This is a genomic window from Lysinibacillus mangiferihumi (genome assembly GCF_003049665.1).
Classification (GTDB): domain Bacteria; phylum Bacillota; class Bacilli; order Bacillales_A; family Planococcaceae; genus Lysinibacillus; species Lysinibacillus mangiferihumi.
Map to the genome: position 1 here is coordinate 115,343 of NZ_PYWM01000008.1, position 57,671 is coordinate 173,013.

Sequence of the window (57,671 nt, forward strand, 5' to 3'; positions counted from 1 at the left end):
GAGATGCGCATTACTCGTCCATATTTTTTGACCGTTTACGATCCAGCCGCCTTCTACTTTTTCAGCACGTGTACTGACAGAAGCCAAATCTGAACCACTATTTGGTTCACTTAACCCAATGCCGAAGTAGCATTCACCTTTCACAATTTGCGGTAGGAAAAATGCACGCTGTTGTTCTGTGCCATAACGTAAAAGTAGTGGTCCTGTTTGTCGATCAGCAAACCAATGTGCTGCAACCGGCGCACCTATAGCTAAAAATTCCTCCGTTAAAATATAACGATCAATAGTACTGCGCTCTTGACCGCCATATTTTTTGGGCCAGGTGATGCCAATCCAGCCTTTTTGCCCTATCAATTTAGAAAATTCAGGGTTATCTCCACTTAACCAAGAATCACATTTCGGCACGAAGGTTCCTTTTGCTAGTTCTTCGTGTAGAAATGCTCGAACTTCTAAACGGAATTGTTCTTGCGCTTCTGTAAATTGCACTGTTGGTAATTGAAACATATAATAACTCCTCCTTTTTACCGCATTGTGATAACAATTACATTATATGTGTATTTTATGATTCGTTATGTAAATAAGTCAAATGTTTTTTAGAATAATTAGAAAATTCCGTAAGTGAAAACGGGCTACAGCATATATAAATTAGTAGATAGCTTTTAGCGATAAGCCTTACAAATAGTAAAAAGTATTTAATTTATGAAAAAGTGTTAAAAAACAGAAAAAACATGTTATTATGTAGAAAAATTACGTTTTGGGGGTGTGAGAAGATGCAAATGACGATTAAAACTTCTCAAAAGGTCACACAAATATTATCAGCACAGTTAGTCCATAATTTGGAAATATTGCAATATTCGGCGACTGAGCTAGAGCAATACATTTATGAAAGAGCAACAGAAAATCCACTATTAGTGGTCAACGACGCAAAAGAAAAAACGCAATATGAGGAGATTATGCAATTAGCAAATTGTTCTGTTCATCATTTTTCATCATCCTATGATAGGTCTAGCAGTAACCAATTTAATATGATTGAGATGAAGCTTGCTGAAAAAGAAAATTATGAGCAATTCCTTTTAGAGCAATTGCCAATGCACCAAAATTTATCTTCTATTGATTTACGAATTTTAAAATTTTTAATCCAATCGTTGGATGATCGCTTATTTTTGGACGTAGAGTTAGAGATTGTAGCAGACAAGTTTCAAACTAGTTATTCGCATGTAGAGGCAATTTTAGATTTATTACAAACTTTTGAGCCGATTGGCGTAGGTGCACGAAGTTACCAAGAATTTTTACTTATCCAATTGGATAATGATCAGTTTGCGCCGAAAATGGCTTCGACCTTTATTCGTTCAGATTTAGAGTTAGTTGCAACGCAGGCGATTAAACAGTTGAGTAAAAAATATAAGATGCCTTTACAAGATGTCATCGAAACGGTTCACTATATAAAAAAAATGAAACCGATTCTGATGGGGGATAAATTAGAATCGATTCCCTATGTGATGCCAGATATCGAAGTGAAAGCAATTGCTGGGGAATGGGTGATTCAGTTAACTCGTCACCACTTACCTATCGTATCGATTGATGAAAGTTATGTTGCGCTATTAAAAAATGATCCAAATTATCAAACGTACTACCGAGATTCAATGAAAGATGCATTAGCTCTATTGCAAGGGATTGAACAGCGAGATAAGACGCTTTATGAGTTAACTAGATTATTATTGCAACAGCAGGAAAATTTCTTTACGAAGGGGTTAGAAGCGATAAAACCTATGCGTTTAAAAGATCTTGCTGACTTGTTAGCTGTACATGAATCGACGATTAGTCGTGCTATTCGTGGGAAGTATATTCAAACGCCAAAAGGCATTTATGCATTACAATCTTTGTTTACAAAGGGCTTGCTGAATTCTTCAGGAAAAATGGATTCTATTATGTATATTAAAAAGCGCTTACAAAAGTTGATTGAAACCGAGGATAAACGAAATCCTTTAGCAGACCAGCAATTGACAAATATTTTATGTGAAGAAGGAATTCAAATTTCAAGAAGAACTGTTGCAAAGTATCGAGAGGAATTAAATATTTTAAGTTCATATAATCGAGCGTATGGGTAATGTGATGTAAAAAATAAACCGATGATGCAAATGTGCATCAAAATTTTAATTGTGCATTGTGCAAAAGCGATTCGTTACGCGTCATCTTGATAAGCTGTGCCCACCATAAAAGGATGAAGCGAGATAAGAAGCTAGTAAAATATAACTTAATTTAACAGAATTTTATAAATTTTAAGTTTTTTGTAGTGTTTGGCATTGAACTTGCTCATTAAACAGAAGACATGCATTAGAGAATGGGGCTAGTAAATGTCTATATCAAAACACTAAGGGGTGGTTTAATGGGAGCTTTGCAAAAATCACTGAAAACACGACATATTACAATGATTTCCATTGGTGGGGTAATTGGTACTGGGCTTTTTGTCGGAACTGGAAAAAACATTTTAAGTACTGGTCCAGCAGCAGTCATATCCTATGCCATTGCGTGTTTGCTCATTGTCTTAATTATGCAAATGGTTGGTGAAATGGCGGCTGGGGAAATCGCATTAGGAGAGAAGTCTGGTCAATCGCGGGAGTTAGGCTCATTTGCATCTTATGCAGGAAAGTATATTGGGCCATGGGCAGGTTTTACAGTTGGCTGGCTTTATTGGGCTAGCTGGGTATTCATTGTTGGACTAGAAGCTGCATTAATCGGGGGTATGCTGCATAACTGGTTTCCATTTATACCGATTTGGGTTGGAAGTGTAGGCATTACATTGTTAATGACCATTATTAATATTTATTCGGTGAAATCATTCGGTGAATTTGAATATTGGCTATCATTTATTAAAGTTACGGCAATCATTATCTTTTTAGTAGTGGGAACAGCAATGATTTTCGGTATATGGCCTAATTATGAGCCTAAAGGATTGGGGATTTTAACAGCATTTGGTGGCTTTGCACCAAATGGGGTTGTTCCAATATTTACCGCAATTGTGTTTGTTATATTTTCTATTTGCGGTGCTGAAGTCGCAGCGATTGCTGCGGCAGAGTCTGAAAATCCAGCAAAAAATATTGTGCGTGCTATTCGCAATGTCGTATTCCGTCTCGGATTATTTTTTGTCGGTTCAGTAGCTATTATGGTAATGATTATCCCGTGGAATGATTCAACGTTCTTAGCAGCACCCTATGCCAATATTTTAACGATGGCTGGACTTCCAATTGCAGCTCAAATTATTCAAATCGTTATATTTATTTCATTAATTTCGGTGCTCAATTCAGCACTATATACGAGTTCACGCATGTTGCTTGAAATGTCACGTCAAGGAGATGCGCCAAAAATCTTCTCACAAATACGAAATCGTCGCGGTGCACCAGTACCAGCTATTATTGGGAGTACCTTAGTTGCATATATTTGTGCCATGCTCTATTTTATTTCTCCGGAAGTCATTTTTTATTTTTTAGGAAACTGTGTTGGAGGATTAATGATCGCTGTTTATATTTTTATCGCTATTTCGCAAATACGATTTCGACGGTATTATGATCAAGTTTCGGGTGAGCCATTAGCGATTAAAATGTGGTTATTTCCCTACTTATCGTATGTTACGATTGGTGTTTTAACGATTGTCTATTTATGCCAAGTGTTAATTGAATCGTTGCGTACGCAGTTTTACTTAAGTACATTAGTATTGATTGTGTCAATTGTGCTATTTGTCATCATGCGAAAACTTTCAACGAAACCAGCAGAGCAATTAGAGGATAAGTTAGCTTCAGAGTAGAATATTACTACGAGGTTATGACGAGTGTGAGGGAACTATACGATGAGATTAAATTCGCGACACGCTTACGGGAATGCAAGCCTAGCAAACAAATACGCAAGTAGTTGTTTGCTAGAGATTCCGTGGATAGGGAGCGGATTTTTTGCATTACTTCTAAAAATAATAAAATGGATTTGGAAAGGAAGCGGTTCAGATGTCAGTAACAGAACTTCATAAGGAAGAGCATTTTTTTATTGTGAAAAATGGTGAAGTGATTGTCAAAAGTGATATCCAACAAGAGCTTCTTGAACAAATAAGTGAGAAATACTGTAAAGGACAAGAAACATTTGAGGTGCAAGAATATTTCGTCCATGTAGTAGAAACATCTCAAGGTACGCTGTTTACAGCAAGATCATTGAAGCAGTTTAACGATATCGATTTTATGAACCCCCTGTCACATAAGTTGCTGAACTCAATTTCTGATGGGGTGACGATTTGTGATTGCCACGGCAAAATTTTATTTCAAAATGACATTGATATTGAAATTGTTGGTATCGATTTACGGGGGAGATATGCAAAAGATGTTATTGCGGAAGGATTAATGAGTGATTCCATTTCGATGAAAGTAATTGAATCGCAAGAAAAGGTAACGATATTGCAAACCTTCATTAACGGCAGATGTTTTTTAGTCACAGGTCAGCCGATTTTTGACGAAGATGGCAAATTGCAATATGTTGTTGCCATCACACGGAATATGACACAACTCAAATTGCTTGAACAAGAAGTACAAAAATTAGAAGATCAAAATGAAGATTTTAAATGCAAACTACAAGCCTTACATAATCAAGAATCGAGAAAAAGTAGTTTAATTGCCGTATCTTCCGCCATGATGCAAGTAGTCAAAAGGGTGATGCGTGTAGCGGAAGTAGATTCTACCGTGCTAATTGGTGGTGAATCGGGAGTCGGTAAAGAGGAGATTACAAAACTTATCCATGCCTATAGCAGACGAAGTCATAAGCAAATCTTAACAATCAATTGTAGTGCAATACCAGAGACATTACTTGAATCTGAACTTTTTGGCTATGAATCAGGGGCATTTACGGGAGCTAATAAAGGTGGGAAAGCTGGACTCTTTGAAATTGCATCAGGAGGCACGGTGTTTTTAGATGAAATTGGAGAAATGCCTTTGCAGCTACAAGCTAAATTATTACGGGTGCTACAAGAATCGGAGGTACAGCGCATAGGAAGCGGCAAACCGATTGCGATCGATGTACGAATTATCGCAGCAAGCAATCGAAACTTAGCGGAAATGGTTAGGCAAGGTAGCTTCCGAGAGGATTTATATTATCGGTTAAACATTATCCCTATAGAAATTCCACCATTAAGACACCGTCGGCAAGATATTATTCCATTAGTTAATCATTTTTTAGCGTTGATAGGTGATAAATATGGAATTCATCGAACAATTGAGTCAAATGCTATGAAAGTTTTAGAAGCGTATGCATGGCCGGGAAATGTCAGGCAATTAAAAAATATGGTGGAACGCCTTTGCTTATTGGCTACCCAACCTGAAATTACGGCAAGTACAGTTCAACAAGAGCTTGATAGCAACCCACTAGTTATTCGACAAGTCGACAATACAGTGCAACAGCCAAATGAACAACAACAGCCTGCTGCTCCACTTTTAGCAGGTACATTAAAAGAGCAAGTAGCAATGTTTGAAAAGCAATTGATTAAGCAAGCATTGTCCGAACATCCGAGTATAAGACAAGCAGCCAAAGCGCTCGGTTGCGATCAATCTACGTTAGTAAGGAAAATACAAAAATTCCAATTGACACGGCATATCTCATATCAAGAATAATGATGCGTTTATGCATCACTGCTTGTATATTTGCATAAATAGTGCAAAAAAGCGTGAAGTGCTTGTGATGTTGAGAAAGGGCGTATGTATTTCTAGCAAGATATTTGTTGAACCGAAAAAAATATCGACATTCTGAAAACTACCAAGTCGTTCGAGGTGCTCGATAGTAAATAATGATGGACGAATTTAATAAATTAGAGAGGCATTTTTTTAATAATGTCTCTTTTTTTATGGGGTTGGCATGAAAATTGCTTGTAATAAAGTGTATAAAACTTTTAATGAAAAGAGGCTGGTATTGATGACAATTCAACTAAAAGAAGAGTTGAAAACTTTAGATCAAAAGCATTTTCTACATCCAACGACGTCGATTGAGCAACAGCAAACGCAAGGGCCTGCTGCTATTTTTACAGAGGGGAAAGGCATCTATTTAAAAGATTTAGAGGGGAAAAGTTATATTGATGGCATGTCTTCTTTATGGAACGTAAACGTTGGACACGGTCGTGAGGAAATTGCAGAAGTTGCAAAAGAACAAATGGCTACATTAGCATTTAGCTCTTGTTTTGCTTCATTTAGTAATGAACCAGCTATTCGTTTAGCAACGAAAATAGCCTCTTTAACACCAGGAGATTTAAATACAGTATTTTTTACTTCCGGAGGATCGGAATCCAATGATACGGCGATTAAACTAGCTCGCCATTACTGGTTATTAAAGGGTCAGCCAGAGCGTCAAAAAATTATTTCACGTACACAATCCTATCATGGGGTGGCGATGGGAGCGACAAATGCGACGGGTATACAGGCATTTCGTAACTTTACCAACTCACCTGCACCTGATTTCCATTATGTTTACAATCAATCTGTTCGCGATCTTCGAGAAATGATTGAAGCACTAGGTCCAGAAACAGTAGCAGCGTTTATTTCCGAGCCGATTCAAGGAGCGGGAGGAGTCAATATTCCACCAGAAGATTATTTTAAAGAAGTACGTAAACTTTGCGATGAGTACGGCATTTTATTTATAGCGGATGAAGTGATTACCGGTTTCGGTCGTACGGGAAAATGGTTTGGCATGGAGCATTATGGCGTTGTACCAGATATGATGTCATTTGCTAAAGGGGTATCGAGTGGCTACGCACAGCTTGGAGGTGTGGTGATTTCCGAAAAAATTCATGAAACATATTGCCAGCTTTCCAAAGGGACTTTAATGCACGGTTATACGTATAGTGGTCATGCATTGGCTTGCCAAGTAGGCTTAAAAAACATTGACATTCTAGAGCGAGAAATGTTGATAGAAAACGCAGCATCTATGGGAGAAGCGATGTTGACAGGTTTTAAAGCGCTTCAAGAAAAATATAGCTTTATCGGAAATGTTCGAACAATTGGTTTGCTTGGTGCTATTGAGCTAGTTAAAAATCGTGAAACTGGCGAGCTTTTCGAGACTGCCATTAGCCCGATATTTGTTCAAGAAACAATGAAACGAGGCTTAATTTTACGAACAGTCACGTATGAGCAAGATACAGTTGTTTTTGCACCACCACTTATTTTATCGAAAGCAGAATTAAACGAAATGTTACGTATTTTAGATGAGACTTTTGAATTTGTGCGTAAAACGATTATTGTAAAAGATTAATATGTCTGGTGTTGATGAGAGCTAATAATAAATCAGTTACTTAATCAAGGAGGGGTTTTATGACAACTATCATTAGGGAAATTCGAGAGCAATTTAATCCTGCAAAACCATCGCAATGTATTGGTCAAGTAGAGCTTTTGACAGTGGATGAGACAAAGGAAGTCGTTACAGCGGCAAATAAAGCATTTGAAGATTGGAAAAATACATCGTCAGTAGTGCGGGGGGAACTATTGCGTGTCACTGCAGACTTGCTCGAACAAAATATTGATAAAGTAGCTGAAACGGCTTCCAACGAAATGGGTAAAACCAAAAATGAAATGATTGGGGAGGTGAAACGTGGCGCTTCTATTTTGCGCTATTTTGCACAAGAAGGAATGCGGGCGACAGGTGAAGTATTGCCGTCTGCCAATGAAGGCAAAATGTTGTACACCATGCGTGTCCCTCTTGGTGTAGTTGCAGCTATTACACCATGGAATTTCCCAGTAGCTATTCCTTTGTGGAAAATTGCGCCCGCATTAGTATACGGCAATACGGTTGTTTGGAAACCTTCTATTGAAAGCGCTTTAACGGGGAAACTTATCGGCGAGCTCTTTGAACAAGCAGGTATACCAAAGAATGTGTTAACCGTCGTACAAGGACGCGGTTCGAAAGTTGGGCAAGTTTTGCTTGAAGCACCAGAAGTAAAAGCAATAACATTTACCGGTTCTAATGGTGTGGGGCAAAGTATTTTAGATAGTGCAGGATCAACTAAGAAAAAAATTCAGCTTGAACTTGGCGGAAAAAACGCTGCCATTATATTAGCCGATGCGGACATCCATCTCGCTGCAAAGTTAACAATGGAAGGAGCAATGAAGCAAACCGGACAACGTTGTACAGCAACTAGTCGAGTTTATATTGAGGAATCAGTTTATGATGAGGTGTTGGCACGTTTAATTGAGGAAGCGAGGGAAATCAAAGTCGGCACGTCAATGGGTCCGGTTTCCTCTAAAGGTCAATATGAGAGTATTTTAGCTGCCATTGAAAAAGCAAAATTAGAAGGTGCCAAACTTGTCTATGGTGGTGGACCGACGCAAGGTAAATCAGAAGGTTATTATATTGACCCGACGATTTTTACAAATGTAACACATGCTATGGGTATTGCGCGTGATGAAATTTTTGGACCAGTTCTAGCTGTGATTAAGGTAAAGGATTACGAAGAAGCAATTCGATTATCCAACGACTCTGAATTTGGATTAAGTGCTTCTATTTATACGAACAACATTCAAAAAGCTTTTGATTTTATTCAGCGTAGCGAAGTAGGGCTTGTTCAAGTGAACGACGAGACAGGTGGTGCTGAACCACAAGCGCCATTTGGCGGCATGAAAAATTCAAGTACTGGCGCACGTGAACAAGGGCAAGCAGCAAAAGAATTTTTTACAACATTTAAAACGGTGACAATCCGCACACAGGGAATGTAATGGGCTTTAAAGCCCGTTACATATGGGAGACTGTTTTTTCTTATAGGTTAGTAGATTGTTATGCATATTTTCACACTATTAAACGAAAGAAGGTATCTCTATGGCACAAACTCGCTTAGCAATAGATGTTGGTGGAACGTTTACAGATGTGTTTGTTTTTAATGAAGATACAGGAGAAATATTTGTAACAAAAACTTCATCCACCCCATCAAACCCTGAACAGGGAATTTTAAATGGCGTTGAGAAGGCAGAGTTGAAAGGGCAGGATATTAAAATTTTTTCTCATGGCACGACGGTTGGTACGAATGCATTAATTGAGCGAAAGCTACCGAAAACCGCTCTAATTACGACAAAAGGATTTCGCGATGTCACAGAAATTCGTCGCGGCACAAAGGAGGATATTTGGGATACGTACAAAGATACGGCAAAGCCCTATATTCAACGCCGCAATCGTTTTGAAGTCACCGAGCGAATAGATTATGAAGGAACAGTATTGCAAGCTATCGATGAGGAAGAAATTCGGGTATTAGCAAAGAAATTGAAACGTCGCGGGACAGAATCCATTGCTATATGTTTTATCAATTCTTATGTGAATGGAGAAAACGAAGCAAAAGTGAAAAAGATTTTACTTGAGGAACTGCCAGATGTTTATATATGTACTTCAAGTGAAGTACTACCTGAAATATTTGAGCATGAGCGGATGAGTACAACGATTATTAATGCTGTTCTAGGACCAATCATGAGCAATTATATTAGTAAATTAAGTAATGAAATGCAAAAAAGAGGCTATGAGGAGGAAATTTTAGTTTTACATTCTGGCGGAGGTGTCATGACGTCTAGTACAGTGCCTCGCTATGCCGCTAGATTAGCGAGCTCAGGAATTGCTGCGGGAGCAATTGCTAGCAAACATATAGCAAAGTTATGCGGTTTTGAAAATGCGATAGGCTTGGATATGGGAGGAACGAGTACAGATATTTCACTGATGTACAAAGGACAAATTCGAATTACCAAGGATTGGTCTATTGAATATGGTTATCCAATAGGATTTCCAAGTATTGAAATATTAACGATAGGTGCTGGCGGTGGTAGTTTAGCTTGGCAAGATGAAGGTGGATCATTACGAAATGGGCCGCAAAGTGCTGGTGCTATACCAGGTCCAGCCTGCTATGGTCAAGGTGGTACAGAGCCAACCAACTCAGACGCTAATGTCGTTTTAGGACGTCTTGGTGTGACATTGTTAGATGGGATGATGAAATTAGATAAAGGCAAGGCACAGCAGGCTGTCAAAAAAATTGCGCAAGCTTTCAATCAGACAATTGAAGAAGCTGCGAGTGCCATTATTGAAGTTGCCAACGCCAATATGAGTGATGCCGTTCGTTTAATTTCTGTACGCCGGGGCTATGACCCACGTGATTTTGCCCTTGTAGCCTTTGGTGGTGCAGGGCCACTCCATGCCGCACATTTAGCGAAAGATTTAAATATCCCGAAAGTCATTATCCCTACACATCCGGGCGTAGCAGCAGCAATGGGATGCTTACTTGTAGATGTACGCCATGATATTTCAAAAACGTTCGTAAAAAAAGCAAATGAAGTATCAGTCGAAGAGCTAAATATTCAATATCAAGCACTAAGAAAAGAGGCGAAAGCATTATTAGAAGAAGAGGGGATTTCTGAAGAAACATCGACTTTGATGAATTATATGGATCTTCGCTATAAGGGACAATGGCGCTCCTTAGCGGTTGTGGTACCAGATTACTTTACTTCCTTGGAGGAAGTATTAGCAGCATTCCACCAAGAACATGAGCGAGAATTTGCATTTTCAGATAAGGACCAGATTGTTGAGATTTACGGTTTACGTGTGACTGCAATAGGTACAGTGCCAAAACCTAATTTCCCACAATTTGAACCAACTGGCTCCTTACAAGATGCTTATAAAGAGACACGACCTGTTTATTTTGATGGGGCATATGTTGAAACAAACGTTTATTATCGCGATAAAATTCCAGTGCATGCACAATTACAAGGTCCTGCAATTGTGGATCAATTAGATACGACGACGGTCATTCCACCAGGATTTACGGCTGAAGTAGATGCTTATAAAAATATCATTATTACAGTGAACTAATACATGATAAGGGGGAAGTAATCTATGAGTACTACAGGATTGTTCCTAAATAATCAAATTAAAAATCTAGATCCAGTAACATTTGAAGTGTTGAAAAATGGCTTTGTAAACTTAGTCGATCAAATGGCTGAACAAATGCTGCGTACTTGTTATTCTTTTGTTATTTATAATCGGGATTTTAGTTGTGCATTATGTGACGCACAAGGAAACACAGTTATGCAGGGAACACAAGATATTTCGGTACATGTCGGTACTTTACATCTAACAGCAAAAGCGGTTTTAGAGGATTTTGCAAATGACATTCACCCTGGTGACGTATTTTTAGTAAACGATCCATATCGGGGGGGCACGCATTTTAGCGATGTTCGGGTTATACTACCTGTTTTCCATGACGATAAGCTGATTGCCTTGATGCAAACAAACGGTCATTGGGCAGATGTAGGTGGTTCTAATCCAGGTTCTTTTGATATTACAGCAAAGGAACATTATGGAGAAGGATTACGAATACCCCCTGTACGCATTTATAGTAAAGGTCAGTATTTAGCAGATGTTGTAAATATTATCGTGATGAATATGCGTATTCCCGAGGAACGAATTGGCGATTTACGTTCACAAGTAGAAGCGGCTAAAGTTGGCGAAAAACAATTGAATGAGATGATTAACAAATATGGTATCGATACGGTTTTATTAGCATTTGAAGAGGTACAAAATTATGTAGAACGTTTAACTAGCGCAAAGATTAAAGCCTTACCGAAAGGACAATGGGAAACAGTCGATTACATTGATATGGACCCAGAGCTAGGGGATGGCTTAATACCAGTGCATGTGAAAATGACAATTCGTGAAGATGAAATTTTCTATGATTTAAGTGGGTCACACCCTGCTATAAGTTGCTTTTTAAATGCTGGATTCGGTTCTGCACTTTCTGGTATTTATGCAGGAACGAAAACATTCTTTCCGGAAATTCCGTTAAATTCAGGTTTCTATCGAGTTGTCAAAATACATTTGCCCGAAAATACTGTTGTCAATGCTCCGAGTCCTATTGCGGTATCTGGCTATTGCTCAGGTTCTTTTGAAAAGATAATGAATGCATGTTTTGAGTTATGGTCAAACATCATGCCTGAACGTGCAATTGCTTGTTCATTTAACCTAGAGTATTTGTTAATTGGTGGCTACGATCAACGACAAAATAATAATGGGTATTTTATGTGGTATGACTGGATGGCAGGAGGACATGGTGGGCGTGTGGATCGCGATGGCGCAAATACGACATCACCTGTATTTGGCGTCGGCTTGAGCGTGCAACCGTGTGAAGGGCAAGAACGCTTGTCTCCTGTACTAACGACAAAACATGAGATTATTACAGATTCAGCAGGTCCGGGGAAATATCGCGGTGGTTGTGGTGTTGAAAAAGGTGGGTTATTAACAGATATAAACAACACAGTGATGTCATATTGTTGTGACCGTTCTCGTTCCATTACGTGGGGCATTATGGGGGGCTTACCGTCTATTGCACAAGGGGCTATTTTAAATCCAAATCAAGCTGGTGAGGAATTTTTGGGTACCATTTTTTCTAATGTCGCATTGAAAAAGGGTGACTCCTTTACACGTCCATCTGCTGGCGGGGGAGGATTAGGTGACCCTCTTGAGCGGGATGTCAACGCAGTTTTAGAGGATGTCATCGATGAGTATGTTTCGCTTGAACGTGCGAAACTTGATTATGGTGTTGTTATCCGTGAAATTGATCGTGATATTGACGCATTTGAAATTGATATAGCAGCTACTGTGAAAGAGCGAGCGTATATTCGAGAAAATCGTCAACAATGGCTCGAAACAGACCCCTTTGAAGTGGAGCGTCTGTACAATACAGGTGAAATCAATCAAATGGACGTTGTACGTCGCTATGGTGTTATTATGGATTACAAAACAAATCAAGTGTTACCAATCTCCACAAAACAATATCGTACGTCCATGAAAAAACGTTCGTTAGCCTATTGGATGTAATGTTATACAACAATAAAGCAACCAAGAGAACGAAATATTTCTCTTGGTTGTTATGATTTAGGCAAAGCGATTAAGCTGAAAAAGACAACAACGGCGCAGCAAAAAAGTGTTAGATTGATGGCAGTCAATCTAACACTTTTTCTCTAACCTGTTAGCCAACAGATTATTACTAAATTAAATAAAACGAGCAATGTCTTTTAATGGTAAACGCGATGAACCATAAGCAGGTGCTGCCGCTTTCCCGATAGCAATAAGAACAACAGGGAAAATATGCTCCGGCAATTCAAAACGCTGTGCAAATTTCTCTTTATCAAATCCGCCCATTGTCACCGTATCATACCCTTTTTCTTTCGCAATAAGCATTAGTTGCATTGAGATAAGACCTGCATCAAATGTAGCAATATTTTTTCTGACTTCAAGTGGTGCAGCTGGGTAAGTACGTAGAGTATTTGTAATCATTAAATCTTTCTGTGCTTCACCCATATGCCCTTCTGCGACATTTTGTGTGTAAATTTGCTCAACTTGTTGATACATTTCAGCATTGCCTAACACTGCAATAATAGCTGAAGATGTTTCAACTTGTTCTTGGTTATTGGCAATGGCACGTAGTTCTGTTTTTACAGCTTCGTCTTGAATAACTAGGAATCTCCAAGGTTGCAAGTTGCTAGATGATGGAGCGCTAGTAGCTTCTTGAATAATCGCTTCAAGCTCTACTTGTGGAATTTTAAAAGCTGAATCATAGACACGAACGGATTTACGCTCTTCCATAATTGTATATAGATTGGATTGTGTTTTAGTTGTCGACATAATGTCCTCCTTAAAACTTACTAATGGTAAGTTGATGATTAGAATCTTACCATTAGTAAGTTTATTCGTCAAATAAAAAATATTTTGTGTGCTACAATAGAATAAGGAATTACAGACAGGAGGTTATGAGATGACACAATCAAACTGTTCACATATATGTAGTAGTTATCATCAGGCAATAGAGTTTATAGGGAAACGTTGGATGGGAATGATTATTTATACTTTGTTGCCTGGTCCAAAAAGGTATCATGAAATTCATGCCACAATTCCCGGCATTTCTGATCGTTTACTAACAGAACGCTTAAATGAGCTTGTGAATGCAGGACTAATTGAAAAAAAATACATTGATTCATCGATAAAAAAGGTAGAATATGCATTAACACCAAATGGCTTGGCATTTCAGGAAGTCATAGCGTCTATTCAAAAATGGATTGATTTATGTGAATTTGAGAAAATGACAAAAGAGTCAACATAAAAAGACAAAATACCTCAAGTGTGCAACTTTTGAGGTATTTTGTCTTTTTATTTGTCAATTGACTGATAGAATCAACTAGAAATCTTCAATTAGTGCATTTATTATGAGTACTAAAATAGCTAATACAATGTAATTATTTATAATAACTTTTGTCATTTTCCCTGACATCTTCCTCTTCTTTCTGTTGCTGTTTAATCTTTCTATATAAAGCTTGAACTTTTTTGCCTTTGTCTTTTAGGATTTACTTAAATTCCTCCAATAGGGGAATACATAATTTTACTATAAATTCCTTTTTATAATAAGTAAAGCCCTGTCCATGTGTGGCACCACTATCTTACTAGTAACAAGAAAAAAGACTGTAGATAAACTCCTTTTGAGTGTATCTACAGTCTCAAAATCTTACCTATTTAACATTCGGTAATACTTTATTTAACATAATGGCAACGAGCGCAGCTGTTGCTATTGGAGAGCCGAATAAATATTGTACCGTTGTAGGTAAAGCATATAAGAAATCTTTTGGTAATAGTGTTAACGCCAATGTTAAGATAACAGGAACAGCAATGACGTACATTTCTTTTTCGCCAATATGTTCATTTTTCATTACCTGTAACCCGCTAATGGCGATAATGCCACAGACGATGACAAAGACGCCACCGATCACTGCTGAAGGAATGGCAGAGATTAAGGCAGCCAATTTACCGGAAAAACCGAACAAAATAAACCAAAAACCTGCAACAATAAAGATACGACGGCTTGCAATACCTGTGATGGAAATAACCCCTGCATTTGTTGAATAGCCAGTTACCGGTGTAGAACCGAGTAATGAGGCGATGAAACAGCCAATACCCTCACCAATAACCCCACGATTAATTTGTCTATCTGTCAATGGTTTATCAATTACATTACTTACAGCAAACCATGTACCCGTCGTTTCAGCCATTAAGACAATATAGATAATCACCATTGTTAAAATAGCTGAAAAGTTAAATGTAAAGCCGTAATCTACAAAAGGCAATTGCGGTAAGCTAAACCAATTTGCTTTTCCAACAGCCGACAAATCTAAAATACCCATAATATTTGCAGCGACACAACCGATAAGCAACGCGATAATAACGGAGGCAATACGAAATACTCGACCTTTTTGACGGAATATAGAGCCTAGCATTACGCAGCCAATTAATACGGTAGCTGAAATAAGCGCCAAGTATATGTTTTGGCTAATCGTAGCACCAGCGCCTTCAAAAATATTACTACTTAAACCAACGGGCATAAGGGATAAGCCAACGACGAAAATAATTGTACCGCCTACAATTGGGGGAATAAATGTTTTAACGATTTTGTTGAAAATATCTGTATAACCTAAAATGATGACAAAAATGGCCCCAATCAGGCTTGCACCCAGTACAGCGCTCCAACCAAGTTCGCCACTGCCACTTGCGGCATAGATACCAACTATCGCTCCTAATGGTACATACGAGGGTCCTTGTGCGATTGGAAGCTTCATGCAGAAATGGCTTTGGACAATCGTCGCAATCCCTGCTGCGATAAATGTTGATTGTATTAAAGCACTTGCTTGTCCTGATTGCATGCCTATTAACATCGCAATTAGGAAAGGTACGACATAGACGTCCATGGCCATTACATGTTGTAAACCTAGAAGAGCGGATTGACCGAATGGTACTTTGTCATCGGGTAAAACGGTTAAATGTGCGGTATTACTGTTTGCTAAATTGTTTTTTTGCGTTTCCACTAAGATGCCCACCTCAAATGTTAAGTTTATAAATAAAACGACTGAGTGACCTCCATCTGTTGCTACAGAGAAGGGGAGACCACTGTTTGCGTTAGATTATTCTGTTCTTTCGTGCACTTTAATGCCTTGCACCCATACTTCTCGAATATTTTCAGGACGTACTAGATACATGATTTTTTGGAAGATATCAATCAGTTCTTCTTTGTTATCAAAGATTGGTAGTTTAGCAGATGCTACTTTTGTATCGATTACTTGAACATCCCACGTATAGTTTTCTTGTAAGCGACCTATTGGAAGACTTAAACTTTCACCACCGCCAGCTGTTGCTAAATAGAATGCTTCGTTGATAGTAATGCGCGAATTTGGCACGCCACGTTTGTCTGCAGGAAGTGCTGTATTCACACCATCTTCCAACATTCTAGACGACATTACCGCCTGTCTTGCATTATCAAAAAGACTAGGTGAGAAGCCACCTGAAATGTCTGAGCCTAAACCAATATCTACACCTTTTGCATGGAAGCGGGCAATGGGAATAACGCTGTTAGCAAAATAAGCATTTGAAATTGGACAATGGCCGATAGCAGTACCAGTTTCAGCAAATAGTGTGGCATCTTCATCGTTTAAGAAATTACAATGTGCCATAACAGACTTATCACCTAATAGACCAAAATCATGTAAAGCGTAGGCATCATTTTTGTTGAAGCGGTCTTGCACGTACCTATGCTCCCAGTCACTTTCACTACAATGAGATTGAATATGTGTATCATACTTAGCTGCCAATTCACCTAAACCTTTTAAAGCACTATCTGTACAACTTGGAATAAAGCGAGGTGTTACAACAGGATATACGCCTTGCTTGGTAGATTTCGCTAATTCTTTAACAGCTAAAATAAACTCTTCTGTATCCGCTAATGCTGTTGCCGTATTTGCATCTCGATAAAATGCAGGGTTTTGTTCAGGGTCATCCATGACAACTTTCCCAACAAGACCACGTTGTCCTTTTGTAGCACAGATTTCAGCTAATAATAGGCTTGCTTCCTTATGAACTGTTGCAAAGTACAACGATGTTGTTGTGCCATTGGCAAGAAGGGTACTTACTAAATCTTCATAGACCTCTTTCGCAAATGCTAAGTCCGAGAACTTCGATTCGATAGGGAAGGTATAGGTGTTGAGCCAGTCATATAGGGGGATGTCTAGAGCAGTACCGGCTTGAGCCCATTGTGGTGCATGGACATGCAAATCGACAAAGCCAGGGAAGAAATATTGGCCATCAGTTAATTGGTAGAAATTTTCTTTCCCTTTATATGTATGTAGTACTGTTTGATAGTCAGGATGCTCTGGCGCAATCGTTTTTTCAATTATTCCGTCTGCGTTAATGCAAAACAGGTAGTCTTGTAAAATTTGTACTTCTTTGGAAGACTTACTTGAAAATGCAGTTCCTTTGAAAATTTGCGTATATTTAAACATAGTTTACACCTCAATGTTCGTATTTTGATATCAGCAGGGAATATTATAGGATAAAAACACTGCGAAGTCTATGAAAAAACGAATAAATTGCATTGTGATATAAGGGTAGTAAATAGAGTTTTACAGCAATTTAATGACATGGAAATATATATAGTTTTAGGAATAAAAAAATCAAAATAGGGGTTGGCAACTTAAAAATTTTTAAATAAAATATAATTGAGAATTACTATCAATTAAAAATCTATCACAAAAAGGGAGGTGGCAGTATGGTTTATTTGAATTCAGCAAGGTATAAAAATGGTGATTAGATTATTCTAACTTTCACTGCTAGAATCACTATACTTACTAAACAGAGAAAGGAGCATACTATGAAAAAAATAAGTAGTGTATTCATTTTATTTGTAGTAGTTATAGGATTAGTAATCCCTAATTTTGCTGTGGCAGCAAGTGAGAATGGACAAGATAATCCATTTGAAGCGCCAGAAAAATATGTTTCCTATCTGAAGTCATTTGGTGATACGTATGATGAATTCATTCAGCAATATAGTGAATTATCGAAAGAAAAGCAGGAAGTAATTTTAGATGTTCTGCAAAATGGTGGTAATTTTGACGTAGAACTTACTGAAAGCAGTATGCAAAGCAATGAAAAACATAGATATACTAGAGCAACCGTACAAACTAGACCTGTATCATTTGATGCAGATTTTAGATTATTCGGGATAACTTTTGTGAAAATTAGATTAGAAGGTAGATTTGAATATAGTAATCAAAGAGTAACCTCTGTACAGTATAAAAATGCTTACATTGTTCAGAATTTTGTTCCTTTAAGTGGTTTTGAAAGAACTTCGTTAGATGCGTATGTTAGTGATGGTAAATTTTATGCGAGTGCTGCATTTACAGCCTTTGTAGGTGCAAAAATAGGAGATAATGTTATTGGGGTGCGTCCAAGAACTTTTAACATTCAATTAAATTCTGACTATAGAGGGAATGTGAATGGATATGCTTGGTAGGAAATTAAGCATAATTGTGGGAGTATGTTTGGTTGTTTTTTTGATCATTTTATTCATTATTATTAGTTTAAAAGCTAAATAAATAATCACGACTCAAGTGTAAATGCTTGAGTCTTTTTTGTGTGAAATGCAATCAGTGTTATTGTAGTTTGTAAAATTATTTTTTTGAATATTGGTAAAATTTATAAATTTAATTGCTTTATTAAGGAGCATTCAGTATCCTTTTATTAACAAAGGGGGAGAGGATGCGATGAATCGTCAACACATTGGTATTTTATTTGGGGGAGTACTTTTACTAGTTGTAGCGATGGGAATTAGCCGTTTTGCATTTACGCCGATTTTGCCGTTTATGCGGGAAGATGTTGGCTTTTCATTTGAGGTTGCAGGCTTTTTAGCATCTAGTAATTATATTGGTTATTTTATTGGGGCATTATGGGCGGGATTTATTTACCGACAGCGGAAACATTTTTTACTGTTGAGTGTGGTATTAAATGTCATTTCTGTTGTGCTTATGGGGCTAATTGAGCTCTATAGTGTTTGGCTTGTTCTACGATTAATTGCAGGGATTACAGGGGGACTTATTTTTGTTTTAACTTCTAGTATTATTATGGATTATTTGGCCAAACAAACGCTCACAAAGTGGTCAGGCTATTTATTTAGTGGTATAGGGCTTGGTATTGCCATTTCAGGTTTATTCGTACCTTTTATTGAAGCACGTTTTGCTTGGCAAGGTACTTGGATTGGCTTAGGCATTTTATCCGCACTATTTTTAGTGATTACATTTCTATTATGGAGAAATTTACAAGTACACGATAGCGTGAAAGTAACGAAAACGGCAGATGCAAAAATGTCGCGGGGTTTTATGCCTTGGCTAATTGCGGCATATGGGTTTGAGGGGCTTGGTTATATTATAACAGGTACATTTTTAGTGGACATTATTCACAACATTCCATCGCTCCAAGCATATTCCTCTTATAGTTGGGTGATTGTAGGCGTAGCGGCCATTCCATCTGCTCCAGTTTGGACAGTACTATTAGAGAAGTTTTCTGCAATAAAAATTTTATTTGTGGCTTACATACTACAAGTGCTAGGGATTTTGTTGCCAGTATTTTCACAAACAGTATGGAGTGTGCTATTGTCTTCATTTTTATTTGGTTTAACATTCGTCGGTATTGTTACGCTAACAACTGCCTATGCTAGACAGCTATTTCCAACACAGAGTGGTCCAGTCGTGTCATTGTTGACAACGTTCTATGCGTTTGGACAAATTATCGGGCCAATTATAGCTGGACAACTTGTGGTCATTTTTAATAGCTACAAGGCAGCACTCATTTTTGCAGGTAGCATTGTATTGCTAGGACTAATTGTAATGTTATGCGGTAAATGGATCGTATTAAAACAACAAGAGAAGATAGCCAATTTAAACATGCAATCCAACCATTAGTTAAGGGTGCCTGACACCCAGAATATTCTGAATTGTTTATGTACCTGACACCAAAGGAGCATATGCGACTTTGCAGAAAGCACTTGAAATAGGTGCTACTACCGTCATTTTAAAAGAATATAAGTAAAGGTGCCAGTCACTCAGAATATTCAGAATTGTTCGAGTGTCAGGCACCTTTTTCGTTTTTTTCTAAATCAAAAAAATGTTATAATTGTGGTAAATCAATTGGAGTGATGCGCATGAGTGTAAAGACTTTTCGTAAAATCCCACTTGAAAAATTTATAGATTTAAAAGTAGATTATGCTTTTAAACAATTATTTGGTACGGATAAGAATAAGGCTATTACTATAGTATTCCTGAATGCTTTATTAAATCGTACAGGGAGAAACGCTATTAAAGAAGTTACTTTTATAAGTCAAGAATTTGGTAGTGAACATGTAGATGATAAGCAATCTCGCTTGGATATTTTAGTTAAAACACAAGATGATTTATTTATTAATGTTGAAATTCAATTAACCAATCAATACGATATGATGAAACGAACACTGTACTATTGGTCAAGAATTTATACTTCGCAACTTCGTAAAGGGATGGGGTATCATAAATTACGACCGACAATTACTATAAATATTTGTAATTTTACATTATTTGAACACACTAAAAATTATCATTCTATTTTTCAACTCTTTGATGATCAAGATAATTTGAAAATGGATGATGTACTTGAAATACATTTTATCGATATTAATAGGTTTATACAGCAATGGTATGCAAAACAATTGGATTCTTTTAAAAATGTCTTGGATAGATGGTTAATGCTATTGGGAATGGTTGATGGACGTAAAGAGAAAGTCTATAAAGAAATTTATTTAGAATTGGAGGAGCTTGCCATGAAAGATGAGGAGTTATTCAATGCTATGAATGTTTGGCAAGATTTAAGTCAATCCCCTGAAGATTATTATGCATATCAATCTCGTTTGAAATATATCCTTGATGAGGCGGCGAAGATAGAAGATACAAAATATATAGCTGAGCAAGAAGGGTTATTAAAAGGAATAGAACAAGGAATAGAACAAGGAATAGAACAAGGAGAAAAAAAGGTGCAGAAGGAAATTGCGTTAAAGTTATTGAAGAGAGAAACCAATATTGAAACAATCGCAGAACTAACAGAGTTAACAATTACTGAAATTGACCAGTTAAAAGAATTGCTTGATTAAACCTTTAGGTGCCGGGCACTCGAAATTTTCACAATTGTATGGGTGCCAGGCACTTCTTACATTTTCTTTTTTCGATTCAAAATAAAAAAGTATAACCATATTACTAGTATGCTATAAATAAAAATCCAAATAAATTGCCAATAAAAACCGGCTGGTATTACGTTGATGCTATCATCTGAACTCATCATTTCTAAAGAAAGATGTACAGGGGGTAAGAGCCATAAAAGACCCTTTACTTGTAAAATAACGCTTTTTAACGAGGCAATAGCTAAAGAAATAATTAAGATACTAAGTACACCCCACCAAGAATTTTGTCTATTTTTTACTAGTTCTCTTGTGAAAATGGCAGAGAGTGCAATAGCTAGAATAGAAAGGCTAAAATGAGCTAGGAAGCCCAATATGATATGCCATAAACTTGGTCGTTCACCAAATGCACCGATTATTATAGGGTACAACACTGACACACAGCTTAGACAAAAGCCAATTACGATACAAATCAAATAAAGCGTAACAAAATACACATTTTGCCCTTTAGCATGTAGTATAGTAATGACTTTTTGTCCTTCGTCCTCCGCATGAAATATTGTTACTGTAAACCATCCCATCAGTAAAAAGAGAAGAGTCGAAGTAAATGAGTAACTATCCAATATTGGGTTTGGTACAAATGCATAATTGACTACCGTACATAAAATGAAAATGAAAAAAGGCGGAAGATATTTGTAAGTCCTTATATAGTTACTGAATTGATAGTGTAATAAACTCATCATGTATCTAATAAACCTCCTAGAAATGGGTATGAAATTGTTCTTTCTTTGAATTTAGAGGCATGAGCTCTTTAATGGAAGCTTCGTGTTGAAGTAAAGCCAAAAGGGCTTTGTCCGTATCCCTGCTTTTTACAGTTACTGTAAGCTCTTGATTGCCATTATTTAATGTGCGCATTTGATTGATTTGGATAAAGGAAAGTACTGAATCAAGTGATTTATGGCTGGGAAACTCAAACACTATTTGATTGTTTTGGTTAGAAGCTTCTGAAAATGATTCCAGTTGTTTCACTTGGCTACCTTCAATTAATAAAATCCGATCCACCAGGTTTTCCAATAATTTGGTTTCGTGACAGGTTAATAAAATACTATATCCTTTCTCTTTTAAAGACAAAAGGGTTTTTTCTAGTTCATTTTGGGCACGAGGATCAAGTCCGGATAAAGGTTCATCCAAAATTAGAAGATGTGTTTCTTCAAGCATTGCCTGCATAATCATAATCTTTTGCTTCATGCCTTTTGAAAAATGAGTAATTCGTGTCGAACGAGCCTCAAGCATATTGAATATCTCAAGTAATTGATCTATTTTTTCTTGTAATGGCTTCCGAGGTATTCCACTTATTTTACCCATATGAAAAAGATACTCTTCTGGCGTAAAGAGTACATGTGAAGGAGTAATTTCGGGGACGTACCCAATTTTTAAAGATTGTACATGTCTAGTAACTGCGCCACTATCTGAATCGATTATACCTCCAATAATTTTTAGTAGCGTACTTTTACCAGAACCATTCTTCCCTACAAGTGCGACAATTTCCTCTCCATAAATGGAAAATGAAATGTTATCTAAAACTTTCTTTGTTTTATATTGTTTAGAAATATTTTGTACTTCCATTAACGTATTCATTCGTACACACCTTTTTTATTAGTGATTAGTGCCAGTCACTCGAAATTTTCAGAATTGTTTGAGTGACAGGCACGTAAAAGAATCAGGTACTGTAATATTTATTTAGTGCTGTTTCCAAGCGTTCTTCTAAATGTTGTGAAATATAGCCAACAACAAATTGCTCTTTTTCCATTTCAATTTGCGAGGATTTAAAAATTTTTGCGAAAAACCCTGACTTATTCTCCATAGAATATTGCTGTAGTGCCTCCGTGCGTAGAGTGGATACGATTTCGTTTTCAATATGACGCTCACGGATTTTTTTGACGATATCTTTGACACTACCTTCTTGTAATTCTACCATTTGCTTTTGGAGATTTTCATTTAAATGTTTCAATTCGGCTGTTTCATTTTGAATTTCCTCTATTTGGCGGCTTGATTCGGAAGAGAGCTCTTGTAGATTTTGCGCTAAAAAATCTTGATTAATCGTAATGTTTAATGTCCCTTGCTTTTCATCTGGTTCCATATGAAATAAACCAGTTTGTATCATTTGTTGAAGGACACTACCTAATACATCGACTTTGTGGGCTAAATTATCCGTAAAATCAAGAGTAGTGGCAGTAATTTGATGTTTAATCTGTTGATTACTGTCATCAATACCTAGCAGTAGTTTTAGACCTTTAACACGGTATTCATCCTTCAAAAGTAGAATCATGCGAAGTCGTAAAATAGCAGGGAGGTCTAAGCGAATATTAGTGGTTTGATGATAAGAGGCGCTATCAAAAATATACTGATCGAAAGGTTTGATATAATAACGCAACATGGCATCTGTTATTTCAAACCAACCTGCAACTTCTGAAATGCTATAATATTTTTTTTCATGGATATGTGTTAAATAGGCATCACCATAAAGTGTTTCTACTAATGGTGTATGTTGTAGTACGATAAACAATGGATCATGTTGCACAACTCCGAGTACCAACTCTTTTGCATCACTTATTTCTAGCATTGCTTCTACACCTCACTTTATTTTTCTTGAACTAAACTCTCTACTAGGTTTCTATTCTTTTAAGTGCAAATGTATGCCTATTTAGGGTAGGATTATTTGATGTTTTTAAGCTTTCTAGTGAGATGGTAGTTTGTTAAATGGAGGAGTGAGAAAACTTCTTCATTAATGGTGTGCTTCCAACAAACTAAATCAAGAATGGTGGTAAACAAAGGTTTTAACTAAACACGTAATGCTAGAGCGAATATAGAAGAGTCAATTGAAGTCAGCCATAAAGAAAATCGAGTTGATCAAAACAAAAATAGCCTTTTACTAGCCTTTTTCGAAAGTATATCTTTTCTTTAATGACCATGAGCTTATAAAATTCAGATTGAAGCCTATGTCCATTATTTATGTAATCTTTATAATATTTGAAAGCAGTACGAAAATGCCTACTTTAATAACAGTGGGTGGATAGAAATCAGATGATTGCTTAATAGCTGTTCAATGAGCATATCTTGCATTTCAGTAAATATAACGTTGTCCTTTATTAGAATTTGCATCTCTGTATACTTATACTGACATTGAAATTCTCGGATATACTGTGTAATAATTGGCAAATTGTCGTTATTTTTAATTTCTACCTCCACAAAAAAAGGCAAAGTTAATTGGGGTGGTGATAAACAACCACGGCGAATCCAAATAGCTTCATTTACATAATAACGAATTGGCAATTGGCGATCACTAGCTATAAATAAGTCCATTAAGTTCTCCTTCAAAATGTAAAGTCACATGTATAAGAAATATTATAATTATAGCTTTTTTAGTTGAAATTGTCTTGAAAGAGCCTTTAGACCAACGCCAGATGTCATTCTTTTCTGTAGTTGCACCCAGGATCTGGATTACACGGAAAACAACAAATAAAAAGTAAGCAAGAGATGCACTTGCTTACTTTTTGTATCAGTGAATATCGCGTTTTTTGAAATTGCCACCGCGCACTTCTGAAACATCAGAAATGACGACAAACGCACTGCTATCTATGTCTTTAATAATGGATACCAACTTATTTTCTTCCATACGGTTAATGACACAGTTTAATATTTCAGTTGGTTCGTTTGAAAACCCTCCACGCCCTTGTGTATAAGTAACGCCACGCCCTAAACGAGCTTGAATGGCATCCCCAATTTCCTCAGATTTTGCACTGACAACACGGACGTCTTTGGATTTTTCTAAACCAACTTGAATAATATCAATAACGTTTTTCGCAATATAGTACGTTAAAGCGGAATATAAAGCACTCTCTAAACCGAAAATAAAGCTTGCCCCTAAGAAAATAAAGGCATTGATAAATAATATAATATCTCCGACTGAAAACGGTATTTTACGTGATAGTAGTACGGCTAATACTTCAGAGCCATCTAAAGCACCACCATTACGTAAAACAATTCCTATACCAATTCCAAGTAACATACCACCAGATAAAACAATTAATAAAGGATCATTCGGTCCTAAAATTGTTTTAACGTCATGTAATAGAACTGTGGAAATCGATAACGCAGCAATCCCAGCACAGCTCATTAATGCAAATGTTTTTCCTACTTGTTTGTAGCCAATATAGATAAACGGAATATTTAATACAAAGAGTAGCACGCCTAATGGAATTTCAAATAAATGGGCACCCATAATACTAAGACCTGTAACACCACCATCAATCACATTGTTTGGTATTAATACAGCTTCAAGTCCGTATGCTGCAATGATTGCCCCTATAATAATCATGATAAATTTTCGTATATTTTCAAGTGACTTGCTTTTTTTCATAAATCTTCTCCATTTCCTTACAAATTAAATCCTGTTTTGTTACTTACGATTTTGGAATAATATTTACTGCGATTGTTTTTGTTTCCGTTGTATGGCTTGAATCGGACATATTATAGTATCTCGTTAATAAATCGTTCAAATCATTTTGAAAGTGGTTAAACTGTTCTTTCGTTAAGGATAAGTCAAGTAATGAAAAAGTTGCAGAATCTACGATATGTTCATCTTCTTCACATAAGTTTAAATAATTTTGATACTGAGACAGTAGAGCTAATTGATAGTACGAAATATAGTTAAGTTTTTGCTTTTTCGTTAGTATTGACCAATCCTCCTTACTTATTTTTGCAGCATCTTCATTTAATGCATAAAATTTTTCCGTTACAGAACGTACTTTTCGCTCCTTCACAATTTTAATGATGCTTTCATCCATTAATATTTGAATGTGGCGATATAAAGTAGCTTGCGGTACATCTTTAATAACAGAAATCATCTCTAATGTACTTAAGCCTTCGTCTGTATTATGCATCAGCGCTTGTAAAATTTTCATTCTCACAGGATGCATTAAAACCTCTGCTTTATTACGCATCAACGAGCCTCCTAATTGAAGAAATGATATGTAGAAAGAAAAAACAAATGTTATCATTTTGAGAACATTATCAAAAAATATATTATATTTTTATCCAAATGTACAGTAAAATGCTACCGGAATTTTTAATGCATTATGTAAGCTTGGGCAAATGTAACTCATATTTGACATGACATAATGGTCAGAAAAATTAGTGCAAAAAAGAAGACACTACCAAATCAGTTCTCCTTCATTTCAGAGGTCTACTATTTCTTTTACAATTAAAAAGGAAGTTAGGCTATAGTAATATTTTTAACTTAGTGGTTAGTGCCACTGTAACTTTTGTATAATTTTTCCGTCTAATATTAAAATTAATAAATTTGAGGAGGGATACTAGTTGGTTAGTGCGACTGTATTGAAAAAGTTGGTTATTCCAATGGTATATGTAGCTGAATGGATTTTGTTCTTTTATGTTTTTCTCTGCATTGTTGCTTTCAATATGGTGAATTTCACAAATGTTATTGCTATAGATATGGCTTGGGAGGAACCCATTAACTTTACAGCATCTTTTGTTAACTCATTGATAGTAGTGTTGGGTATGGGTTTAATTTGTTTCTTTTACATCAAGTTTTTAGCAGGCAGTAGAGCTTATAAACGCTTCAAAGAAGTGGTGTGGGGCGTTTTATTCGCTATAAATACAGTAAGTTGTGTGATTTGTGGGAGCATCGTTTATGGTTTTAATTTTATTCATGTTGATGGAATATTACTGCTAATTACTGCTTTTGTTAGTGCACTTTTAACAATGCAAATTATAATGAAACAGGATTTTGAAGGTCAGTAAAAAATAATTTAGGTTGTTCATAACATTGATGATCTCTCCCTTTACTAAATAAAGCGTATGGAGACGCATAGCAAATAAATCGAGGTTGATTCTTTAGCTAGTGCGTTTTCACGCTCATAATTTTCCAAATCCTATTGCATCAGCATAAAAAGCTTTCATTGAATAATACATTTGTGAATTTTCGCTATATTTAAATAGTAATAATAACCATAAAAGTATATTATAATAAAGGATAATTAATTCTAGCTAATTTACAAGTATCTAATTTAATAAACTTTTTTTGATAATTAATGAAACATTTTCTATAGAAAATACGTATAAGTATTAGTAACACCAATCTGTTAAATTAAGGAGAAATAAAGTATGAAAAAACCATTTAAAAAAACTTGGATGATTGCATCAGCATTTACACTAGGGATGGCTATCCTGACGCCACTTCAAGCGGGAGCTACAACATTAGAAACAAAGGATAGTAATATTAATGTTCAATTAGAACAAAAAATATCTGGAACTATTAAAGAAGTCTTCGGCGATGGCATGAACTTGAAAGGAATAGATGGTAAAAATTACTTTATTAGTTTTAGTAAATTTTCTACTGAACAAATTGAAAAAATGAACTTAGTAGTAGGACAAGAAATTTCTATAGAAGGTAAAGTAGTAGACGATTATTCGGACTTTTATACATTTGAAGTGTATAAAAAAGACCTTCCTAAAGAGGTAACTAAGGAAGATTTAGGAAAATTAGAAAAGTTGTTTAACGAAATAAAGAAGTTAGAAAAAGAAGCGTCAGTTGAGGTTGAAAAAGAAGTAACAGAAGAAGAATTTGAAAAGAAATATGAAGAATTCGAAAAAATTTATGAGGAAATGTATAAAATTACAAAACCTTATATATTAGCTAATTGGCAACCGGAGACTTTTGAACAATACTTAGAAGGCTTTGGGTTTAGTGAGGGAAATATAGCTATTAAAGAAAATGATAAAAAACAGCTTCAAGCTATTTATGAAGAGTGGGTAAAGCTTGAAAAAAGTGGTGATGAAGAAAAAGCTAATTTAAAATATGAAGAGTTGTATACAATCCTTCAACCATATCTTGATGAATTATACCCACCACAAACGTTTGAAGAATACATGGAAGGAATGGAATTAGACATTCCTGCTGAAACGATGGCGAAGTTAAAAACGTTATATGAAGATGCTCAAAAAGCTGAAAATGACGACAATATGGAGTTGTCTGAAACGGTATGGAATCAATTCCATGATCTTCTTAGTCAATTCATCGAGCCGTTAACATTTGAAGAATACATGTCTGATTATGACTTCGAAGTTAGTAAAGAAGATAAAGAGCAATTAAAAAAGCTGTATGAAGAAGCCATGAAACTTGATAATGAACAGGCTGACGAAAAATGGGAAGCGTTTTACAACATTCTAGAACCTTATTTTGCTTTAAATAAAGAAATTCTATTCTTCGCTTCTAAACTAACAATAAACAACCAAGATTATCTTCCACAATCAGAATAATCTTAACCATAAAAAATAATTCAGCCATCTGCTAGTAATCGACAATCGATAATAGCAGATGGCCTTTAAATTTTCTATAAGATTTATAGTAAAAACATTGCCACAATGGTCGTTACAATAAGACCTATCGCTACAGGCAATAAATTGCGCCTTGCAAGCTCAAATGGACTTACATTGCAAATCGCAGCTGCTGGAATGAGCGCCCATGGAATAAGTGTACCGCCACCAATAAAAGACATATTATTTAGCTGTAACAATGGTTATTTCTCTAGCTTGTTTACTGCTCCTATAATCATCCTTTGTATCAACGACTATTTGTTCGAAGATGGTGGTCATTAATTGTTTGCGTTCGGTATCATCGGCATTGATCCATAGGGTGTCAATATTGCGAATAATGGCCCGAATTTCCTCATGATGACGATCGTCCAGCAACTGTATCTTTTTTAAACTTGCTTGAATTTCTTTTTCTTTGTTACGCAATTTTTCGCTGTCTCGAATTAACTCATCAATACCAATAATATCATGTTCAAACATCGTTTTTTTCTTGTGTAAAAGCTTTTGCACAACAGCTAATTCCTGTTGTAATGCAGTCAATTGTGCCACTGGAAAGCTAGCATCCCCCTCATTACTTGTAAAATGGCCACCGACCAAGTCATCCCATTGTGCAAAAATGGCTTGCACTAAATTACTTTCTAAAATCATATGACTAGTACAAGCTTTACCAGCTTTCTTACCAGAACATCGATATGTTTTTTTCTTGCCCGCTTTATGACCAGCCATCGAATGCCCACAGCGTGCACATTTTAAAAGCGAGGAAAAATAGTAATTGCTCGTTTCACGCTTTCCACCTAATGTTCTACGCTTATCTAACAAATCTTGTAGTGCCCAAAATTCATCTCGATCGATAATGCGTTCATGATTACCTTCAAATAGCACCCGTTCACGCGGTGGTTTTTTTATGTCTTTTGGATTTAAGCTAAACATTAAATAACCTGCGTATGTTGGATTATTGGCAATATCCCGCACACTATCGACATGCCATTGTCCGCCTTTTCGAGTAGGGACGCCTTTGCTTGTTAATTGCTTGGCAATTGTGTAAAACCCCAATGTCTTTGCTAATGTAAATATATCCCTGACAATTTGAGCCTCTTCTTCATCCATCATTAATGCACCATTTACTACTTGATAGCCATAGGGAGGGGTGCCACCTTTCCAGTAGCCCAACTTCACTTTCTTTTCCATGCCTAAACGCACCCGTTCAGCGGTATTTTCCCGCTCCCATTGCGCAATCGCCGCTACCAACGTAATAAACAAACGTCCCATTGCATTGGTCGTGTCGTACACTTCCGTAGCCGATTTAAATTTACATTCATATTGGTCCAATTCAGCCAAAATCGTATGCAAATCAGGCACAGAGCGAGTTAGACGATCTAGCTTATAGACAAGTAAAACATCAATGCCCCCTTGCTGAATGCGCTGCAACATTGCTTGAAAATGGGGTCGATTTAAATCTTTAGCAGAATAGCCATCATCGATGTAAGGCGCCTCAACAATTTCCCAACCTTGTGACACACAATAAGCCTCTAATTTTTCAATTTGTGCAGCAATCGAAAACCCATGCTTCGCCTGTTCGTCGGTACTAACGCGAACGTAGATAACGCATTTCATTAGTATGTCACTCCTACTCTTAGAGTTAACTATTTCTAAGAACGAATAACAATTTTATAGCTGACTTTTACACAGATACTTAAATGCCTTTAACGAAAGAGGGATTAAAAGATATACCATAATTTATTACTAGCATCATACGTTTTAGACTAAACTTTATCGTTTAATATCGGAATTATTCTGTAACCTTGTGGGGCAGTAAGTAAATGATGCGAAGATAAAAAGATTGATTAATTTTAATGGAAGGCTGTCATAATGGAAGTGGGATTTGGGTCAATGTAAATAACAGATGAATGATTGAAGAAATGAATTAAAATTAATTAGTTTCTCCAAATATTTTCGAATGTTTGTGCCTCTAGTTGAAGTGCTTGAAGGATTTTAGGGTTTGCTTGCGTGGCTACATGTAATTTAGCTGTTTTCACGTTTAACACAGCAAATACAATGTTTGGTGGATAAGGGTCTTTAGATTGTGCTTCTAACATTAACGTTAGGATTGGTTGAATGTTGCGTTCATTAATTTTTTCCGTATTCCCTTTAAAAAATAATTTTATTAAGTGGGGTACGCCGTCAATCACTAAACCCAGTTCGGGAGATGAACGGACTACTAAGCCATTAGTTGATGTCCACATGGATTTAGGTGGATCAAACCATTCGATTTTCTTGTTACGTGTAAATTTTTTAAATGCCTTTATGGCTTCGGTATAGGAATTGATTTTTCGTTCATGGACTTCAGTTAGTAATGAATCTAATTGATTGAGAGATTGATTTTGCTCATAGCACAATTTAATACGTTCTCGTAACTGCTTCCAATGATCTTTTACTGGATGATACTCGCCTTGATTTTTAATATCATTAATTTTGTTGATCTTTGCCAGCATGGTTTGCCTAACGGTGAAATCGATAAACTGTGTTAAACCAACAGACATTTGCTCTTTTTCTGTTGTTTTAATTTTCAGTCACCTTCCTTTCTACAATCATTTTAACAGAAAGGTCAAGGAATGGGGATATTATTTTAGATTTAGTAAGTAGTGAACAGACTATAAAATTGTCTTATTGCAAGTGACAAGCCCATTCGACATATTCTGATAAAAAGGAGTGTGGGAAATGACGGCAGTCAAAATGACAGAAGAAAAGGTACGAAAATTATTGCCGATTATTGAAAGTATTCTGTCGCGGGAATATGGCAGGAAGGTAACTCTAAAGGACTTAACAGTGGGGGGGATTACAGTTTATAAAAATGATTGCGCGAAGTAGCGTAGTCTCTAGATTATTGGGACAGGCTCTGTAATAATAGCTTGTTGGGATTCCATCAAAACTAACCGAAAGGATTAATCAAGAATACAAAAAGATAGCAGAAGAAATGAATTATAGTTCCATCTACATTTACAACAAACATGCTCAAATAAAATTCCTTACAATAATAAGTATGTTTGCTTGTCTATCATTTTCTTAATTACTTTTATGATATATTAAAATTTAATATTCAAAAGAAGGAGACTGAAATATGACAGAAAAAATAATTGTTCGAAAAGTTAAAGAAGCACTTTCCGGAATAGCTATTGGATATTTTGACACCGCAAAAAGTTATAGTTTTGATGAATATTATAAATATTTTAACGTTGATGATAAAGAGACTCGAAAATATGCGATATTACTTTTTACATCTATGTTAGGAAATTGGTATAGTAAATCGGCTTTTGCTTTTAAACCACAGAAAGAACGTTTAAAATATGATGATGGAATAAATACTGATTATTTCAATTTCGAGAGTTATTTATCTTCACTATTAGATTGTTATCAATATATTGAAAAAGACTTTCCTTATATGTTTGAATATATTGTAACGTACTTAATTTTGATTGAAAAAGATAAAAGTTTAAGCTACGAAGAATGGTTTCCTGAAATCAATTCAGATATATTTAAAGAACTTCGGGAGAAAATATTAAATCCTAACAGCAATTTGGCTCAGGGTGGACATCCAATAAAATATTTATTTAGAGAAGTTGGAATTGAACCATTTTTTTTAACAGATTTTTTTGAAGAATCATTTTTTTAGTAAGTCATATTTAATAGAGTGTGGATTTTTTATCTACAATATTTAATTTATAAAATAAATATACAAAGTGAACTTCTTAACACCAGGAAAGTTCGCAAAAAGTGTAGTAAATTGATATTGTGATAATTTTTCAAAAGCGCACTGAAATGCTTTGAAAAAATATTGCTTACAATAATAAACCACGATCACTTGTATGTTGCTAAAAACAAGCATTTAAGTATTAGTTATTTACGCTTTCCTAACGAGTTGTAGGTAAAGACAGATGGTATATCATATAAATGACCGTCCTTTTAAACCTTAGATGGTTCATAGACTTTAATGTCAAAACAACTTAATAAGACGATTGCGGAGTCGTCAACACTACGAAGAGGCTACTAATTTGGTAGTCTCTTTTCTATGTATCAGATTTGTATTATTGGAATTTTGCTCCATATACAATATCATTATTGCAGAAGGAGAGTGGTTACCATATGAAGGGATTATCAATAATATATTGCGAGGCAAATGGTGAAGGGCTTGTAATGAGAGAATTTACAAACACAATACCAGTTGTACCTGATGTAGGAGATAGAGTAGGGTTAGGCGATGTATTTTACAAAGTGGAACGACGCGATTTTGTTTACTTAGAAAATTCTAATACTGTAGAAGTATATATTTTCGTGGATTAATGTATTGAGTCACATTTAACAAGTGAAGTGACCCCTAAAAGTTAGACACGGTTATTTCATTAGGCAGCTTGGATAAAACGAGTTCGGTACTGCACCAATTCAGCATTTTAATATGTGAATATACTAAAACTCACTTGAATTAACACAATGATTATTGTTATCTTTGTAGAATCTAATTACTTTAATAAATAGCGGTAAAAATCAATTATATAAAGGGAGTGTAAAGGTGGACCTATTACTTTGGATAACTATTGGTTTCATAATAATTGGATTTATTATTCTCACTTCTATGAAAAAAGATATGGAAAGTAAGGTCGCTTTTATAAAAGCAAATATGGAAGACGAGAAAAATTCATCAAAAGCTAAATCTGTAATTTGGTGGATATGGAGTACCACTGCTTGGGGGATAGTGAGTATGTTTCTTGTTGTTTGGTGTTTTCATAATCACTTCGGATAACTGTTGGCTTCAAATGTGCTAAAAACAAGTACTTTTGTTTTAATTATCTGAAGTATTACTGTAATGTCTATTCTTGAATAATAAATACTATATACATTATAAATTCAATAAACGTTCCAAATGAAAGTTTGGACATACACCAAAAAATCACGAATGTTGTTAAATCAACGTTTGTGACTTTTCTTTCGAACATTATTTATTCAGCTTTTTATGCAAAGAGCAGCTGATCCATTTTTCAGAGTTTTATAATCTTACACCACCACTATCGAATGGTTTTAACGATTGGTGCAAAAGTGTGGTGAATGAAATGGCTGAAAGAGAAATCTAACTATTTTATTTGGCTGTTAATGGTGCATTAAAAAGAGGGCTTGGTTCTTAAAAGTTAGTTTCAATAATGTTTTATGAACTCCAAAGAAGAAAATCCAAAATAGAATTTTACGTAACTTAAGTTAACACTTAATCACAAATTAAGACCTCATTTGTAAAAGTAAAAAATATAAAAGGTGATACATATTAGTCAAAAATACTATGTATCACCTTTTACTTCTTACGCGATAATCGTTTCTTTTTTGGATATTTATGTTAAAATTGATTTTGAAGATTGTGAAGTGTGCTTAAATTATTGATGAGGAGATATAGATGATGAATATTTATTGGTTAGGTGGAGGTCTTTCTCCTCTTGATTGAGAGTCTTGTTTTTTAACAGTTTCTGAATACAAAGAGAATTTAATTGAGAAAAGAAAGAGCAACCCTGATTATTTTGATATGCAAACAGGTGGGGTGGATAAATTATTTGCTTTTATAGATAAACGTGTCACGTTTGCTCTAAATAACTTTAATGAGACGTTGGAAGAATACGGTAATGAATTAAGATGCCCTCCCATGATTACTCCAATACCTAGAGGGGAAGATAGTAATGAGGCAGATTTTATCATAATTTTAAAGCGAGATGAAGATGGAGATACAGAAGTTTATTCTCCATATCCTATTTCATATTTAGAAGATTGAGAGGGCCCGTATTGGTTATTAGTAGAAAAAACTCCATTTGATAAAGAAATACACTTAAACTAACGATGTTATTTTGCAATAGTAGTGCTTTCTTATAAAAATAACGTGAGTATAAAATTTACAATAAAACAGGAGGATTAATGTTGGAAATTAATTTAAACAAATCTTTTGCTTGGAAAATGGGAGAGATGATTGAATCTGGCCTAATAAATTATAAGCATTATATATTATTTTGTGATGAAATTATCGATAAATCTGAAAGTCCTCCTTATTGGATTATAGAACTTTCATTAATAAAATTTCAAAAGCAAGCAGTTAGAATCGTAAAAGAATTTGCAAATTCGGAACCATTTGAAAATCATCCTGAAATAAATGATTTTTACTTGGCTTGCTTATTTTTAAAATATAAACAACGTCAAATATCTTGGGCAATTTTTCTTTCTAGTTCTGGATGGTATTGTGACGGTTCCCATTGTTCTATCCATTGTGAATATTTTTATGACCTACTAAATGCTTACGAAAATTCTAAATATAGTAAAAAATTAGAAAAAATTCAAGTAATAGATGTTGGAAATCGTCTTAAGAGACATATCAGTGAAGCACAAGTCACTTATAGGATATTTGAATATTACTTTGACAAATATGTCTCTAGTTCTTAATGAAATGCTATCTTCGGAGTTTTATAAGCGCGTGATTTGGAAAATCGTTATTTTCTATACAATCACTTTTTTATTTGTTCTTTATCGAGGTTAATAACATTAATCTAATCCGATTTTAAGATAAATCTCTAGTATTAGAAATTAATGTAAATTTTGTAATCAAGCCATTCATTTTGAGTGGCTTTTTATTTTGTCTTTCCTCTCGCAGACGTTATAAAGAACGGGAAAAACTACTATCGAACAGTTTAGGGATTCCATCGAATAACTAAATTGGGCAAGGAGGACATCATGAAGAACAATCTATTTTATTTAAAAACTTTTTTACCTTTAGCTATTCAAATGTTTGCCGATGGTGGGGAAGGAAATTCTTCAAAGGATCATCCACCACAAGGAGATGGCGGAAACGGACAAGGGGCTACATTGACACTTGAATCGGTTCAATCATTTCTAAACGACAATGATGAGGGGAAGAAATGGCTACAGTCATTTGCTGATACACGTGTAACGGAAGCTATTAAAACGTATGAAACGAAAACTCTTCCTAAGAAATTTTTTCTCTATTCTTTAGCTTACTTTCGTATCCCTTTTTCTTGATGCCTTGTATGGTGTATTAAAACTGTAATCCCGATACTTAGAACATAATAATTAGTATCTAAAACATGTAAATTACTATAGATGTTGTGGTAAAAATTTATTTTAAAGTTGGAGTAACATACTTGAAATTATAATAAAAAATACTGCTTTTGTTATATTTTTGACATCCTCTATTTCTATTGATAAAATATTACGATATTAGTAGATAAAGTAAGTATTATAAAATAGAGTAGGAGGAGCATAATGAAAAAATTATTTTTTGTGTTATTAGCAGCGGTGGTATTTGCGATGGTGAATCCAACAAAATCAGAGGCTATTAGATATGATGGTGCAGAAGTATATAAAGACCAAACGGGGAAAATGACATTTACCAAAGACATTAAGATTTATAAGAAAAATGAAGATGGTACATTTGATTCGCTAGTGGTGAAACGCAATAATTATTTTAGAACATATGAAATTGAAAAATATGATGGCAAAACCTTTTATCAAATGGGGCCATATCGAGTACAAGCAACCAATCTAGTAGTTTTTAGAGAAATACCGATGAAAATTCGCGCATCTTTCTATGCAAATGTAACGTATATCAATATCAATCGTAACAGTGGCGAATATGGTAAACTCTTTACGGAATGGCGTGATACTTCCATATCAGATATGAATGGTGATCAAATGTTACGATATTGTGAGGACACTGGAAATGGTTTAAAGTGCGAAAAGCATTATCCTGGTTCAGATATGAAAGTTCTTGATACAAAATTTAAAAAAGCCGGTGTTCGTTATGAAGTAACGGAAGACTCAGAAGCGAAAACCTATCCATTAGAAGGTTCCAAAACGGAAAAAGCGATGCCAAAAGGAAGCATAGTTTATTCAGTAAGTGATTCCATTAATGCTTACCTATGTGTAAAAGAAGACTTGGAAGCAAAAGATGAACAATGTACGTGGCTTCCTATTGGAATATTAAAACCAATTTATTAACGTGCTGACATAGTGAGAAAATGCATATTTGTATCGTTTTAAAGCCCAGGTGCTCGAAGAATTTTGAGCCTGGGCTTTATTGTTATCTTATTCTTTTTTTTTCGTTTTAATTTGATAAGTAATGCCAAACACTATGTTAAAAATTAAACAAAAATTTAACGGATTTAATAAAGCCCAAAGTAAACTTGATTCTAATGCTAAAAGCAATAAAATCCACAAAATCAAGCAGACATAATAGGCCAATATCATGGGCAAACAAAAAACTTTATCTAAATCCAGCATACAATTAATTCCTCCTATATACTAATCAAAACAAGAGGACGCTGCACCTGACATTGCTCCGCCTGCTGCACCTATAATAGCTCCTCCAGCAGCACCTACCGCATTTCCGATAATAGGAAGAACGGATCCGACACCAGCTCCTACCCCTAAGCCACTTAATGCACCAAGATAATACCCGCCAAGAACACCTAGTGTACATTTCCATTTAGAACGAGCCAATCTAGTCGTATGAATCGGTTGTTCATGGTTATGTAATTCTATAATCAGTCCATTAGCAACTGATTTATAAATTAAATGCACCTCATTACCATGACTATCTATCGCTTGAGTTGGCAGTATTTCTGTATAATCACCTTTTGTAATCATTATATTTCCAACTTCATCATTTTCAATTTTTGCGTCTTCATTTAACAAATCTAAACGCATGGTACTTTCATTTAAAATGGTAATGGCAAAATCGTTTTTCTGTTCAGCTGCAGAAACAGTGGCTGCAGGTAAGCCAATATTTGCCGTGAAAAAGAACAAGAGAACCAAACAAGTCAGCATAAAAAATAATTTCCTCATTTGTATAACGCCTCCTTTAATATTCTGATTATTCTTATATTTTAAATAAAAAACATAAAACTGAAAATATAATATACAAAATTGTAACAAAAAAATTTGTTTGGAATTCAATAGAGAATACTTTAATCGATACTTATTTTTAAATAGCATGATACAGATTGTTTGAATAATAAAAGGGTATTGTTCATTAAATTGTGTAATTAATATAAACACAAAAATATTTGAACCCCTTTCTTTTTGATACGTATAATACACGTATAGCGGAAAAGGGGTTAAAAAATGAAAAAGAGAGAGTTAGAGAAACGCTTCTCGGCTAAAGGACGGGAATTTTTGACACATGGAGGTAAACATGATATATGGGTGTCACCAACAGGCAAGAAAGAACAAATCCCTAGGCATAGAGAAGTTGATGAAGGTTTAGCAAAAGGGCTCATTAGAAAGCACAACCTGTAAAAGGGTTGGCTTTCAAGCCCAATAAAAATAGAAACGAAAGAAGGTAGAAAATGAAAAATGTTGTAGTTTATCCTGTGGTTATTTCACCCCTATCAGCAGACGGTTTTCACTTAGTGACAATTCCTGATATTGACGGGATTACCCAAGGGGAAACTATTGCTGAAGTTATTGAGTATGCAAGGAATTATATAGGTAATGTTATAGCTTTTGCTGATGAACCAATAAATAAACCGAATACTGTTTCTTTTACACCAAAAGAAAATGATATTGTAACACTTGTAGATGTTGATATAGAGGCACATAAGAAAGCTTTAGATTTAACACCAGTTAAAAAAACGTTAACTATTCCTAGCTATTTAAATGATTTAGGTATGAAACAAGGTATAAACTTTTCCCAAACTTTAACGGATGCTTTAAAAGACAAATTAATATAATCAATAAATTAGCATAATAAATTTACGAATAATTTAACTCTCTCTTTTTATTTTCGGCTTGATCATTTCAAGCCGTTTTTTTATTTTTTTCGAATTCTTTCCGTTTTGCTTTAAATTGATACCTTGTATTAGAAGCCCCTTTATCATATGTCTTCCATTGGTGACAGTGTACCGCCACCAACCCAAATGCCAGTGATTTGTCCGAGTGCGGTTAGGGTGGCTGTACCTCCTCCAATCGCATTGCCAAATAAGCTACCTATTGAACCAGCTAGCGAAATGCCAGAGAATCCCGAGCCGTCTAAACCTGTAATGGCACCTACGATTGCAAGAGTCACGACCGCAATTTCTTTCGTTAATGGTACAACGGCAGCTAAGCCGACACCAAGATCATTGACAATGCCATGCGAAGCGGAAGGGAGGTAGTCACCGATAATTTTGGTGAATCCGGAGTCACCAAGATAGAAGAAAGCTGCAATGGGGATAACGGGTCCAAATACTTTAAATCCAAATTGGAATCCTTGAATTAAATAATCTGTTGATTTCTCAAATCCTTGTTTTTTATGTGCAACAAGACAGAGCACTAACAATATAAAGACAGCCGTTCCACCAATTAGAGCAGTAGCGTCACCGCCTTGCAGTTTTAATACCGACATGGCAATAACATCGAGCAAAAAGGTAAATGGAATAAGTATCGCAAAAAATCGTTTTTGTCCGCGGGTAAGCAAATGTTCATCTTTCAGCTGTTCTATACCATCATTCGATTCAGATGAAGTTGTTAACTGAAAAGTGCCTCGCTTCATATCACGTTTTAATAAGATAAAAGCAGCTATCGTCGTCACAAGGCCCATCGTCATAACAAGCGGAATACTGGCTGAAACGACATCCCCTACTGGAATACCCGCAGCATCTGCAGTCAACTTTGGAGCGCCTTGAATCACAATATCACCAGATAAAGCAATTCCGTGACCAAATAAGTTCATTGCCATGGCAACGCCCAACGCTGGTAAACCCGCTCGAATGGCTACAGGTAGTAGCACTGCTCCCAATAATGCTACAGCAGGAGAGGGCCAGAAAAACCAAGAAATAATCATCATTAAAATACCAATTGTCCAATAGGCAAGTGTCGGTGTTTTAATAATTTTTGTAAATGGTGCAACCATGACCTCATTAATACCAGAAGTTATTAACACACGACTCATTGCAACAATAATGGAGATAATCAAAATGGTCGATAACAGCTCCGTAATCGCGTAAATAAAGCTGTTAAAAACCCCGCTTATAGACGAGGTGAGATCACCCGTAGCGATAATCGCAAGAAGGAAAATGCCAAGAATACAAATGAGGGTAGTATCCCAACGTTTCACCATAAAGCCAATAATTAAAACAATAAAAACAACATAAATCCAATGGAGAGAAGTAAGTTCAATCCCCATATAGTTTCCCCCTCAAAATAGGTCTAATTATAGAATATGAGACGAATTTTAGATGGTGATTAGTTTAGGAAATAAAAGGAGGGAGTCGATGTGATAAAAATACACAGCAGGTTCATGTCATAATAATTGTGGTTAAAATAGAAAATTTAAACAACTTTTTCTATTAAATTTATAATAATGCCATTAGTCATTGGATTGTAATAGAACGTCTTGCTTTAAAACAATTCATTAATCATTGTTAGAAAAAAACGAACTAAATTAGTTGAACTTGAAAATTCTGCATAATATGCTACTGATACAATTATGCTGACAAATATGACTCCAATGTCCGGTGGCATTTGGGAGAGGGAAATATGTGATACGGTGAACCATATCATAAGTAAATGTGGTCCTGGAGAGTAGAAAAGCTTTGGGGGCACTCCTTTTTTTGTAATTCATGTTCCAATCTGCTGTGGACGTTGTGATATGTGAACACCAATTATTCTATAGTACGCATCATCAATATCTTGGTAACTTTGCTAACTGTAAATGTTACACATTTTAGTGAACATTGATATAAATATTAGCAAAATAAAAAAATGTACACTATTAAAATTGAATTTAGTAATGTACATTTTTATTAGATGTGCGACATTATAAACAAGCTATGATGTAAGAAACCATCGATGTACAATTCGTTTTATAACTGCCTCATTTTTGTTGAATAGCTGTTTTATTTAAACTAGTTGAGTTATTATCAACTATTGTGAAAGGATTTATTTTTTTACTGCATACTTTTCTAAATCTGCACTTGCCCGGTTTACCATCGCTGCCATTTGACCTCTCGTAACATGATCAAATGGATAAAATCCTCCATCTTCTTTTCCCTTAATAATCCCTTTACTACTTAATTTTAAAATATCCGCATATGCCCAGAAATCTTTTGGAACATCATAAAAACTGGACTCATCCGTAGGTAATGGATAATTTAATACTCTCGATAATATACCTGCTAATTGTGCTCTTGTGATATTGGCATTTGGATCGAAAATGTTTTCATTTGTTCCATTCACAATATGATACTTATAGGCAATTTCAATAGCACGTTTTGCCCAATGATTTGCTGGCACATCCTTGAAATAATTAGGTACAGTTTCGTTTGTTGTGTCTAAACCGATGGCATTAATAAGGATAGCCGTAGCCTGAGCTCTTGTTAAATTACCATTTGGATCATAATTGTATTCGTTTTTGCCGCTAATCCAGCCTTTTCGGTAAAGGGCCATAATATCCTGTTCTGCCCAATGATTTTCCGTATCTATAAAGTTATGTTCCCCATTCGCCCAAGAAGAATAAAATTTCCAAATACCATTATCCGCTTGAGTTAACTCCCAGCTACCTGTTCCTCTTAAATGATATTTCTCTACAAGTCTTAACTTATATTTTAAAGATAAATCATTTTCGTACCATATCGTGTAATTTCCTGGTACTAGCTTTTTGCCACCGATATAAGTAGGAGAGTCACTGCTTTTTACTGTAAATTTGGCAAATGCTGATTTTGAAGTATTATCAAAATGAAATTTTCCATTATGGCTATTCACAATAGATTTGACGGCATTATTAGCAATGCCGTCGCCTCCAATTTCCACATCATCTTTCCAAATTCGTCCATAAAAAGGAAGCCCTAATACTATTTTATTTGGATGAATCCCTTTATCTAATAAATATTTAATCGAATTTTCAACAAATGATAAACTTGCGACAGGACCAACTGAACCACCATTATAGCTTTCATCATACGCCATCACCATTAAATAATCGCTATACTCACTTAGTTTCTTGTAATCATAAGAACCATGCCACCCAGTTGTCCACCCATATGGATTTGCAGCGACTGCTATAGATATTGTTTTATTATTAGGCATTTTTTTACGTAATAATCGGATGAAATCTGTAAACTCTTCTTTATTTGTATCGTTTAAATTTTCTATATCAATATCGACGCCATCTAAATTATTTTTCACAACAGAATTGACGATTTGAGTAGACAATATTTCTCGATTTGTCATTGCGATTTGTGCCAATTTACGGTCCCAATGATTAGAAATGAATGGCACAACTTTTAATCCTCTATTATGCATTGCATCGACTAAACTTTTATCAATCGTAGCACTCAAATTACCATCTGCATTTAAATTAAAAAAGTTAGGTGTTGCCGTATTTAACGCACCTTGGGTCATATCTATATTTTTTATGAAAGAGCTTGTATTTCCGCTATATAAATAGGACATATGTATATCACTCGCTGAGGCGTTAGCACTAAACGGAGTAGCTAATAAAGTAGTGAGCATAGCTGGTATTATCAAATATTTTTTTAATGGATTCTTCATTACTTTCTTCCTTTGTAATAGATTTTATCCACTTTATTATCTATTACTTTAGTAAACGTTATCAATTATTAAAATATGGTTTCATTGAGTTGTTTTGTAAATTGATGATATGAAGGGTTTAATATAATCACTACTTTGAAGCAGGCTATTTTTGAGAATGTTTTACCATTTGAAAGTAAGTATTAAAGAAAAAATCGTAGGGTTTCAAGTTACCCAATGTCGTGTGAAATTTCTAATTTATATCAATATTCGCTATTTGCAGTTATAAAAAAGTAGACTTTTTTTCTGAAGCCACACTATAATGTTGTTAAAGTAATATATTTTTAGTAATAGGGTTAATATCTACATTTATTGAGTGAGTAGATGATTGTATATAAAACAAGAAAATAAAAACAGTAATCTTGAAGCTAAGTGATGGATTAGTTAAGAAAGAAAAAGACAGGTACTGACTGATCTAACACAGTTGAGTACCTGTCTTTTATTGATTCTAGAAATTTTTAGATATTGAGAAATTACTTTAAAACATGATAAAGGTGATTTTTTATGGATAACTTAGGTAATACTTTTCGCAAGTTACGGTTACACAAAGGTTACAGTCTTCATAATACAGCAAAAGATATAATGTCTGTTTCTCATTTATCTAAATTTGAAAGAGATGAAACTGGCATTACTGTTTCTAAGTTATTATTGTTACTTAATCGAATTAATGTAAGTTTTGAAGAATTTTTCTATATCCATAATGAATTTAAAGTAGGGCATTTTGAAGAATTAATTATAAACATGAAGGAAGCTTATTTACGTGGAGATTTAAAGTTTTTAAATAAGTTAAGAAATGATGAAATTTGTAAATTTGAACTAACTAATGTATTGTCATATAAATTAAACAGTATCATGATCGAAGCAATTATTTCGGACCTTACTGACAACAAAGTTAAACAAGAAAATTTAAAAATACTCGTTGATTATTTATGGCAAGTAGAAGTCTGGGGAGAATATGAAATAATTCTTTATGGAAATACGTTACATTTATTGGATATAGATACTGTAATTATGCTATCATCAGAAGTCATTAAAAAGAGTATTTATTTCAAAAACATGTTAAGTTACAAGCGTAATTTATTTGATATCTATTTTAATACTATTAGAACATGTCTTGAGCATAATAAGTTGAAAGAAACCGAAGCATACTTATATGAATTAAAAAATCAAAATATACCTGAAACCTTTATTTTAGAAAAAACAATTCTAAATTTTTACTTCGGTATATTCAAAATGCATACAAAATATAAACAAGGTCTTGAACTTGCTCAAGAATCAATATATATATTACATAAGGTTGAATCCTTGAATCATGCTCTAAATTATGAAGAATACTTACAATCATATATAAAAAAGCTTAAAAACGAATAAAAATATAATAGCCAGCTATCAATAAAAAAACAGATAGCTGGATTTTTTAAGAATGCCTTTCTTCTAAGACTTCCTTTTTGTCTCGTAAAGATGGTAAGTAGAAAATCGTTACTAAAGCAATGAATATTAAATAGGCTGCAATAATAAAACCTGTATTAATTATGCCGATACGATCAATAAAGTATCCGAAAAGTAGATATCCTGGCAAGCTTACTCCAGTGTAAACGAAATGGTATAAGCTGTATACTCGTGAAAGATATTTCTCTTCTACATTGCTTTGTAAATATGTATTTATAAAAATTAAAAATAAACCTTGTGCAAATCCACCGATAAGTAATCCTATTAACAATACCGCTAGTGGTAATTTCAACGAAAATAAAGCGATAATAATACCAAAGAATAGACTTGAAGCATAAAGCCCTATTTTAGGATTAATTCGTTTGTATAAGTAAGGCGATATGAAAGATCCTAAACCAATTCCAATCAAACTATATGTGGTAATTATATATAAATCTTCATGTGGTCGTTCCAATATTTCTACTAAATACGATATTAAATAAAGATCCACTGATGAACCAACTAACCATGCAGCACCAAATATTTGAAAAAGCTTACTATATAATTTATTTACTTTAATATAAGCTAATCCAGCTTTTACGTCTTGTATGATTGTTTTCGGTTCGTTGTTTGATAAATTTTTGTGATATGGCTTTACTGCTAAAATCATTATCATCGAAATTATGTAAAATGAGCCCATGATAAGTAGCAAACTAGAATAACTCAATCCACTTTTAATCAACCAGGCCCCCACGCTATAAGAACCTATTTTTGCAAAGAGCATTGTGATTTGGATATAACTATTTGCATTCGCTAAATATTCCTGCTTAACAATTTTGGGCAATAGAGACGAATTGGCCGGGATGTAAAATACATTACACAGTACAATGGCAAAGATAAATAAATAAATTATAGTAGGTGTTAAATGAATCGTGTTAATTATTGCTAGACATCCAACTGAAACAAATCGTATTATATCAGTAAAACTCATGACCTTTTGAAGGTATTTTCTTTCAATAATTGCCCCTGCTGGCAAAGAAAATAGTATTGCTGGGAGTGTAGAAAATATAAAGAAAATTGAAAGTCCGATAGCGTTAATACCGAAATTACCCAATATAGATAATAGAATTATAAATAACATAGCATCCGCAAATACACTAAAAAAACGAGAGAAAAACAGTAAAACAAAGTTATGATTTTTAAACATAATAGCCCCCCTAGGCGAATGATTACTGGCTTGTCATCTTTACTTTGTAAACTACTCACCACTTAGCTAAACCAAACAATTCTTAACGCTTGAAGTGGGCGCTTCTTGGGGATAGAGCATACTTGCAAGTGTATGTCTTTACTTGCAGTGGTGTCTCTTATTTCCTAAGCTATTCCCGTAGTTCCTATGGTTCCTATTTCTAGCTAAGCGAATGCTTTTATTCTTAGACCTCAGTCAGAATATTGATACTTGCTTTTAGATCGCAGTCATGATAAGCCTGACAAATAGGACAAGTCCATTCTTGAATTTCGAACGGTTTCTTGCTGTCTTTGTATCCACATGCTGAACAGATTTGACTAGCTGAATTAAGTTAAGATAATCTGCTGTTTAATAATCTAATTTGTATACATTTCCTGTAGTTAAATCTAATCCTAAGCCATTATTACTTCGCCAATCAATCGATGGACTATTTGTCATTGAATTGTTTATTTTTATCCAGCTATTCACAAAAAGATGATGCCTATACCAAAATCTCCATAATTCAGGATGATTGATTAGTGTGTTTCTAAAAATGGTGTAAATTTCATTTACAGATTGCTCAAAGTTCTCTTTCCTAAAGTATCTTAGATTCTCAGCTTTCAAACGAGGTTCTCCATCCGAATTTAAATCTGCCATTACAAGACACAGTGGCTTTTTAGTTAACAGCAGCAATCGGAAAATACCGCTTCTTAACCTTATTAATGATGTAATGTGTTGAACTTCAATTGGTTTTGAATCTTCACCAGCTCCTGTATTTCCATCCAAATATAATAGAAATGAGCCTCCTTGTTTAAGTAAGCGAAGCAACTTTAAGCCACTTATATTTTCCTCTGCTATTATGTAACTTATATTATTCTCTTGCTTAATTTCATTCCACTTTGTTAATTCTAATTCACTATCATAAGATTCTCTGTCTACTACAATATCCAATGAAAAATTGTTACCTTTATTCAAAGATTTTGTTAACTCAAGAGGCACATGACGGTAATGGCCAAAATGAAAAGTAGCAAAAATACCGCCTTTTTCAAAGCAAGAAATAATATTCTCCATACCTATTTTTTCCTTGAATCCCGAAAAAGCAAATGGCTCCTGTCTTAAGTAGTTTTGTACTTCATTATTAAAGCGATACTTTTCCCATACTTGTATTATTTTTAATTTATCATATTGTAATAAAGGTTGTAGTTCTTTTGATAAATTTACTAATGCTATAAAATTATCAAAATCAGAACCATACTTCGATTCCTCACTTAATTTCAGCATACAATCATATTGAATTTGATTTTCACTTTTTAGCATGACTACTTTTCATCTCCCTTTTTAGTTAATCCTTCCAGTAAATATAATAAAATATGAAGAACCGAATCATATTGTTCAGGCTCACCTCCTGATTGTCCTTCGACTATATCTACTGCTTTTATGGAAGGTACAATTTTAAAAATTTCCTGTATCATATTGATAACTTCTTGTAATTTTGGTCCTTCAATTTTTGGAAAATCTACTAAAGGGAAATCTCTAGGTTCTAATACATCAACATCGAATGAAACATACCCAATTATTTCATCTCCAGTATTTAATAATTCAGATACAATTGAATGAAGCTTATCTAAATCAGTAAAATTGAGTTGAAAAAGTTTAGGATGATTATAATATTGCCCTAATGATCTAAGCCCTCTAACACCTATTTGAATGATTCCGGCAATCATTTCCTCTTGTAATAAAAAACGAACAAAATTGCTATGACAAATCTCTTTATCCATTTTTAATATATCCGATCCGCAGTCATGATGAGCATCAAATTGAATAATAAGCATTCTTTTCAATAATATCTTTGTTAGATTTTTTACAAGAGTATATGTGATTGAATGATCTCCACCTACTACACAAAATTTTATTTTTTGAGGTTCTATGTAGTTCAATACTTGGAATATTAGGTGATTAGTTTCTTCTAAACTATCGTTAACTATTGATAAATCACCATGATCGACTAACAAACAATTTTTCATCAAATATTTATCTCTTAAATAATCATAAATACCTGAAGTTTGTTCATTATATTCATCTAAATATATTGGAAGTCGTAGGCTCGATTCCCTTAAAGCAGCAGCAAAATTTTTCACTTTTGAATTACTTTTATTAGAACCTTTATTAAAAGGGATTCCAAATAAATGAATATTCCCTGATTTTTTTAATGGGTAGGAAAAGAAGGCTTTATCCGCGGCGGTAAAGAAATTCCTTTCTTCTTTATCTGTATTTTCTGTATGACAAATTTCAGATTCCCAAAATAAGGAGTTGTTCTCGTTTGTTAAAAGAATTTTGGAATTACCATATCTTACTTTATATTTTTTATGAGTTGTTTCCATATTCAATACTCCTATATTTACTTATTTTTCTGAAAATTTTATATAGTATTAGTGCGGGTAATATCATAATAATTAATGTATTATTGAATGAACTATCGAATAGTACAAATAAATATTGCCATGTGAGGTAGATTGATATAAGGATAGATAAAATAAATATCAAATAAAAGAAAATAATAGAACCTTTTATATTTTTCAATAGTGGCAATAAATAATATCCGTCTAACGGTTTTAAAGGCAAAATATTAATTAAAATTGCTGGTATATGAATAACTACAACTATTTTTATGAATAAGCTATAGTTTTGTAACAAAATCAGTATGGAAAGCGTTAGTTGCAATATGACCCCAGAGAGCGTTATAATGCAATTTTCAAAATTGCTTATTTTCCTTCCAAAACTGAAAGTAGTACAAGGGTTAACATTTTTAATATTTAGTATAATTCTTGTTTGCGTTGCTCCAAGAAGTTTTGCAGCAATAAAATGTCCAAATTCATGAACATATAGACTTAAATACGTATATAAATTAAAAACTATAAAGAATAAAAATAGATAAAATAATATCATTTTCCTCAACCTTCAAAGAAAATCGTTTGTAATTTACTTTTCCTAATCAAAACTTAAACGTAAAGTAAAACACAAAGAGCGAATAATATTCGTTCTTTGTGTTTTAAAACTAGCATCGAATAACAGTAATTTTGTCACCGTTACGAACTTCTTCAAACTTTACTAATTCTTCTGAAGAAATGGGTTGTAAGTTGCTCATTTCTATATCCCTCCCTCTTATAATAATTTAAGTTTATAATAATAAATCAGATTATTGTAAAAATTCTAATATTTTAAAACTAGATAATTACATGAAAAGAGGGGGATAGCATCCTCTAAATGTAGAAAAATAATAAATACTAAGCTCTTATTAAAGCTGTTGAAGATACTTAAATTTAATAAAACTAAGTAAAGTAAAAGAAATATTTTTTCATATATTAGAATTCGCTAGTATATTATGCCCAGATAATTTTAAATAAAATAGAGATGATTTTCACAAAGCTTACACCACATATGTAGATTTCCATGATTGTTAAAATAAACGTTTCAATTCAATATATAGATTCCGTCAGATTTATAAGCAGTAGTGTTTTGTGTCAGCAACAGCCTTTACGTTAGTTTGGGAGTACCTGTTGAAAAATTGTAATGATTTAATTCTTCAATTCACTTCTGTTCTGAATTATACTTAGTATAATAGGTTTATTTATTCTTATTATCCAAGTTTTGGACCCGGTGGATAGGTGCAGGGGGCATCTCTTAAAGGGGTTGTTACTTTATATCAATCAAAACTTATTTGCAATATGAGATGGAGATTGATGCAAAATCAAGACTAATTGATAAATTGAAATAGATAGGGGATATTAAAATATTTCTAGATTACCATAATGATTAAGCTAACTGACGCAATTTTTATGGTTTGTACCTAATATCAAGTTCCAGAAATGACAACAGTAAGTTGGAAATTTTAATTCATAGTTACAATGAAAAATAGTATAGAAATGAAATTTGGAGGACTTTATTTTGAAAAATATTCAAACAGTACTTGTTGTATTTTTTACTTTGTTTTGTCTAATTGGTATTGTAAAAGAGAAGGCTTCTGCTTCTACGTCGAACATTACACTAGAAACAGCAAAAGAAATTGCTATTAAGAAATTTGGGGGGCAGGTAATTGAAGCGAGTTTTGATGATGATGAATCCCATTTCGAAATCACGGTTCTAACGAATACAGAAAAAGTTGAAATGGATGTTGATGCTAATACAGGTGAGATACGGGTTACAGAACGTGAGGTTAATAATTACTTTATAGATGTAGACGTCAATGATCCTAATAATTTGCCTATTTATTGGGCTAGAAAAATGGGTTTAATAAATGGTTATAAAGACGGGACTTTTAGACCGAATAATATTGTGACAGAAAGACAGTTCGCAAAAATACTGGTGAATTATTTTAAGCTAGATAATAAGAGCAATGGCAACATGTTAGAAACGGAAATAAATTATAATATATTAGCTAAGTATGGGGTTCCATTAAACGGATATAACGATACTAAGTTGAAAGATATGGCTGTGAACAGAGGTGTTGTTGCACAAGCAATTGCTTATTTAGCCAATGGAAGTAATAATTTGAATGAATCTATCCAATATTTATTACAAAATAAAATAACGACAGGGCAAAATAATGAATATCAAAATATCAATATACAAAAATATTTTGGTGCAGAAAATGTGTTGACTAGAAAGCAATTGGTAACGTTTTTTTATAGATTAAATTACGCTAATATTACTAATGTTTCATCTGTTGCTTTAAATGTTTATACACTCAATACAACGAGTGATACAATGTCAGATATAAACTATACTATACCTTCAAAACCTTCATCAGCTCAATTCATATCTCAAGACAAGGCAATTGCAATAGCAAAGGAAAAGGTTTCAGGTAATGTTACAAAGATTGAGTTGGACTATGATGATGGAATTGCTATTTATGAGATAGAAATACAAAATGGTCGTATAGAGTACGATATCGAGATAGATGCAATAACAGGTACTATTCTAAAGCTTCAAAGTGACTATGATGATTAAATTTCGACATAACTGCTAAAAAGAGTGACCTCAAATGTAACTGATTTGGGGTCACTCTTTCATAATTATTTCTTAGTCATTCTTATAACTTTATATTTTAGTATTCTAAAAAGTTATTACATTTATCCGAATAATAAAAATACCTAAAAAGAAAATTCTAGTAAAAAATTATTCTTTATAAAATTAAGAGAAAAGAGGGTAGTTAAATTGGTAAAATTTTTTTGATTTAAAAGTTCGTTTAAAAAAGGACGAGAGAATCAAGTTTTATTATCTAGATAACTGTGGACTGGTTACATGTTGTAAAATAATAAAGTAACAAGTTATTTAAAGTTAACAACAGTCCAGTTAAGGTTACTTACAAAATACACAATGCTTTTAGTGTAAATCTTTTTTAATTATGGAATAAATATATTTCACTGAATTTTCAATTAATTTAACTTTTCCCATGTTGTACTCCATAATCACTATATATTGAATAGACAAAGTCGAATAAATCGACTTTGTCTACGGTGTTCCTTGCGGTCTATAGTTCTATTCCAACGTAGACTCTAATCGCTCCTCTGTTCGTGGATGTTCATCGAGATAAGGTGATAAATAGGCTTCTCTCAATTCATGACGCATCCAGCCCATAATGCCAATAACAAACATGAAGACCAAAATAGAGGCTAGAAAAGAATTAGCAGAATCCTTATAGCCTGCTGCATAGAGTAGCATACAAAGGATGACAGTTAAGACAATAGAAATAATAAGTAAAGAAGTTAACAATAAATCTTCGCCTAAATAAAGCATACGAATATTCGTATTAAAAGAAAATAATAATAAAAAACCAGTTACTAACTGTGTAATTGTAATCCAAAAGCCTACTTTGGCACCAAAAAGTTTTAATGCTTGTTCATGTTGCTCTAATTTCTTCTGCTTTCGTTTCAAATAAGCAAAATAGACAAACATATAAAATCCACCTGTTGCTAAACTCGCTAGCATAAAATGGAGGTAACGTTGCCAAATTTGAGGATAGTAAAATAAGCTTTCAAAAAAACCATTTGCTTCTCCCCAACGATCTGGATATAACATGGAAGTGACATTGACAATAAAAATAAGAGGGACAAAAAACAGAATTAACATGGCTAATAGGCCAATACTTAAATGCAATAATTTTTTTGTTTGGAATTTAACCCAAGTGAACTTATAAATGTATAACAAAAGGAATGCAGCAATAAGTAGGATTAATAAACTCATCCAAGCCTTCCCTATTAAGATTGTGGAAGAATAAAAATATTGTGTATATAAGACACTTACAATTAATAATGGACCAACACCTAAAACAACTGCAATACTTTTATGTATTGAAGCATGAAAAGAACAAATTTGTGCCATTTTATCAAATAAACTATTTTTTTTCATCATCCCCGTAATTTCTAGCCCAACAGCACCTGCAGTCAATGAAATAGTAAAATTCACAAAAATAATATGAAGAATAAATGTTAAGACAATCAAAATTTCTAGTAAACCAATGGGTGCAGGAATCGGTAAAGGGTTATCAGAAGAAATTAATGCCAAAACTAGATGGTTCATTTTTGGGTCACCTCTTTATCATTTTCCAATTCTGTTACAATATAAGTAGCTAATGCTTCAATCTCTTCTTCTGTCCCCATAAATGGTGGCATGGCTACTTGTGCATAATGCATATTAGGAATAAAGGACATAATGGCTTCCTTATCCCAGCCTTTCATTCTAGTAGCTAATGCTCGTGTATCTCGCCATCCATCAATCGTATGACAAGTAATACATTGACCAACGAAAACGTCTCGACCAGCTTCAACCATATTGTTGTCAGTAACTTCTTTTTCTTTTGCCCATGTTGCATTAGCTAGATATCCTTCTTTTTTCAGTTCTTCTTCATCTTTTGCTAACATTCCGTTTGCGTACATATAATTATAAATAATGTATGGCTTTCTAACGCTTTCTCTTACAACTTCAAATTCCCCAATAAAACCGATTGAAGAAAACATGACTGCAATTGATAGCATCCACGGAACGTTTTTTGGACTTTTAACGAGCCATACTAAGAAAATAAGAAGGATACTAAAACCTAAAATATTGAGACTTTTGAAAATGACCTCAGACATGCCTGTCGACCAAACAATCATGTTATAGGCTTCAGTTGGGATGGCCCATAAATACCATAATCCTGTTATAAAAGTTAGTGGTAAGGCGATAGCACCCCAGAATGCAAACACTCGAAAGACTTCTGTTCGTAACGCTTTATCTTTAATGCGCCAACGGATGAAAAATGATACTAACGAGATAGCTAGCATAATTGCTAAAAACATACGGAATCCGAGTGAAGGGAAGTAAGTTGGGTTGAGAAATGCATTCCAAAATGAAAATGTGTCAATCCAACGTCCCGGCGTTAATTTTGCGGCTAAGACACCTGTAATGATTACCATCGTTACCCATGAAGCAATACTAAGTGCGACACCCAACATAATATGCTTTCGTTTACGTTCTCCCTCTTTCCATTTATCCCATGTATAGTAATAGACAATAAGAATAATCACTTCAGAAATAAATGCTCCCCATTCCACAACCCATGCCCAAAAGAAAATGCGTAGTAAAGAAGAAATTGAGTCCGGTTGTATGACGGTTGTTGAAAACCAAATCCCTACTCCAGTCATAGCTCCCATAGTTGTAGTAATGATTAATACCCATTTCAACATTGTTTTTGCTACTTGATCTAATGCTTCGTTCTTTCTTTTCATGGCTCTATACTCAGTAGATACAACTAAAACAGAGGTTCCAATTGCCACGCCATGGCTAATAATTACATGAATAATGGCAATAAGAGCAATGACAGTGCCGTTCCCAAACCAAGTATAATCGACCGATGGAAAATTCATAGTTACTCTTCCTTTCTGTTTTTAATGACATTCAACGCATATCATACTAAATAGATTTGAAACGCAGATGAGTAATATGTGAAATCAAAAGCAACTAAACTTCATTAGTTTGTCAAAATAGTATGTATAACGTAGAAATGGTTTGTCCGATTTCTCTTGATTTCACGCAATAGATGCTAATTTTTGAGGGCAAAATATGGACTTTAAATGAAATTTACTTTTTTGTTACTAAAATTCATTAGAATTTCTCAATTGTTTTTTATAATGATGGTGATAAAAGCATCAGTTTAAAATACTGGAATCGTTTTACGTATAAATGGGGGGGAAGGGTATGAGCATGGGGCGTGAACAAGAGAGTCCACCACTATATGTTTATGGAACTGAAGCGAATCGATTTATTAAGTCTTCTGTACATTATTTCCCTAAGCATGCCAAAATTGCTGCGTATGAAGAAAATGAGGGAGCGAATGCAGTATTTTTAGCAAAACTAGGATATAAGGTAACGGTTTATAATTCTACTTCACAAGGACTAGCTAAAGTTCAGTTACTGGCAAATATGAATGGCGTAACAATCGACACAAAAAGGGTAGAATTAATAGAATACAAACTACCTAAAGAAAACTATGATGGCGCAATAATGGTTTTTGGGCATTTTCCACATAGCTTCCAATTAGTAGTGCTTGATAAAATTATGAACTCTTTAAAACTAAACGGTGTATTTATGTTTGAGGTATATGAATACGCACAGCTTTTATACAATACGGGAGGACCAAAAGATATGTCTCATTTATATAATGCGGAGAATATCTTAAGATGGGCTCGTCGTTATAAATTAAAACATTACTTTACGGGGGAAGTGGAACAATATGATACGTCGATTCAAACAAGTACTCGCCGTGTCATACAAGTAATAGTAGAAAAATAATAAATAATCTGTATGGTCTATGAGAAGAAAAAGACAAAGGAAACACGAGAAATAACTTGCACTTCCTTTTGTCTATAGTATCGAGGCTGGGACAAAACGAATAAGTAATAAGAAACAAAGAAATAGTGTTCGTAAATTTTACTTTTGCAAAAAATATAATCAGTAGTAATGAAAAACTAGTTGATGGTAACGGAGCCTTTAGCGAACATCAACGACATAGCAAAAAAGTGTTAGATTGATTGCGGTCAATCTAACACTTTTTCTCTGTTGTTGTATGACAGCTCACTTAGAAAGTGATTGTGCCACTGCTACAAACCTTTTTAGTCCTTCTTTTAATTGTTTTTCATTTGCGTAAGAATAGCTTAAACGAATCCAAGATGATAATTGTTTTAATGGATCACAAACTTGTCCAGGCACAAAGGAAATATTTTGTTCGAAACTTTTGCTTAATAATAATTCAGTTGGAAAATTATTTGGGAGCTGTACCCATAAATTCAAACCGCCTTTTGGACTAGTCCATCGCCAACCTGTTATGGCTAGCTCTTCCTCCATGATTTCCTTTCGAATTTGAAGCGCAATTCGAATTTTCTCCAAGTGTTGTTGCAATCTTAGTGATGAAAAGTAATGGAGAAAAATTTTTTGATTGAGAAGTGGTGAGCCATTATCCGCTAATGATTTTGCTGTTAGTAATGCGTTCATTAATGATGATTGACAAATAACAGTCGCAATTCTTAAACCAGGTGAAATATATTTGCAAAAGCTACGGATATAAATGACTGTCCCAGCACTATCATAGGTGTAAATGGGTGGTGGAGGGGGTTCATCAAAATATATGTCGTGATAAGCATCGTCTTCAATTAATAACAGTCGATAGTGTTCTGCTAATTCTACTAATTTTTTGCGCTGCTCAATAGGAACAGTATAACCAGTCGGATTATGAAATGTCGGATTGAGATAAAATAATCGTGGTTTATATTGCTTAATATATAATTCAAGCTGTTGTAAATCGTACCCTTCTGGATGAATATCCACCGTAACAATCTGGGCTCCCTGTGCTTTAAAAATATCAATCGCAGCACTATAGCTTGGACGTTCAAATAAAACGACGTCTCGAGGCTTAATAAAAGTTTGGGCTATAAGGTGAATCGCTTGCTGTGAGCCAGAAGTAATGAGTAACTCATCTGCACTAATATGTGTTTTATATTGGTTGATAAAATACTGTGTGAGTGTTTCACGTAGTTCTAAATCACCTTGCACAGTTGAGTAAGTTGCAAGTACTTTTGGATAAAGATCAAACACTTTCTTTACGTAATCTGAAAAATAATGATTAGGTAAAAGATTGGAATCAATTAACGCCTGCGAGAATTGGTAGGAAACAGCTGGCTGATGGATTTCAGATAAATGATTTTTTTGTAAGTATGCAGAAACAATCGGATTGCTCTGATTTAGATTTTCAAGATGTTTTGTTTCGATTGATTGGACAAAATAGCCTGCTTTATCTTTTACATAAACTTTGTCATGCTTTTTTAATAATTGATAAGCCTTTAATACCGTTAATCGATGAACATTCATTTCAAAAGCTAATTGGCGGACGGAGGGAATCTTTTCATGTTCTTTCCATTCGTTGCGTTCTATACGGTGTAGTACATAATCATATACTTTCTTAAAAAGATAATCTTTATGTTCAATCGTTTTGTCCACGTCGATTCCTCCTATTCAAAAAGATTGTACCACGAACGATGTTAATCTGTTCTATCTTTCTCAATCTGTTCTACGCTCCTTCTTTTATGATAGAAAAAAGGAGGAGATTGATATGGTGATGATTCATTATATTTTTATGTGTTTGATTTTTGGTACGACTTTTTTAGCAATTAAAATGGGTGTTGATGCAGGGGTACCTCCATTTTTATCAGCTGGGCTTCGTTTTTTCATTGCTGGTTTGCTGCTATTTAGTTTTATGGTTTGGAGAGAAAAAACGACAATACGGTTATTATGGCGGAAAGAGCTGTTTTTTACAGGGGTATGTTTAACTTTTGGAACGTTTGCCGCATTATACTGGGCAGAACAGTATGTGACATCAGGAATTGCCGCTGTCTTATCTGCTACGGGTCCGATGATGATTATCATTATTCAAACATTGATATTGAAACAACAAGGAAATCGTCAATCATTGATAGGTTGTGTTGTCGGGGTTATTGGTGTCACACTGTTGATTATACCTAGTTTTTCGATTGAAATAAGTACCTTCTGGATGGTTGGTTGTTTCGCCATCATAGTAGGTGAGCTATTTTATGCAATTGGAACGATTTATACGAAACATGTTATCCAAAAGTTTGAAACGACATCACCAATTGCCTTAAATGCAGTGCAAATGATGTACGGCGGGATTCTATTAATTATTTTATCGTTTTTTACCGAGAACATTCAGTTTGACAATCTGTTAAATCTCGCTTCAATGGGCTCCCTTCTTTATTTAATTATTGTAGGCTCAATGATTGGGCATAGCATTTATTATTGGCTTGTTTCACGGACAAATCCAATATTTCCTTCTACATGGCTGTATATTTCTCCCTTAATCGCTGTAGTATTAGGTGTTATTTTTTATCAAGAATATCTATCTTGGTTAACTGGCATAGGTACTTTGACGATTATTGTTGGAACGGTTCTAGTCAATTACGAAACATTGAAGAAGTTACTCTGGCAGAAAGGGACTGTGCAGCATGTTAAAAATTAAGCGGTAGGATATAGACCATATAGGTGGCCTCCTATTAATAGATTCATTAGGCACTTTAAGTTTTGCTTAAAAATAACCTCGTAAAGGCAGATTTTGTCCTCTAACTTTTACGGGGTGTTTTTGCGAATAGCTTGTCACAATGTATGATAAGTGAAAAGGGATACCAAAAGAAGCATTTATGAAATAATTGAAAAGTATTTGCCAAAGTGATAACTTTCATGTATATTAGTCAGTAAATTTTTAGATTGTTCGTTTAGAATTTGAAACTACTTATACTGAAATGTATGTATTGAATATAGTAGTAATTAATATGTAGGAGTGTTTTTAATGGGAGAAAGAGGAAGACCTAAAGGTGCTAGTGGTGAAGAAAGTCGAGCACTCCTTCTTGAAATAGCAGCAAAAGAATTCGCACAAAATGGGTATCATGATACAAAGGTGAGTTCGATTGTTAAAGCTGCTTCATTAAGTCAACCAACTTTTTATTTGTATTTCAAAAATAAGGATGCTATTTTCGAAGAATTAGAAAATTTATTTCGCTTACGCATGATTGATTTTGCCAAAAAAAGCCGCTTACAGCCTGCATTGGAGCAAGCAACAGTAAAAGAACGTATTATATATAATGTCAAAGAATTATTGGTGTTTTTTTCTAAAAACCCTAATTTAACACGCATTGGATTTTATTTATCAACAAAGGCTGATGAAATAAAGGCGCAAATGGTCAAGCAAATAAAAGAGAATCTGGATTTTGAAGTTGATGCAGGTTACTTTCGGAAAAATCTAGATACGCAAACAGTGGCAGAGTGCTTAATAGGCATAATTGAACGATTAACATTCATTCAATTACTGCCACAGAAAAAACAACCACAAGAAATAGCGACGGATATTGTCGATTTACTTATAGAGGGAATGCTAAATAGAGAAAAATAGTGTTCTCAAATTGAGTTAAAAAGGAAAATTTATATTTTTCTTTTTATAGTTGAATATTACTTTTCAGTAATATAAAATTGGAAATGAAATTGGCTATAGCTATGTCGTATCAGGATGTATGCTCGAGGCTTTATAAGCAACTCCCCTCCGTTAATATAATTCCGGTTTTTACATATAGTGAGGATAAAATAAATAGAAAGGAGGTTAGTAGAGTCAACAGACAGAAGGTGTGCGGTTGCACTACTGAAATCATCACGATATATCCATATATTACTTTTAAGTAATATATGTGGGCTATAGTAACAATTTCTAAAAAGACTAAACGAAAAGAGGGATGGTATGAGAAAGACTAGGCCACAGGTAATACCAATTCTTTCTATATGTTTTTTAATCGTATATACCTTCATCGGTAGTATACCTGTGCTTGCAGCAATGAATAAGACAACCCAGCAAAGCTCATTATTAGCAGAAAGCAACAT

Annotated in this window: 53 protein-coding genes (2 of these 53 running past the window's edge); 29 read left to right on the top strand and 24 right to left on the bottom strand. The window is 34.4% G+C overall.

Annotated elements, in window-relative coordinates; genetic code table 11:
* Window positions 1-504, bottom strand: partial view of an acyl-CoA dehydrogenase family protein gene (locus tag C9J37_RS10050; RefSeq protein WP_024361415.1) — the beginning only. 651 nt of this gene lie to the left of the window's left edge; the window shows 504 of its 1,155 coding nt (coding positions 1-504); it begins with the start codon at window positions 502-504; the stop codon falls past the left edge of the window.
* A 266-nt stretch (window positions 505-770) separates the two neighbouring features.
* Here C9J37_RS10050 and rpoN point away from each other — a divergent pair, with 266 nt between their 5' ends.
* From rpoN to C9J37_RS10085, 7 genes are all read left to right on the top strand, one after another.
* Window positions 771-2,108, top strand: coding sequence for an RNA polymerase factor sigma-54 (gene rpoN, locus C9J37_RS10055; RefSeq protein ID WP_107895220.1), 1,338 nt, complete (start codon window positions 771-773; stop codon window positions 2,106-2,108).
* A 278-nt stretch (window positions 2,109-2,386) separates the two neighbouring features.
* Window positions 2,387-3,802, top strand: coding sequence for an amino acid permease (locus C9J37_RS10060; RefSeq protein ID WP_107895221.1), 1,416 nt, complete (start codon window positions 2,387-2,389; stop codon window positions 3,800-3,802).
* 193 nt (window positions 3,803-3,995) lie between these two features.
* On the top strand, window positions 3,996-5,642 hold the full coding sequence (locus tag C9J37_RS10065; RefSeq protein WP_107895222.1) for a sigma-54 interaction domain-containing protein: 1,647 nt from the start codon (window positions 3,996-3,998) through the stop codon (window positions 5,640-5,642).
* 298 nt (window positions 5,643-5,940) lie between these two features.
* Complete coding sequence (locus C9J37_RS10070) at window positions 5,941-7,269, top strand: aminotransferase family protein (RefSeq protein WP_107895223.1); 1,329 nt, start codon at window positions 5,941-5,943, stop codon at window positions 7,267-7,269.
* A 59-nt stretch (window positions 7,270-7,328) separates the two neighbouring features.
* Window positions 7,329-8,726: an aldehyde dehydrogenase family protein gene (locus tag C9J37_RS10075; RefSeq protein ID WP_107895224.1), complete on the top strand. Its 1,398-nt coding sequence runs from the start codon at window positions 7,329-7,331 to the stop codon at window positions 8,724-8,726.
* A 100-nt stretch (window positions 8,727-8,826) separates the two neighbouring features.
* Window positions 8,827-10,851 (top strand): hydantoinase/oxoprolinase family protein, encoded by a 2,025-nt coding sequence (locus C9J37_RS10080; RefSeq protein WP_107895225.1) that lies wholly within the window; start codon window positions 8,827-8,829, stop codon window positions 10,849-10,851.
* Between the two features lie 24 nt (window positions 10,852-10,875).
* Window positions 10,876-12,855 carry a hydantoinase B/oxoprolinase family protein gene (locus C9J37_RS10085; RefSeq protein WP_107895226.1) on the top strand — a complete coding sequence of 660 codons (1,980 nt, stop codon included), beginning with the start codon at window positions 10,876-10,878 and terminating at the stop codon, window positions 12,853-12,855.
* A 174-nt stretch (window positions 12,856-13,029) separates the two neighbouring features.
* Here the strand turns inward: C9J37_RS10085 and C9J37_RS10090 are convergent, their stop codons facing one another.
* The gene (locus tag C9J37_RS10090) at window positions 13,030-13,662 is read right to left on the bottom strand and encodes a nitroreductase family protein (protein ID WP_107895227.1); all 633 of its coding nucleotides are present in this window, start codon (window positions 13,660-13,662) and stop codon (window positions 13,030-13,032) included.
* Window positions 13,663-13,792: 130 nt separating this feature from the next.
* Between C9J37_RS10090 and C9J37_RS10095 the strand changes: the two genes are divergently transcribed.
* Complete coding sequence (locus tag C9J37_RS10095) at window positions 13,793-14,137, top strand: winged helix-turn-helix transcriptional regulator (RefSeq protein ID WP_107895228.1); 345 nt, start codon at window positions 13,793-13,795, stop codon at window positions 14,135-14,137.
* A 403-nt stretch (window positions 14,138-14,540) separates the two neighbouring features.
* Here the strand turns inward: C9J37_RS10095 and C9J37_RS10100 are convergent, their stop codons facing one another.
* Window positions 14,541-15,887 (bottom strand): uracil-xanthine permease family protein, encoded by a 1,347-nt coding sequence (locus C9J37_RS10100; RefSeq protein WP_107895229.1) that lies wholly within the window; start codon window positions 15,885-15,887, stop codon window positions 14,541-14,543.
* Window positions 15,888-15,983: 96 nt separating this feature from the next.
* A complete protein-coding gene (guaD, locus tag C9J37_RS10105) occupies window positions 15,984-17,354 on the bottom strand; it encodes a guanine deaminase (RefSeq protein ID WP_107895230.1) in 1,371 nt (456 codons plus the stop codon).
* Between the two features lie 368 nt (window positions 17,355-17,722).
* Between guaD and C9J37_RS10110 the strand changes: the two genes are divergently transcribed.
* The 3 genes from C9J37_RS10110 (at window position 17,723) to C9J37_RS10125 (ending at window position 21,025) form a co-directional block, all read left to right on the top strand.
* Window positions 17,723-18,364, top strand: coding sequence for a hypothetical protein (locus tag C9J37_RS10110; protein WP_107895231.1), 642 nt, complete (start codon window positions 17,723-17,725; stop codon window positions 18,362-18,364).
* A gap of 250 nt (window positions 18,365-18,614) precedes the next feature.
* Window positions 18,615-19,808, top strand: coding sequence for a YbfB/YjiJ family MFS transporter (locus C9J37_RS10115; protein WP_107895232.1), 1,194 nt, complete (start codon window positions 18,615-18,617; stop codon window positions 19,806-19,808).
* A gap of 239 nt (window positions 19,809-20,047) precedes the next feature.
* Window positions 20,048-21,025, top strand: coding sequence for an Rpn family recombination-promoting nuclease/putative transposase (locus C9J37_RS10125; RefSeq protein ID WP_167397291.1), 978 nt, complete (start codon window positions 20,048-20,050; stop codon window positions 21,023-21,025).
* A 56-nt stretch (window positions 21,026-21,081) separates the two neighbouring features.
* Here C9J37_RS10125 and C9J37_RS10130 read toward each other — a convergent pair whose 3' ends face one another.
* The 6 genes from C9J37_RS10130 to C9J37_RS10155 all read right to left on the bottom strand — a co-directional run bounded on the left by C9J37_RS10130 (window position 21,082) and on the right by C9J37_RS10155 (window position 26,052).
* On the bottom strand, window positions 21,082-21,792 hold the full coding sequence (locus tag C9J37_RS10130; RefSeq protein ID WP_107895234.1) for an ABC transporter permease: 711 nt from the start codon (window positions 21,790-21,792) through the stop codon (window positions 21,082-21,084).
* A 16-nt stretch (window positions 21,793-21,808) separates the two neighbouring features.
* Window positions 21,809-22,687, bottom strand: a complete 879-nt coding sequence (locus C9J37_RS10135) for an ABC transporter ATP-binding protein (RefSeq protein WP_107895235.1) — start codon at window positions 22,685-22,687, stop codon at window positions 21,809-21,811.
* Between the two features lie 82 nt (window positions 22,688-22,769).
* Entirely contained in the window at window positions 22,770-23,672 is a 903-nt protein-coding gene (locus C9J37_RS10140) for a hypothetical protein (protein ID WP_107895236.1), read from the bottom strand.
* Between the two features lie 428 nt (window positions 23,673-24,100).
* Window positions 24,101-24,412, bottom strand: a complete 312-nt coding sequence (locus C9J37_RS10145) for a hypothetical protein (RefSeq protein ID WP_107895237.1) — start codon at window positions 24,410-24,412, stop codon at window positions 24,101-24,103.
* A gap of 196 nt (window positions 24,413-24,608) precedes the next feature.
* Window positions 24,609-25,469, bottom strand: a complete 861-nt coding sequence (locus C9J37_RS10150; protein ID WP_107895238.1) for a YitT family protein — start codon at window positions 25,467-25,469, stop codon at window positions 24,609-24,611.
* Window positions 25,470-25,512: 43 nt separating this feature from the next.
* Window positions 25,513-26,052 carry a helix-turn-helix domain-containing protein gene (locus tag C9J37_RS10155; protein ID WP_024364792.1) on the bottom strand — a complete coding sequence of 180 codons (540 nt, stop codon included), beginning with the start codon at window positions 26,050-26,052 and terminating at the stop codon, window positions 25,513-25,515.
* Window positions 26,053-26,428: 376 nt separating this feature from the next.
* Between C9J37_RS10155 and C9J37_RS10160 the strand changes: the two genes are divergently transcribed.
* Together C9J37_RS10160 and C9J37_RS10165 are read left to right on the top strand one after the other, a co-directional pair.
* Complete coding sequence (locus C9J37_RS10160) at window positions 26,429-26,872, top strand: hypothetical protein (protein ID WP_107895239.1); 444 nt, start codon at window positions 26,429-26,431, stop codon at window positions 26,870-26,872.
* Window positions 26,873-27,235: 363 nt separating this feature from the next.
* Entirely contained in the window at window positions 27,236-28,390 is a 1,155-nt protein-coding gene (locus tag C9J37_RS10165; protein WP_107895240.1) for a hypothetical protein, read from the top strand.
* Between the two features lie 83 nt (window positions 28,391-28,473).
* Here the strand turns inward: C9J37_RS10165 and C9J37_RS28240 are convergent, their stop codons facing one another.
* The 3 genes from C9J37_RS28240 to C9J37_RS10175 form a co-directional block, all read right to left on the bottom strand.
* Complete coding sequence (locus tag C9J37_RS28240) at window positions 28,474-28,647, bottom strand: hypothetical protein (RefSeq protein ID WP_158497867.1); 174 nt, start codon at window positions 28,645-28,647, stop codon at window positions 28,474-28,476.
* A complete protein-coding gene (locus C9J37_RS10170; RefSeq protein ID WP_107895241.1) occupies window positions 28,631-30,058 on the bottom strand; it encodes a recombinase family protein in 1,428 nt (475 codons plus the stop codon). Before C9J37_RS10170 ends, C9J37_RS28240 begins: the two co-directional genes overlap by 17 nt.
* A gap of 320 nt (window positions 30,059-30,378) precedes the next feature.
* The gene (locus C9J37_RS10175; RefSeq protein ID WP_107895242.1) at window positions 30,379-30,984 is read right to left on the bottom strand and encodes a hypothetical protein; all 606 of its coding nucleotides are present in this window, start codon (window positions 30,982-30,984) and stop codon (window positions 30,379-30,381) included.
* Between the two features lie 178 nt (window positions 30,985-31,162).
* Here C9J37_RS10175 and C9J37_RS28245 point away from each other — a divergent pair, with 178 nt between their 5' ends.
* The 8 genes from C9J37_RS28245 (at window position 31,163) to C9J37_RS10210 (ending at window position 36,478) form a co-directional block, all read left to right on the top strand.
* On the top strand, window positions 31,163-31,312 hold the full coding sequence (locus tag C9J37_RS28245; protein WP_167397292.1) for a hypothetical protein: 150 nt from the start codon (window positions 31,163-31,165) through the stop codon (window positions 31,310-31,312).
* Window positions 31,313-31,562: 250 nt separating this feature from the next.
* A complete protein-coding gene (locus C9J37_RS10180) occupies window positions 31,563-32,114 on the top strand; it encodes a hypothetical protein (RefSeq protein ID WP_107895243.1) in 552 nt (183 codons plus the stop codon).
* Between the two features lie 470 nt (window positions 32,115-32,584).
* Window positions 32,585-32,782: a hypothetical protein gene (locus tag C9J37_RS10185; RefSeq protein WP_107895244.1), complete on the top strand. Its 198-nt coding sequence runs from the start codon at window positions 32,585-32,587 to the stop codon at window positions 32,780-32,782.
* A gap of 226 nt (window positions 32,783-33,008) precedes the next feature.
* Window positions 33,009-33,239: a hypothetical protein gene (locus C9J37_RS28910; RefSeq protein ID WP_107895245.1), complete on the top strand. Its 231-nt coding sequence runs from the start codon at window positions 33,009-33,011 to the stop codon at window positions 33,237-33,239.
* 780 nt (window positions 33,240-34,019) lie between these two features.
* The gene (locus C9J37_RS28915; RefSeq protein WP_235617076.1) at window positions 34,020-34,247 is read left to right on the top strand and encodes a hypothetical protein; all 228 of its coding nucleotides are present in this window, start codon (window positions 34,020-34,022) and stop codon (window positions 34,245-34,247) included.
* Between the two features lie 143 nt (window positions 34,248-34,390).
* Window positions 34,391-34,906, top strand: a complete 516-nt coding sequence (locus C9J37_RS10200; protein ID WP_107895246.1) for a hypothetical protein — start codon at window positions 34,391-34,393, stop codon at window positions 34,904-34,906.
* A gap of 288 nt (window positions 34,907-35,194) precedes the next feature.
* Entirely contained in the window at window positions 35,195-35,500 is a 306-nt protein-coding gene (locus C9J37_RS10205) for a hypothetical protein (protein WP_107895247.1), read from the top strand.
* Window positions 35,501-35,743: 243 nt separating this feature from the next.
* Window positions 35,744-36,478, top strand: coding sequence for a hypothetical protein (locus C9J37_RS10210; RefSeq protein ID WP_107895248.1), 735 nt, complete (start codon window positions 35,744-35,746; stop codon window positions 36,476-36,478).
* An 87-nt stretch (window positions 36,479-36,565) separates the two neighbouring features.
* On the opposite strand, the gene C9J37_RS10215 is transcribed toward C9J37_RS10210, so the two are convergent.
* Both C9J37_RS10215 and C9J37_RS10220 read right to left on the bottom strand, forming a co-directional pair.
* Window positions 36,566-36,760 (bottom strand): hypothetical protein, encoded by a 195-nt coding sequence (locus tag C9J37_RS10215; RefSeq protein ID WP_069511957.1) that lies wholly within the window; start codon window positions 36,758-36,760, stop codon window positions 36,566-36,568.
* Between the two features lie 21 nt (window positions 36,761-36,781).
* Window positions 36,782-37,324, bottom strand: coding sequence for a hypothetical protein (locus C9J37_RS10220; RefSeq protein ID WP_107895249.1), 543 nt, complete (start codon window positions 37,322-37,324; stop codon window positions 36,782-36,784).
* A 279-nt stretch (window positions 37,325-37,603) separates the two neighbouring features.
* Here C9J37_RS10220 and C9J37_RS10225 point away from each other — a divergent pair, with 279 nt between their 5' ends.
* A complete protein-coding gene (locus tag C9J37_RS10225; RefSeq protein WP_107895250.1) occupies window positions 37,604-37,777 on the top strand; it encodes a type II toxin-antitoxin system HicA family toxin in 174 nt (57 codons plus the stop codon).
* Between the two features lie 50 nt (window positions 37,778-37,827).
* On the top strand, window positions 37,828-38,211 hold the full coding sequence (locus C9J37_RS10230; protein ID WP_107895251.1) for a type II toxin-antitoxin system HicB family antitoxin: 384 nt from the start codon (window positions 37,828-37,830) through the stop codon (window positions 38,209-38,211).
* Window positions 38,212-38,354: 143 nt separating this feature from the next.
* On the opposite strand, the gene C9J37_RS10235 is transcribed toward C9J37_RS10230, so the two are convergent.
* Together C9J37_RS10235 and C9J37_RS10240 are read right to left on the bottom strand one after the other, a co-directional pair.
* Complete coding sequence (locus C9J37_RS10235) at window positions 38,355-39,644, bottom strand: hypothetical protein (protein WP_107895252.1); 1,290 nt, start codon at window positions 39,642-39,644, stop codon at window positions 38,355-38,357.
* Between the two features lie 755 nt (window positions 39,645-40,399).
* The gene (locus tag C9J37_RS10240) at window positions 40,400-42,010 is read right to left on the bottom strand and encodes a glycosyl hydrolase family 18 protein (protein ID WP_107895253.1); all 1,611 of its coding nucleotides are present in this window, start codon (window positions 42,008-42,010) and stop codon (window positions 40,400-40,402) included.
* A 543-nt stretch (window positions 42,011-42,553) separates the two neighbouring features.
* On the opposite strand from C9J37_RS10240, the gene C9J37_RS10245 reads away from it, so the two are divergent.
* The gene (locus C9J37_RS10245; RefSeq protein WP_107895254.1) at window positions 42,554-43,420 is read left to right on the top strand and encodes a helix-turn-helix domain-containing protein; all 867 of its coding nucleotides are present in this window, start codon (window positions 42,554-42,556) and stop codon (window positions 43,418-43,420) included.
* Between the two features lie 46 nt (window positions 43,421-43,466).
* Here the strand turns inward: C9J37_RS10245 and C9J37_RS10250 are convergent, their stop codons facing one another.
* The 4 genes from C9J37_RS10250 to C9J37_RS10265 all read right to left on the bottom strand — a co-directional run bounded on the left by C9J37_RS10250 (window position 43,467) and on the right by C9J37_RS10265 (window position 47,083).
* Window positions 43,467-44,684 (bottom strand): MFS transporter, encoded by a 1,218-nt coding sequence (locus C9J37_RS10250; protein WP_107895255.1) that lies wholly within the window; start codon window positions 44,682-44,684, stop codon window positions 43,467-43,469.
* Between the two features lie 223 nt (window positions 44,685-44,907).
* Entirely contained in the window at window positions 44,908-45,036 is a 129-nt protein-coding gene (locus tag C9J37_RS28920; protein ID WP_268807999.1) for a zinc ribbon domain-containing protein, read from the bottom strand.
* A gap of 35 nt (window positions 45,037-45,071) precedes the next feature.
* The gene (locus C9J37_RS10260; protein WP_107895256.1) at window positions 45,072-46,019 is read right to left on the bottom strand and encodes a hypothetical protein; all 948 of its coding nucleotides are present in this window, start codon (window positions 46,017-46,019) and stop codon (window positions 45,072-45,074) included.
* Window positions 46,020-46,021: 2 nt separating this feature from the next.
* Window positions 46,022-47,083, bottom strand: a complete 1,062-nt coding sequence (locus tag C9J37_RS10265) for an arginase family protein (RefSeq protein ID WP_107895257.1) — start codon at window positions 47,081-47,083, stop codon at window positions 46,022-46,024.
* Between the two features lie 1,564 nt (window positions 47,084-48,647).
* Here C9J37_RS10265 and C9J37_RS10275 point away from each other — a divergent pair.
* On the top strand, window positions 48,648-49,709 hold the full coding sequence (locus tag C9J37_RS10275) for a PepSY domain-containing protein (protein WP_167397293.1): 1,062 nt from the start codon (window positions 48,648-48,650) through the stop codon (window positions 49,707-49,709).
* Window positions 49,710-50,240: 531 nt separating this feature from the next.
* Here the strand turns inward: C9J37_RS10275 and C9J37_RS10280 are convergent.
* Window positions 50,241-51,281 (bottom strand): cytochrome ubiquinol oxidase subunit I, encoded by a 1,041-nt coding sequence (locus C9J37_RS10280; RefSeq protein WP_107895260.1) that lies wholly within the window; start codon window positions 51,279-51,281, stop codon window positions 50,241-50,243.
* Window positions 51,278-52,606 carry a c-type cytochrome gene (locus C9J37_RS10285; protein WP_107895261.1) on the bottom strand — a complete coding sequence of 443 codons (1,329 nt, stop codon included), beginning with the start codon at window positions 52,604-52,606 and terminating at the stop codon, window positions 51,278-51,280. The genes C9J37_RS10280 and C9J37_RS10285 overlap by 4 nt, the downstream gene beginning before the upstream one ends.
* 331 nt (window positions 52,607-52,937) lie before the next feature.
* Here C9J37_RS10285 and C9J37_RS10290 point away from each other — a divergent pair, with 331 nt between their 5' ends.
* Window positions 52,938-53,531: a class I SAM-dependent methyltransferase gene (locus C9J37_RS10290; protein ID WP_024362418.1), complete on the top strand. Its 594-nt coding sequence runs from the start codon at window positions 52,938-52,940 to the stop codon at window positions 53,529-53,531.
* Window positions 53,532-53,813: 282 nt separating this feature from the next.
* On the opposite strand, the gene C9J37_RS10295 is transcribed toward C9J37_RS10290, so the two are convergent.
* Window positions 53,814-55,232 carry an aminotransferase-like domain-containing protein gene (locus C9J37_RS10295; protein ID WP_107895262.1) on the bottom strand — a complete coding sequence of 473 codons (1,419 nt, stop codon included), beginning with the start codon at window positions 55,230-55,232 and terminating at the stop codon, window positions 53,814-53,816.
* A gap of 112 nt (window positions 55,233-55,344) precedes the next feature.
* Here C9J37_RS10295 and C9J37_RS10300 point away from each other — a divergent pair, with 112 nt between their 5' ends.
* The 3 genes from C9J37_RS10300 to C9J37_RS10310 all read left to right on the top strand — a co-directional run.
* Entirely contained in the window at window positions 55,345-56,265 is a 921-nt protein-coding gene (locus C9J37_RS10300) for a DMT family transporter (RefSeq protein WP_107895263.1), read from the top strand.
* Between the two features lie 327 nt (window positions 56,266-56,592).
* Window positions 56,593-57,192, top strand: coding sequence for a TetR/AcrR family transcriptional regulator (locus tag C9J37_RS10305; protein ID WP_107895264.1), 600 nt, complete (start codon window positions 56,593-56,595; stop codon window positions 57,190-57,192).
* Window positions 57,193-57,531: 339 nt separating this feature from the next.
* On the top strand, window positions 57,532-57,671 hold part of the coding region annotated (locus C9J37_RS10310) for an InlB B-repeat-containing protein (RefSeq protein WP_201262155.1) (this coding region is incomplete at its 3' end). 2,162 nt of the annotated region lie beyond the right edge of the window; 140 of 2,302 annotated nt are visible.

Coding starts and splice junctions, on each gene's coding strand:
- rpoN (WP_107895220.1), top strand. CDS start 771: ATGCAAATGACGATTAAAACTTCTCAAAAGGTCACACAAATATTATCA.
- C9J37_RS10060 (WP_107895221.1), top strand. CDS start 2,387: ATGGGAGCTTTGCAAAAATCACTGAAAACACGACATATTACAATGATT.
- C9J37_RS10065 (WP_107895222.1), top strand. CDS start 3,996: ATGTCAGTAACAGAACTTCATAAGGAAGAGCATTTTTTTATTGTGAAA.
- C9J37_RS10070 (WP_107895223.1), top strand. CDS start 5,941: ATGACAATTCAACTAAAAGAAGAGTTGAAAACTTTAGATCAAAAGCAT.
- C9J37_RS10075 (WP_107895224.1), top strand. CDS start 7,329: ATGACAACTATCATTAGGGAAATTCGAGAGCAATTTAATCCTGCAAAA.
- C9J37_RS10080 (WP_107895225.1), top strand. CDS start 8,827: ATGGCACAAACTCGCTTAGCAATAGATGTTGGTGGAACGTTTACAGAT.
- C9J37_RS10085 (WP_107895226.1), top strand. CDS start 10,876: ATGAGTACTACAGGATTGTTCCTAAATAATCAAATTAAAAATCTAGAT.
- C9J37_RS10090 (WP_107895227.1), bottom strand. CDS start 13,662: ATGTCGACAACTAAAACACAATCCAATCTATATACAATTATGGAAGAG.
- C9J37_RS10095 (WP_107895228.1), top strand. CDS start 13,793: ATGACACAATCAAACTGTTCACATATATGTAGTAGTTATCATCAGGCA.
- guaD (WP_107895230.1), bottom strand. CDS start 17,354: ATGTTTAAATATACGCAAATTTTCAAAGGAACTGCATTTTCAAGTAAG.
- C9J37_RS10110 (WP_107895231.1), top strand. CDS start 17,723: ATGAAAAAAATAAGTAGTGTATTCATTTTATTTGTAGTAGTTATAGGA.
- C9J37_RS10115 (WP_107895232.1), top strand. CDS start 18,615: ATGAATCGTCAACACATTGGTATTTTATTTGGGGGAGTACTTTTACTA.
- C9J37_RS10125 (WP_167397291.1), top strand. CDS start 20,048: ATGAGTGTAAAGACTTTTCGTAAAATCCCACTTGAAAAATTTATAGAT.
- C9J37_RS10130 (WP_107895234.1), bottom strand. CDS start 21,792: ATGATGAGTTTATTACACTATCAATTCAGTAACTATATAAGGACTTAC.
- C9J37_RS10135 (WP_107895235.1), bottom strand. CDS start 22,687: ATGAATACGTTAATGGAAGTACAAAATATTTCTAAACAATATAAAACA.
- C9J37_RS10140 (WP_107895236.1), bottom strand. CDS start 23,672: ATGCTAGAAATAAGTGATGCAAAAGAGTTGGTACTCGGAGTTGTGCAA.
- C9J37_RS10145 (WP_107895237.1), bottom strand. CDS start 24,412: ATGGACTTATTTATAGCTAGTGATCGCCAATTGCCAATTCGTTATTAT.
- C9J37_RS10150 (WP_107895238.1), bottom strand. CDS start 25,469: ATGAAAAAAAGCAAGTCACTTGAAAATATACGAAAATTTATCATGATT.
- C9J37_RS10155 (WP_024364792.1), bottom strand. CDS start 26,052: ATGCGTAATAAAGCAGAGGTTTTAATGCATCCTGTGAGAATGAAAATT.
- C9J37_RS10165 (WP_107895240.1), top strand. CDS start 27,236: ATGAAAAAACCATTTAAAAAAACTTGGATGATTGCATCAGCATTTACA.
- C9J37_RS10170 (WP_107895241.1), bottom strand. CDS start 30,058: ATGAAATGCGTTATCTACGTTCGCGTTAGTACCGACGAACAGGCGAAG.
- C9J37_RS10175 (WP_107895242.1), bottom strand. CDS start 30,984: ATGTCTGTTGGTTTAACACAGTTTATCGATTTCACCGTTAGGCAAACC.
- C9J37_RS28245 (WP_167397292.1), top strand. CDS start 31,163: ATGACGGCAGTCAAAATGACAGAAGAAAAGGTACGAAAATTATTGCCG.
- C9J37_RS10180 (WP_107895243.1), top strand. CDS start 31,563: ATGACAGAAAAAATAATTGTTCGAAAAGTTAAAGAAGCACTTTCCGGA.
- C9J37_RS10185 (WP_107895244.1), top strand. CDS start 32,585: ATGAAGGGATTATCAATAATATATTGCGAGGCAAATGGTGAAGGGCTT.
- C9J37_RS10205 (WP_107895247.1), top strand. CDS start 35,195: ATGAAGAACAATCTATTTTATTTAAAAACTTTTTTACCTTTAGCTATT.
- C9J37_RS10210 (WP_107895248.1), top strand. CDS start 35,744: ATGAAAAAATTATTTTTTGTGTTATTAGCAGCGGTGGTATTTGCGATG.
- C9J37_RS10215 (WP_069511957.1), bottom strand. CDS start 36,760: ATGCTGGATTTAGATAAAGTTTTTTGTTTGCCCATGATATTGGCCTAT.
- C9J37_RS10220 (WP_107895249.1), bottom strand. CDS start 37,324: ATGAGGAAATTATTTTTTATGCTGACTTGTTTGGTTCTCTTGTTCTTT.
- C9J37_RS10225 (WP_107895250.1), top strand. CDS start 37,604: ATGAAAAAGAGAGAGTTAGAGAAACGCTTCTCGGCTAAAGGACGGGAA.
- C9J37_RS10230 (WP_107895251.1), top strand. CDS start 37,828: ATGAAAAATGTTGTAGTTTATCCTGTGGTTATTTCACCCCTATCAGCA.
- C9J37_RS10235 (WP_107895252.1), bottom strand. CDS start 39,644: ATGGGGATTGAACTTACTTCTCTCCATTGGATTTATGTTGTTTTTATT.
- C9J37_RS10240 (WP_107895253.1), bottom strand. CDS start 42,010: ATGAAGAATCCATTAAAAAAATATTTGATAATACCAGCTATGCTCACT.
- C9J37_RS10245 (WP_107895254.1), top strand. CDS start 42,554: ATGGATAACTTAGGTAATACTTTTCGCAAGTTACGGTTACACAAAGGT.
- C9J37_RS10250 (WP_107895255.1), bottom strand. CDS start 44,684: ATGTTTAAAAATCATAACTTTGTTTTACTGTTTTTCTCTCGTTTTTTT.
- C9J37_RS10260 (WP_107895256.1), bottom strand. CDS start 46,019: ATGCTAAAAAGTGAAAATCAAATTCAATATGATTGTATGCTGAAATTA.
- C9J37_RS10265 (WP_107895257.1), bottom strand. CDS start 47,083: ATGGAAACAACTCATAAAAAATATAAAGTAAGATATGGTAATTCCAAA.
- C9J37_RS10280 (WP_107895260.1), bottom strand. CDS start 51,281: ATGAACCATCTAGTTTTGGCATTAATTTCTTCTGATAACCCTTTACCG.
- C9J37_RS10285 (WP_107895261.1), bottom strand. CDS start 52,606: ATGAATTTTCCATCGGTCGATTATACTTGGTTTGGGAACGGCACTGTC.
- C9J37_RS10290 (WP_024362418.1), top strand. CDS start 52,938: ATGAGCATGGGGCGTGAACAAGAGAGTCCACCACTATATGTTTATGGA.
- C9J37_RS10300 (WP_107895263.1), top strand. CDS start 55,345: ATGGTGATGATTCATTATATTTTTATGTGTTTGATTTTTGGTACGACT.
- C9J37_RS10305 (WP_107895264.1), top strand. CDS start 56,593: ATGGGAGAAAGAGGAAGACCTAAAGGTGCTAGTGGTGAAGAAAGTCGA.